This window comes from Sphingobacterium sp. UBA7249 (genome assembly GCF_002472835.1).
In the GTDB taxonomy this organism is placed as follows: domain Bacteria; phylum Bacteroidota; class Bacteroidia; order Sphingobacteriales; family Sphingobacteriaceae; genus Sphingobacterium; species Sphingobacterium prati.
The window spans coordinates 1-57,671 of record NZ_DKST01000031.1; the positions used below are offsets into that span (position 1 = coordinate 1).

53 protein-coding genes (1 of these 53 running past the window's edge) are annotated in these 57,671 nt (G+C 39.0%); 17 read left to right on the forward strand and 36 right to left on the reverse strand.

The window, feature by feature from the left end; all coding sequences use genetic code 11:
- Window positions 1-453 precede the first annotated feature (453 nt).
- The 7 genes from rplI to B4A24_RS23400 all read right to left on the reverse strand — a co-directional run bounded on the left by rplI (window position 454) and on the right by B4A24_RS23400 (window position 6,645).
- Window positions 454-897, reverse strand: coding sequence for a 50S ribosomal protein L9 (gene rplI, locus B4A24_RS23370; RefSeq protein WP_172395828.1), 444 nt, complete (start codon window positions 895-897; stop codon window positions 454-456).
- Between the two features lie 15 nt (window positions 898-912).
- A complete protein-coding gene (gene rpsR, locus B4A24_RS23375) occupies window positions 913-1,176 on the reverse strand; it encodes a 30S ribosomal protein S18 (protein ID WP_028071347.1) in 264 nt (87 codons plus the stop codon).
- Window positions 1,176-1,544, reverse strand: a complete 369-nt coding sequence (gene rpsF, locus B4A24_RS23380) for a 30S ribosomal protein S6 (protein ID WP_293947340.1) — start codon at window positions 1,542-1,544, stop codon at window positions 1,176-1,178. Before rpsF ends, rpsR begins: the two co-directional genes overlap by 1 nt.
- A gap of 147 nt (window positions 1,545-1,691) precedes the next feature.
- Window positions 1,692-2,570 (reverse strand): 4-hydroxy-tetrahydrodipicolinate synthase, encoded by an 879-nt coding sequence (gene dapA / locus B4A24_RS23385; protein WP_293947341.1) that lies wholly within the window; start codon window positions 2,568-2,570, stop codon window positions 1,692-1,694.
- A gap of 36 nt (window positions 2,571-2,606) precedes the next feature.
- The gene (gene ligA / locus B4A24_RS23390) at window positions 2,607-4,631 is read right to left on the reverse strand and encodes an NAD-dependent DNA ligase LigA (protein WP_293947342.1); all 2,025 of its coding nucleotides are present in this window, start codon (window positions 4,629-4,631) and stop codon (window positions 2,607-2,609) included.
- A gap of 119 nt (window positions 4,632-4,750) precedes the next feature.
- Window positions 4,751-5,782, reverse strand: coding sequence for a glycosyltransferase family 2 protein (locus B4A24_RS23395; protein WP_293947343.1), 1,032 nt, complete (start codon window positions 5,780-5,782; stop codon window positions 4,751-4,753).
- Window positions 5,779-6,645 (reverse strand): lysophospholipid acyltransferase family protein, encoded by an 867-nt coding sequence (locus B4A24_RS23400; protein WP_293947344.1) that lies wholly within the window; start codon window positions 6,643-6,645, stop codon window positions 5,779-5,781. Before B4A24_RS23400 ends, B4A24_RS23395 begins: the two co-directional genes overlap by 4 nt.
- Before the next feature lie 88 nt (window positions 6,646-6,733).
- Here B4A24_RS23400 and B4A24_RS23405 point away from each other — a divergent pair, with 88 nt between their 5' ends.
- Together B4A24_RS23405 and B4A24_RS23410 are read left to right on the forward strand one after the other, a co-directional pair.
- Window positions 6,734-7,345 carry a WbqC family protein gene (locus B4A24_RS23405; RefSeq protein WP_293947345.1) on the forward strand — a complete coding sequence of 204 codons (612 nt, stop codon included), beginning with the start codon at window positions 6,734-6,736 and terminating at the stop codon, window positions 7,343-7,345.
- 66 nt (window positions 7,346-7,411) lie between these two features.
- The gene (locus tag B4A24_RS23410; RefSeq protein ID WP_288812411.1) at window positions 7,412-8,101 is read left to right on the forward strand and encodes a hypothetical protein; all 690 of its coding nucleotides are present in this window, start codon (window positions 7,412-7,414) and stop codon (window positions 8,099-8,101) included.
- Between the two features lie 2 nt (window positions 8,102-8,103).
- Here B4A24_RS23410 and B4A24_RS23415 read toward each other — a convergent pair whose 3' ends face one another.
- Window positions 8,104-9,105: a YihY/virulence factor BrkB family protein gene (locus B4A24_RS23415; protein WP_293947346.1), complete on the reverse strand. Its 1,002-nt coding sequence runs from the start codon at window positions 9,103-9,105 to the stop codon at window positions 8,104-8,106.
- Window positions 9,106-9,140: 35 nt separating this feature from the next.
- Window positions 9,141-10,907 carry an AMP-dependent synthetase/ligase gene (locus B4A24_RS23420; protein ID WP_293947347.1) on the reverse strand — a complete coding sequence of 589 codons (1,767 nt, stop codon included), beginning with the start codon at window positions 10,905-10,907 and terminating at the stop codon, window positions 9,141-9,143.
- A gap of 167 nt (window positions 10,908-11,074) precedes the next feature.
- Between B4A24_RS23420 and B4A24_RS23425 the strand changes: the two genes are divergently transcribed.
- A complete protein-coding gene (locus tag B4A24_RS23425; RefSeq protein ID WP_293947348.1) occupies window positions 11,075-11,575 on the forward strand; it encodes a hypothetical protein in 501 nt (166 codons plus the stop codon).
- A 92-nt stretch (window positions 11,576-11,667) separates the two neighbouring features.
- Here the strand turns inward: B4A24_RS23425 and B4A24_RS23430 are convergent, their stop codons facing one another.
- On the reverse strand, window positions 11,668-13,413 hold the full coding sequence (locus B4A24_RS23430; RefSeq protein ID WP_293947349.1) for a M61 family metallopeptidase: 1,746 nt from the start codon (window positions 13,411-13,413) through the stop codon (window positions 11,668-11,670).
- A gap of 255 nt (window positions 13,414-13,668) precedes the next feature.
- Here B4A24_RS23430 and B4A24_RS23435 point away from each other — a divergent pair, with 255 nt between their 5' ends.
- Entirely contained in the window at window positions 13,669-14,535 is an 867-nt protein-coding gene (locus B4A24_RS23435; RefSeq protein ID WP_293947350.1) for an N-acetylglucosamine kinase, read from the forward strand.
- A gap of 12 nt (window positions 14,536-14,547) precedes the next feature.
- The gene (locus B4A24_RS23440; RefSeq protein ID WP_172395848.1) at window positions 14,548-15,072 is read left to right on the forward strand and encodes a glutathione peroxidase; all 525 of its coding nucleotides are present in this window, start codon (window positions 14,548-14,550) and stop codon (window positions 15,070-15,072) included.
- A 64-nt stretch (window positions 15,073-15,136) separates the two neighbouring features.
- Here B4A24_RS23440 and B4A24_RS23445 read toward each other — a convergent pair whose 3' ends face one another.
- Entirely contained in the window at window positions 15,137-16,282 is a 1,146-nt protein-coding gene (locus B4A24_RS23445) for a serine hydrolase domain-containing protein (RefSeq protein ID WP_293947351.1), read from the reverse strand.
- Window positions 16,283-16,317: 35 nt separating this feature from the next.
- Window positions 16,318-17,199, reverse strand: coding sequence for a LysR family transcriptional regulator (locus tag B4A24_RS23450; RefSeq protein ID WP_293947352.1), 882 nt, complete (start codon window positions 17,197-17,199; stop codon window positions 16,318-16,320).
- A gap of 138 nt (window positions 17,200-17,337) precedes the next feature.
- On the opposite strand from B4A24_RS23450, the gene B4A24_RS23455 reads away from it, so the two are divergent.
- Window positions 17,338-18,111, forward strand: coding sequence for a class I SAM-dependent methyltransferase (locus B4A24_RS23455; protein WP_293947353.1), 774 nt, complete (start codon window positions 17,338-17,340; stop codon window positions 18,109-18,111).
- A 435-nt stretch (window positions 18,112-18,546) separates the two neighbouring features.
- On the opposite strand, the gene B4A24_RS23460 is transcribed toward B4A24_RS23455, so the two are convergent.
- Genes B4A24_RS23460 through B4A24_RS23470 form a run of 3 tightly spaced genes read right to left on the reverse strand, consistent with a single transcriptional unit; the run spans window position 18,547 to window position 21,026 of the window.
- On the reverse strand, window positions 18,547-19,002 hold the full coding sequence (locus tag B4A24_RS23460; RefSeq protein WP_293947354.1) for an NUDIX domain-containing protein: 456 nt from the start codon (window positions 19,000-19,002) through the stop codon (window positions 18,547-18,549).
- A gap of 34 nt (window positions 19,003-19,036) precedes the next feature.
- Window positions 19,037-19,783, reverse strand: a complete 747-nt coding sequence (locus B4A24_RS23465; RefSeq protein WP_293947355.1) for a hypothetical protein — start codon at window positions 19,781-19,783, stop codon at window positions 19,037-19,039.
- A gap of 52 nt (window positions 19,784-19,835) precedes the next feature.
- Entirely contained in the window at window positions 19,836-21,026 is a 1,191-nt protein-coding gene (locus B4A24_RS23470; protein ID WP_293947356.1) for a DEAD/DEAH box helicase, read from the reverse strand.
- A gap of 269 nt (window positions 21,027-21,295) precedes the next feature.
- Here B4A24_RS23470 and B4A24_RS23475 point away from each other — a divergent pair, with 269 nt between their 5' ends.
- Window positions 21,296-23,707: an alpha-ketoacid dehydrogenase subunit alpha/beta gene (locus B4A24_RS23475; protein ID WP_293947357.1), complete on the forward strand. Its 2,412-nt coding sequence runs from the start codon at window positions 21,296-21,298 to the stop codon at window positions 23,705-23,707.
- Window positions 23,708-23,844: 137 nt separating this feature from the next.
- Here B4A24_RS23475 and B4A24_RS23480 read toward each other — a convergent pair whose 3' ends face one another.
- The 5 genes from B4A24_RS23480 to B4A24_RS23500 all read right to left on the reverse strand — a co-directional run bounded on the left by B4A24_RS23480 (window position 23,845) and on the right by B4A24_RS23500 (window position 29,310).
- Window positions 23,845-24,699, reverse strand: a complete 855-nt coding sequence (locus B4A24_RS23480; RefSeq protein ID WP_293947358.1) for an ROK family protein — start codon at window positions 24,697-24,699, stop codon at window positions 23,845-23,847.
- Window positions 24,686-25,792 (reverse strand): chorismate synthase, encoded by a 1,107-nt coding sequence (aroC, locus tag B4A24_RS23485; RefSeq protein WP_293947359.1) that lies wholly within the window; start codon window positions 25,790-25,792, stop codon window positions 24,686-24,688. Before aroC ends, B4A24_RS23480 begins: the two co-directional genes overlap by 14 nt.
- Window positions 25,793-26,007: 215 nt before the next feature.
- On the reverse strand, window positions 26,008-27,255 hold the full coding sequence (aroA, locus tag B4A24_RS23490) for a 3-phosphoshikimate 1-carboxyvinyltransferase (protein WP_293947360.1): 1,248 nt from the start codon (window positions 27,253-27,255) through the stop codon (window positions 26,008-26,010).
- The gene (locus tag B4A24_RS23495) at window positions 27,255-28,367 is read right to left on the reverse strand and encodes a chorismate mutase (protein WP_172395861.1); all 1,113 of its coding nucleotides are present in this window, start codon (window positions 28,365-28,367) and stop codon (window positions 27,255-27,257) included. The genes aroA and B4A24_RS23495 overlap by 1 nt, the downstream gene beginning before the upstream one ends.
- A gap of 118 nt (window positions 28,368-28,485) precedes the next feature.
- Window positions 28,486-29,310: a prephenate dehydratase gene (locus B4A24_RS23500; RefSeq protein WP_172395862.1), complete on the reverse strand. Its 825-nt coding sequence runs from the start codon at window positions 29,308-29,310 to the stop codon at window positions 28,486-28,488.
- A gap of 526 nt (window positions 29,311-29,836) precedes the next feature.
- Between B4A24_RS23500 and B4A24_RS23505 the strand changes: the two genes are divergently transcribed.
- The 4 genes from B4A24_RS23505 to B4A24_RS23520 are packed head-to-tail and all read left to right on the forward strand — an operon-like array spanning window position 29,837 to window position 32,671.
- A complete protein-coding gene (locus B4A24_RS23505) occupies window positions 29,837-30,322 on the forward strand; it encodes a thermonuclease family protein (protein ID WP_293947361.1) in 486 nt (161 codons plus the stop codon).
- 14 nt (window positions 30,323-30,336) lie between these two features.
- Window positions 30,337-31,206, forward strand: a complete 870-nt coding sequence (locus B4A24_RS23510; RefSeq protein WP_293947362.1) for an EamA family transporter — start codon at window positions 30,337-30,339, stop codon at window positions 31,204-31,206.
- Window positions 31,203-31,820 (forward strand): IMPACT family protein, encoded by a 618-nt coding sequence (locus B4A24_RS23515; protein ID WP_293947363.1) that lies wholly within the window; start codon window positions 31,203-31,205, stop codon window positions 31,818-31,820. The genes B4A24_RS23510 and B4A24_RS23515 overlap by 4 nt, the downstream gene beginning before the upstream one ends.
- The gene (locus B4A24_RS23520) at window positions 31,820-32,671 is read left to right on the forward strand and encodes a nucleoside phosphorylase (protein ID WP_293947364.1); all 852 of its coding nucleotides are present in this window, start codon (window positions 31,820-31,822) and stop codon (window positions 32,669-32,671) included. Before B4A24_RS23515 ends, B4A24_RS23520 begins: the two co-directional genes overlap by 1 nt.
- Before the next feature lie 26 nt (window positions 32,672-32,697).
- Here the strand turns inward: B4A24_RS23520 and rodA are convergent, their stop codons facing one another.
- From rodA to B4A24_RS23580, 12 genes are all read right to left on the reverse strand, one after another.
- Window positions 32,698-33,963 (reverse strand): rod shape-determining protein RodA, encoded by a 1,266-nt coding sequence (rodA, locus tag B4A24_RS23525; RefSeq protein ID WP_293947365.1) that lies wholly within the window; start codon window positions 33,961-33,963, stop codon window positions 32,698-32,700.
- On the reverse strand, window positions 33,956-35,938 hold the full coding sequence (mrdA, locus tag B4A24_RS23530) for a penicillin-binding protein 2 (RefSeq protein WP_293947366.1): 1,983 nt from the start codon (window positions 35,936-35,938) through the stop codon (window positions 33,956-33,958). The genes rodA and mrdA overlap by 8 nt, the downstream gene beginning before the upstream one ends.
- A 27-nt stretch (window positions 35,939-35,965) precedes the next feature.
- Entirely contained in the window at window positions 35,966-36,484 is a 519-nt protein-coding gene (locus B4A24_RS23535) for a rod shape-determining protein MreD (RefSeq protein ID WP_172395869.1), read from the reverse strand.
- Window positions 36,477-37,319, reverse strand: coding sequence for a rod shape-determining protein MreC (gene mreC / locus B4A24_RS23540; RefSeq protein ID WP_293947367.1), 843 nt, complete (start codon window positions 37,317-37,319; stop codon window positions 36,477-36,479). The genes B4A24_RS23535 and mreC overlap by 8 nt, the downstream gene beginning before the upstream one ends.
- A 94-nt stretch (window positions 37,320-37,413) precedes the next feature.
- Entirely contained in the window at window positions 37,414-38,436 is a 1,023-nt protein-coding gene (locus B4A24_RS23545; RefSeq protein WP_028071379.1) for a rod shape-determining protein, read from the reverse strand.
- Window positions 38,437-38,566: 130 nt separating this feature from the next.
- The gene (locus B4A24_RS23550) at window positions 38,567-38,809 is read right to left on the reverse strand and encodes a hypothetical protein (RefSeq protein WP_293947368.1); all 243 of its coding nucleotides are present in this window, start codon (window positions 38,807-38,809) and stop codon (window positions 38,567-38,569) included.
- A gap of 76 nt (window positions 38,810-38,885) precedes the next feature.
- A complete protein-coding gene (locus B4A24_RS23555; protein WP_293947369.1) occupies window positions 38,886-40,193 on the reverse strand; it encodes an NAD(P)/FAD-dependent oxidoreductase in 1,308 nt (435 codons plus the stop codon).
- Window positions 40,194-40,444: 251 nt separating this feature from the next.
- The gene (locus B4A24_RS23560) at window positions 40,445-40,777 is read right to left on the reverse strand and encodes a 2Fe-2S iron-sulfur cluster-binding protein (RefSeq protein ID WP_216660837.1); all 333 of its coding nucleotides are present in this window, start codon (window positions 40,775-40,777) and stop codon (window positions 40,445-40,447) included.
- 2 nt (window positions 40,778-40,779) lie between these two features.
- Window positions 40,780-41,784, reverse strand: coding sequence for an NAD(P)/FAD-dependent oxidoreductase (locus tag B4A24_RS23565; protein ID WP_293947370.1), 1,005 nt, complete (start codon window positions 41,782-41,784; stop codon window positions 40,780-40,782).
- 2 nt (window positions 41,785-41,786) lie between these two features.
- The gene (locus B4A24_RS23570) at window positions 41,787-42,224 is read right to left on the reverse strand and encodes a MarR family winged helix-turn-helix transcriptional regulator (protein ID WP_293947371.1); all 438 of its coding nucleotides are present in this window, start codon (window positions 42,222-42,224) and stop codon (window positions 41,787-41,789) included.
- Between the two features lie 114 nt (window positions 42,225-42,338).
- Window positions 42,339-45,320 carry a protein translocase subunit SecDF gene (secDF, locus tag B4A24_RS23575; protein ID WP_293947372.1) on the reverse strand — a complete coding sequence of 994 codons (2,982 nt, stop codon included), beginning with the start codon at window positions 45,318-45,320 and terminating at the stop codon, window positions 42,339-42,341.
- Between the two features lie 258 nt (window positions 45,321-45,578).
- Window positions 45,579-46,055: a hypothetical protein gene (locus B4A24_RS23580; protein ID WP_293947373.1), complete on the reverse strand. Its 477-nt coding sequence runs from the start codon at window positions 46,053-46,055 to the stop codon at window positions 45,579-45,581.
- Window positions 46,056-46,277: 222 nt separating this feature from the next.
- Here B4A24_RS23580 and guaB point away from each other — a divergent pair, with 222 nt between their 5' ends.
- The 4 genes from guaB to murA all read left to right on the forward strand — a co-directional run bounded on the left by guaB (window position 46,278) and on the right by murA (window position 52,642).
- Entirely contained in the window at window positions 46,278-47,753 is a 1,476-nt protein-coding gene (gene guaB, locus B4A24_RS23585; RefSeq protein WP_293947374.1) for an IMP dehydrogenase, read from the forward strand.
- A 144-nt stretch (window positions 47,754-47,897) separates the two neighbouring features.
- The gene (locus B4A24_RS23590; RefSeq protein WP_172395879.1) at window positions 47,898-50,177 is read left to right on the forward strand and encodes an ATP-dependent helicase; all 2,280 of its coding nucleotides are present in this window, start codon (window positions 47,898-47,900) and stop codon (window positions 50,175-50,177) included.
- A gap of 52 nt (window positions 50,178-50,229) precedes the next feature.
- Window positions 50,230-51,036 carry a DUF4290 domain-containing protein gene (locus tag B4A24_RS23595; protein ID WP_293947375.1) on the forward strand — a complete coding sequence of 269 codons (807 nt, stop codon included), beginning with the start codon at window positions 50,230-50,232 and terminating at the stop codon, window positions 51,034-51,036.
- Window positions 51,037-51,316: 280 nt separating this feature from the next.
- Window positions 51,317-52,642: a UDP-N-acetylglucosamine 1-carboxyvinyltransferase gene (murA, locus tag B4A24_RS23600; protein ID WP_293947376.1), complete on the forward strand. Its 1,326-nt coding sequence runs from the start codon at window positions 51,317-51,319 to the stop codon at window positions 52,640-52,642.
- 136 nt (window positions 52,643-52,778) lie between these two features.
- Here murA and B4A24_RS23605 read toward each other — a convergent pair whose 3' ends face one another.
- Entirely contained in the window at window positions 52,779-53,183 is a 405-nt protein-coding gene (locus tag B4A24_RS23605; protein ID WP_293947377.1) for a DUF5606 domain-containing protein, read from the reverse strand.
- A 26-nt stretch (window positions 53,184-53,209) separates the two neighbouring features.
- Window positions 53,210-53,668, reverse strand: coding sequence for a peptidylprolyl isomerase (locus B4A24_RS23610; RefSeq protein ID WP_172395883.1), 459 nt, complete (start codon window positions 53,666-53,668; stop codon window positions 53,210-53,212).
- A 166-nt stretch (window positions 53,669-53,834) separates the two neighbouring features.
- Here B4A24_RS23610 and radC point away from each other — a divergent pair, with 166 nt between their 5' ends.
- Window positions 53,835-54,533 (forward strand): RadC family protein, encoded by a 699-nt coding sequence (gene radC, locus B4A24_RS23615; RefSeq protein WP_288812993.1) that lies wholly within the window; start codon window positions 53,835-53,837, stop codon window positions 54,531-54,533.
- Between the two features lie 2 nt (window positions 54,534-54,535).
- Entirely contained in the window at window positions 54,536-55,300 is a 765-nt protein-coding gene (locus B4A24_RS23620) for a class I SAM-dependent methyltransferase (protein WP_293947379.1), read from the forward strand.
- Window positions 55,301-55,302: 2 nt separating this feature from the next.
- Here B4A24_RS23620 and B4A24_RS23625 read toward each other — a convergent pair whose 3' ends face one another.
- Together B4A24_RS23625 and B4A24_RS23630 are read right to left on the reverse strand one after the other, a co-directional pair.
- A complete protein-coding gene (locus B4A24_RS23625; RefSeq protein WP_293947380.1) occupies window positions 55,303-56,847 on the reverse strand; it encodes an MFS transporter in 1,545 nt (514 codons plus the stop codon).
- Window positions 56,848-56,850: 3 nt separating this feature from the next.
- Window positions 56,851-57,671, reverse strand: partial view of an HlyD family secretion protein gene (locus B4A24_RS23630; RefSeq protein ID WP_293947381.1) — the 3' portion only. 241 nt of this gene lie beyond the right edge of the window; 821 of the gene's 1,062 nt are visible here — the last part of the coding sequence; its start codon lies beyond the right edge, outside the window; it ends in the stop codon at window positions 56,851-56,853.

Consider the following 57,671-nt stretch of genomic DNA (forward strand, 5'->3'; position numbering starts at 1 on the left):
TATTTCAGGTCTTTTTTTTGATTTTTATATTAGTTTACGTGTTTTTAATTTGTTTTTACTGTGTTTGTTGCTGATAAAATTATATTTTATGTGATTTATTTATATATTATTGTGTTTTGTGTTATTTTATTCAATTATTTTGTTGTTTTTATACTTTTTTTGATAAAAAATATCATTTTATTTTGAAAAACAAATAATTTTTACTTCTTTTGAATATCAAAACGGAATAAAAGCGATTGTTTATTTGTGTTAATTGCTTTATATGTAGTTTTCTGTTGATATTTTGATATAGATAAAGATTTTCCCTTTCAAATACCCTAGATTATGCCTCGCGTTGTTCTCAGCAGCGCGAGTTTTTGTTTTTAGAGTAAGGTAAGGTAAGGTAAGGGGCAAAAATAAAAGCGGCTATCCAAAGGATAACCGCTTTTTTATCTGGTACCAAATAATAAGAAATTATTCAGCAACTACTTCGAAAGGAACTTGAACTTTAACTTCTTTGTGTAAGTTTAAGTTAGCAATGTATTCACCTACTTCTTTAGGCTCAACTTCGAATGTAATACGACGACGATCTACATCAAAACCTTTTGCTTTCAATGCATCAGCAATTTGGATGCTATTTACTTTACCAAAGATTTTACCAGATTCACCTGCTTTAGCACCGATTGAAAGTTTTACAGCTTCCAATTTACCTGCTAATTCAGTCGCGTCTTTTTTGATTTTATCTTGTTTGAACTGAGCTTGTTTGATGTTCTCAGCTAAAACTTTCTTTGCAGATTCAGTCGCTTGAATAGCAAATCCTTGAGGGATTAAGTAGTTACGACCGAAACCTGGTTTTACATTAACGATATCGTTTTGCTCACCTAAGCCTTTGATATCTTGTTTTAAAATTACTTCCATTTTCTATCGTCCTCCTTATTTAATTGCATCAGCTAAGTAAGGTAACAAACCGATGTGACGAGCACGTTTAACAGCTTGAGCTACTTTACGTTGAAATTTCAAAGATGTACCAGTTAAACGACGAGGTAAGATTTTACCTTGGTCATTTACAAATTTCATCAAGAAGTTAGCATCTTTATAATCGATATACTTGATACCATTCTTTTTGAAACGACAGTATTTTTTACGGTTGTCCTCTACTTTAGGAGCAGTTACGTATTGGATATTTTCGTTAGCCATTAGTTTGCGCCCTCCTCAGTTTTAGTTTCAGCTTTTTTGTTGAATGCACCGCTACGTTTTTTCTCATTGTAAGCTCTAGCATGTTTGTCTAAACTTACAGTCAAGAAACGCATAATGCGCTCATCACGTTTGTATTCAACCTCTAATTTGTAGATTAATTCACCTGGAGCCTTGAATTCAGTTAAGTGATAAAATCCAGTAGTTTTTTTCTGGATTGGATACGCTAATTTTTTCAAACCCCAATTGTCTTCAGCGACAATCTCGGCTCCGCCTTCTGCTAAGATGTTTTTGAATTTTGCGATTACTTCTTTCGCAGCATCTTCAGAAAGCAACGGGGTAAGAACGATTACAGATTCGTACTGTTGCATTTTGTTAATTAATTTTGTTATTTAAAATTCCACATTTGTGGAAGTGCAAAGGTAGGTATTATATTGTTATATTGCAACGCCTTAAAATAAAAAAGTTTAGATCTTTAAGGAGATCTAAACTTTTTTTGTGGCCACAAATTAACCTACTTAGTTTAATTTGCTCATTTCTTCTTTGATTGCTATTTGTGTTTTTTCGCTTACACTCACCAATGGTAGGCGTAAAATATCACCGCCGATGCCTAATCTTTTAAGGATGTATTTAACACCAGCAGGATTTCCTTCGACAAAACAAAGATCAGTTATCTGGAGTAAATCATTATGTATGGCTCTCGCTTCGTTATATTTTCCCTCCTTACATAATTTTGCCAGTGTCGCCACTCGTTTTGGAAATGCATTTCCGACTACAGAAATAATACCTGCAGCACCGAGCGCCATCATAGGCAAGGTAACGGGGTCATCACCAGAGATCAATAGAAAATCTACAGGTTTATCCCGTAAGATTTCACTGAATTGGGCAAAATTTCCGGAAGCCTCTTTTATCGCTACGATATTTGAAAAATCATTGGCCAGACGTAATGTCGTCTGTGCGGTCATGTTGCTGCCCGTACGGCCCGGCACATTATATAATATGATAGGTAAAGGAGAAACTTGCGCAATAGCCTTATAATGCTGGTAAATTCCTTCCTGAGTGGGTTTGTTGTAATAAGGCGATACGGATAAAATCGCACAGAAACCAGTCGGATCGAAAGCTTTGATCTGTTCTACAATCTCTGCGGTATTGTTGCCACCGATGCCAGCAACCAGAGGGAGCCTACCGTTCACGCGCTTGACAGTGAAATCCCAGATACGCTTTCGTTCTTCTTTAGTCAATGTGGCAACTTCTCCAGTTGTACCTAAAGAAACCAAATAATCCATACCCTCGTTAATTTGCAAGTCAATTAGTTGACCTAATGCCTCGAAATCAACAGATTCATCTGAGTTGAAAGGAGTGACCAATGCTACTCCTGCGCCGTGAAGCTCGTTCATCTTGTTTTTGTATTTATATATATTTAATTAAAAATCCTATTTGGAATGAATAAGGTCTAACAGATCTCTTTCATTGATCATTGGGATACCCAGTTTCTCCGCCTTAGCAAGTTTAGAAGGTCCCATTTTGTCTCCCGCAACGAGATAATTCAATTTTGCGGAAATGGAGGAAAGCATCTTTCCACCATTGCTCTCGATTAGCTCTGCGAGTTGCTCCCTGGAATAATCTGCAAATACACCTGAAATCAAGAAAGTTTTGCCACTGAGATTTTCACTGGCCAGAATAATTTCCCTTTCCTCAATTTCCAACTTTAAGCCATAATTTCTTAAACTAATGAGCTGTTGCTGGTGGATGGGGTTGTCCAAATATTCTCTAACGCTTTCAGCAATACGACGTCCGATATCTTGAACTCCCTCGATTTCTTCGGTAGAAGCTTGAGCAAGGGCATCTATATTTTTAAAGTGCTGTGCTAACTTCTTTGCGGTAGTTTCGCCAACATGACGTATGCCCAAAGAAAATAACACTTTCTCGAAAGGCTTTTCTTTTGATTTTTCAATGCCAGCAAGCATATTGTCTATGGACTTTTGCCCAAAGCGCTCTAGTTGCTGCAAGTCTTCTTGATGATCTTTTAGACCATAGATGTCCACAATATTGTGCAACAGTCCTTTTTTGAAGAAAGTTTCTACTGTTTCATCACCCATACCCTCAATATCCATCATTTTACGGCCAATAAAATGCTGCATTTTACCGACGATCTGTGGTGAACAGCCTGTTTCATTGGGGCAGTAATGAACGGCTTCGCCTTCTTCCCTAATGAGTGTTGTTCCACATTCCGGACAGCTATGCGGATAGATAAAGGCTACAGTATCGGGTAACCTTTTTTCGAGGTTTACGCCAATAATTTTAGGAATAATTTCGCCTCCTTTTTCTACATAGACGGTATCTCCCTGGTGTAGATCCAGACGTGCAATTTCATTGGCATTATGCAATGAGGCGCGTTTGACTGTGGTGCCGGCCAATAATACCGGTTGGAGATTTGCCACGGGGGTAACTGCTCCAGTACGACCGACTTGATAGCTAATGGTATTGAGTGTAGTCTCAACGCGTTCTGCTTTAAACTTGTAGGATATAGCCCATCTTGGGTTCTTTGCCGTAAAACCTAAATCTTCCTGTTGAGCATAATCATTTACTTTGATTACGATGCCGTCGATTTCGTATCCAAGATTGTGTCTTTCGGTATCCCAATAGTCAATGAATTCAAAAACATCTGCCAGTGAACCACACTTTTTTGTATGTTCACAGACATGGAAACCCCAGCGTTTCACATGTGCTAAACTGTTCCAATGATCGTGAAATAAATTTGTTCTATTGTCACAATATAGGAAGTATAGAAAGCAGTCCAAGGGTCTTTTGGCCACCTCTGCGGAATCCTGAAGTTTTATTGTGCCCGAAGCAAAATTGCGCGGGTTGGCATAAGTTTGTTCCGCATTCTCTTCACGCTCTTTATTCAGGCGAAGGAACGCAGATTTGTGCATAAATATCTCGCCCCGGATTTCAAACTGGCTAGGATAGTCGCCCTCTTTGAGTCTAATCGGAATGGAGCGAATCGTTTTGATATTATTTGTGACCACATCACCTTGAGTTCCATCCCCACGGGTAACTGCTTTTTTGAGCAGTCCATTTTCATAAGTTAGGCTAATGGAAAGACCGTCGAATTTTAATTCACACACATACTCAAACTGATCGCCAATGATCTTGCGGATTCGTTGATCAAAGTCAAATAGTTCATTTTGACTATAGGTATTGCCCAAGGAAAGCATGGGCCAACGGTGTTTCTCAGTTTTGAATTTGGAGGTAATGTCTCCTCCTACACGTTGTGTAGGTGAGTTAGGATCGGCAAACTCTGGATATTGACGTTCCAGTGCTTCGAGTTCCTTTAGCTTGAGATCGAAGTCATAATCTGAAATAAGACTATCTGCCAATACATAGTATTGATAGTTGTAATGATTGAGTTCTGCTGTTAAGTCTTTTATTTTTTTTTCAATATCCATCGTCAACATGTTGCAAAATTACAAATAAAAAGTACGTTTAAATAAAATTAATAAAGAATCTTCTTATGTAGAGTACCTTATTTTCAATATGCGTTTTTGTGCACTTTATACTTCGGGACTTAACGGCCTTATTTGAAATCCTTAGGGTTCAATTGCGAAAATTTATGTTTATTATTTGTGTAGAAATCAATAATGATGGAGTTGTCGTATTGTCCTTTCTGATTTTCTGTAGCCGTGTATTTCTTTCGTTTTCTAGCATTTTTAAAAATATTTAGGAAGAAATACTGATGCGCGCGACTGATCGCCCATGCATCTTTCGGCTTGCGATCAATTAGAAATTTCATCAGCGCAGCAAAATCGAACCAAAAGCGTAGAAAAATTATCCAAATGGCCCGTCCCAAAGGCAGATTCTTTTGTAGCATTACCAGATTATTCCTGAAATTCAGATAAGTCTTCTTAGGATTGCTAGCATTTAGCGTGCCTCCACCGACGTGATAAACAACCGATGTTGGACAATAACCTATCGCATAGCCCATCTTTTTCAAGCGCCAACATAGGTCGATCTCTTCCATATGGGCAAAGAAATCTTCGTCTAGACCATTTGCTTGTTTCCATGCTTTTTCCCGGATAAAAAGTGCTGCTCCGGAAGCCCAGAAAATCTCGGATTCCTGATTGTATTGACCATGATCTTCTTCTACTTCATGCAAAATTCTTCCTCTACAGAATGGGAAACCAAAATAGTCGATATAGCCACCAGCTGCGCCGGCATGTTCAAAGTTGTCTTTGTTATGATAGGAAAGGATCTTGGGTTGTGCAGCAGCGATAATCGGATTGCTTTCCATGTAACTAACGACGGGCTCTATCCAGTTTTGCGATACTTCTACATCGGAATTCAACAAAACGTAATAATCTGCATCCACGCGTTCCAAGACTTTGTTATAGCCACCAGCGAAACCATAATTCCTGTCGTTTTCAAGGATAGTAATGGTAGGGTAGTATTGTTTGACAAATAGTACAGAATCATCATCCGACGCATTGTCACCGATGACAAACTCAATATTTGGATAAGAACTGTTGTACACGGAAGGCAGGAATTTCTCCAGGAAGAAACGGCCATTCCAGTTTAATATAACAACAGCTACTTTTGGTAATTTACTCATTTTCTGCGTTTCCTTTTCCAGCGATTATGTGACCAAAGCCAATATTCGGGGTTTTTACGAATCATTTGTTCTGCAAATCTATTGTGCAAATCGGTTATTTCATGTTCGGCAAATTCCGAAGGGTCTTCTACCAACGTAAAAAACTGACAAGAATATTGCCCCCTTTTTTTCTTCCGTCCAATATGACAATATACGATAGGAGCTTTGCTTATTCTTGATAAGCGTTCGGCTCCGGTGTAAACCAGTGTTTCTTGATTCAACCAATTGATAAAATAATCAGAATCAGAATACAGCGGCGTTTGATCGGCTACCAGTATGCTAACATTAGGCTGTCCTTTCAATTTTACAATATGCCTGAGAATTTGTTTCATCGGAACCATTTCAGCCCCAAAGCGACTTCGCATCGTATTGTATACAGTGTCAATATCTTTGTTATTTAACGGCTTATAAACAATCAATGTCGGGAAATTAGTAATCAAACTCAAACGGTGAATTCCCAGTTCCCAGTTGGCATAATGAGAAGTGACACCAATGACATTTTTTCCAGCATCAAGATGACGCGTTAATTCTTCCTCATTATCCAAAGTCATCTTCTTTTTGACTTCGTTCGCTGTAATCGTCTTTAATTTGATGGATTCCACAAGTAGGTCTGGAAAAAAACGATAGAATTTCTTTGCGATTGCTAGTCGTTCTGCCTCGTTCTTTTCAGGAAAAGCATTCGCTAAATTTTGAAATACAATATTCTTTCTATATCCAATGATGTAATAAAGAATATAATACAGCCCATCGGAAATCAAATATAGAAACCAATAGGGGAGAAGAGAGATAATATAGATTAATGCGTTTAACGCTTTTTGTTTCATGCTATAGCTAAAATTCCCAGTAGTATTTTACAAATATCCTTAATTTAAGTTATTTTTGCGTCACTTATAACAAAAATCATCAGTTTTTATGGAATCGCAGTTATTACTTCCAGCATGTTATCTTCCGCCGATATCGTATTTTCATACCATACAGGAAAATAATCTCCCTGTTGTCATCGAAAAATATGAACATTTTCAAAAGCAGAGCTATCGTACACGAGCACGAATTGCTTCTGCAAACGGAGTACAGGATTTAATCGTTCCGATCCAACACGGCAACAAGGATCGGGTTCCAATGAAGGATATCCGGATAAGTTACGAATTTGACTGGCAACGCTTGCATTGGTTAAGTATTCAGACAGCCTACAGAAGCTCTGCGTATTTTGAATATTACGAAGATGATTTTAGTCGCTTTTATCATGAAAAGTTTGATTATCTGCTTGACTTTAATGTCGCGCAGTTGGAACTTATATTAAAATCCATTAAGCTAAAAAGAACACTTTCTTTTACAGAGGGATATGCTGTAAGTGGTTCTTCTTTAATTGATTATAGGGAGGCGATACATCCGAAAAAGGAAAGTGTATTGCTGGCTCCGAAAGAATATTATCAGGTTTTTTTGGATAAAAACGGTTTTTATCCGGATTTGAGCATCATCGACTTATTATTTAATCAAGGTCCGCAATCCAAAAGCTATCTTTAGAATATTTTAAATTCCTTGAACATTATGCGTTTAATATTGTTCTTATTCAGTATTAAACGCTTATAAATGAAAAGATTTTTTCTTGCTGTCATTCTTCTTTCTCTGTTTAGCATTAACACGTATGCTCAAGGTGGGGTAGACACGATACATTATCGGAAAGTTTACTATTGGGGGACAACTGGAATGGGGTTCCCGATAGGTAAAACCAAAGATATATTATCTCCCAAATTTTCGGGTAGTATTGGCTTGGATATTTCCCTTAAAAATTCCATGTTTTTTGTATCCCCGACCCTGTATACATTGTCATTCAAATACAAACAGCGTCTGCCTGATCCGAATTTTGCCTATCGCATTGAAGATGCGAATACGAATTTCTATACATTGGCATTTTCGGGTGGTTTGCGAAAACAGATGCGGCGATTAAATGTCTACGGTTTCATTGGTCCGGGAGTAGGATTAACCAGTGAACCGCGTGCCACTGTTATGATCGATGAGAAAGTAGTTAAAATGGAAAATAAAAATCATTTTAACCTCTCAAGTAAACTCGGTGCAGGAGCGGACTATAAATTCAATGGCTTTTTCCTTGGCTTGGAGTTAGGTTACCTGCACAATTTTAGAAAGATACAGGATACACCAGTCAATATTTTTACGGTGATGATTGGACTAAAATCAGATATCACACAGATTGGTGATAAAGTGATTGATGTAATTGGTATAGATGGATCTATTAGCGGGAAAAAGGATAAAAGACCATAGTCTTATTTTAATACTTGGATCGTGTCTCCTATATGTGCTTCTGCGTCCGGGCCCATTTTCTTTACTTTTTCAGTTTGTTCAATCGCGACAGCAAACGCAGATGGAACGATACCTGACCCAAATTTAATGGCATAAAATTTAGTGAACTCTGCGCCAAAGTAAAGTATTGCAGCTGAATAATAGATCCATAGCAACATCACGATAATAGATCCCGCAGCTCCGTAAAAACTAGCTGTAGCAGAAAGACTAAGGTAAAGCGATATGCCGTAGCGCCCCAACATAAAAAGGAGGCCGGTGAAAATAGCACCACCTAGTATATCACGCAATTTTACCTTGGCATCAGGTAAAAACGAAAAGATAAATCCGAAAAGAATAACGATAATGGAAAATGTGATACCTGTATTTACCCAAGATATCAGGGCAATTGGTATGATGGGGAAATAGGTCATGACTAAATTGGTTACTGCGACGATAACTCCATTTATCATTAACGAAGCAATTAACAAAAAGCCTAAAGCAAGAATGATGGAAAAGGAAATTAGTCTATTGATGATCAATTTTAACCATCCTTTCTTAGGTTTGGGCTTGACTCTCCAGATGTTGTTGATGGAATCTTGGATATCGACAAACAAAGTCGTCGAGGAAAGAACCAGTGTGACGATACCGATTGTAATACCCATGTTGGATTTATTTTCAAAAGTAATTTTCTGAAGATAAGATTGAATTTGGGTGGTCACATCTTGCCCAAAAAGGACCATGACTTCTCCGAGCACCTCATCCTGGGCAGAGGAACCGCTTTGAAGGTGTTCACCATAAAAGAAACCGATACACCAAATGACAATCATAAGCAACGGGCCTATCGAGAAGATCGTGTAATAGGCCAGGGATGCACTTTTCTTCATGCATTTGTCGTCATTGAAACCATTGAAGGCGTCAATCATGACTTGCCAAATATTTTTCCAGTATGCGAATGTAAATAGATCCTTTAGTGTTACGTGCTTCATAATAAGATTATCCGCTCCAATAATCGTGCAAATTGTTACTCCTGATGCTGATCGATATACAATCTGTCGATGGCAACTTCATTCTCTTTTAAAATGATTTTTCGTTTTAAACTTAATTTGGGCGTCAATTGACCTTCACTAATCGTCCATTCTTTTGGAAGAAGAATAAATTTCTTGATAACTTCCCAATGGCCAAAGTTAGCTGATAAGCGATTTATTTCCTCCTGATATTTTTGAATGACTTCGGAGTTTTGAATGATTTCTTCGTTTGAATTCACTGATATTCCTTTCTGAATAGCCCATTTCGAAAGGACATCAAAGGCAGGTACAATTAATGCGCTCGGAAACTTGCGATTTTCACCGATTACCATCACCTGACCAATCAAAGTAGATTCCATCAATTTATTTTCAATGGACTGTGGCGCTATGTATTTTCCGCCAGCAGTTTTAAACATCTCTTTTTTTCGATCTGTGATCTTTAAGAAACCATCCGAAGTAATTTCTCCAATGTCACCAGTTTTAAAAAAACCATCCCCATCAAAAGCATCTCTAGTCGCTTCCTCGTTTTTGTAATATCCCGTTGTGATACTTGGTCCCTTTACAAGGATCTCACCATCTGACGCAATTTTTACGTCAAGGTTTTTAAGGGGTTTTCCGACTGTGCCAAACTTCAGTCCATTTGGTAAATAAGAGTTTACGGCGATCACTGGGGATGTTTCGGTCAAACCGTAACCTTCAAGCACTTTCAGGTCAGCAGCCCAAAAAATACGCGCCAGGCGCTCTTGAAGAGCTGCTCCACCAGAAACGATAATTTTAATATTCCCCCCTAATGCCTCTTGCCATTTGGAAAAGATCAGTTTGCGAGCGATACCCAGCTTAAAGTTATAGAATACACCGTTTTTTTCGGGCTCCTGGAATTTTAACCCTAAATCTACTGCCCAGAAGAATAGCCTCTTTTTAATCCCAGTTAGCGCTTTACCTTTTTCAATAATCTTGTCATAAACCTTTTCAAGTACACGTGGTACCGTGGTAAAGACATCTGGTTTTACATCATTGATATCTGCAACCACATTGTCTAAGTTTTCTGAAAAGTAAATTTTGATACCTTTTGAATAGTACATGTACACGACCATACGTTCAAAAATATGGCATAGTGGAAGAAAACTAAGTGCAGTCTTGAAATCCTCCCGTATCAAATAATTACAGGCCGTGACATTGCTATAGACATTTTTATGCGATAAGTAAACGCCTTTAGGACGACCAGTGGTACCGGAGGTATAAATCAAGGTCAAAAGATCTTCTTCATTGACATTATCGCGATGGGATGATAGATCGGTCGTGTCTTCTGTTGCGCTAGCAATTAAGTCGGCCAATGTAATGTGGTGTTCAATCCGGTCGAAGGTATACACACGCGGTTGTATGCCATGTTCCCTAATCGCTTGCTCGATCCGGTCCGTCAATTCCTTGCTGCTTACAAATAATACTTTGACGTCCGAATCGTTGACAATGAATGACAGATCTTGAGCGGATAAGGTCGGATAGAGCGGGACAGTTGCAAGTCCTATTTGGTTGCAGGCAAAATCAACCAAATTCCATTCTGGTCTGTTACCGGACATTATCCCCACACGATCGCCCTTCTTAAGATCCAGTTTGAGGAGTGCCCTACTCAAGGTGTCGATTGCCTCTGTATACTCTTTGGTGGAGTAAGTTTTCCAGTTGCCACTAGAATCTCTCCCGGCCACCATAATGTCCTTTGCGTATTTTTCTTTATATAAGGTTATAAAGTCAAAAATTCTGCCCATATCACTTGAGTTTATTGGTTACCACTATTGACTTAAATATAAAAAAAATATCAGAATAAAGTTGGAGATATTGGGATTAATGTCATAACAAATTAAACATTGTGTCGTTATAGCTGTAATTATTACTTTTGATAATATAAAAGGAGAATATAACGCATACAATTTTTATGAAGAAAATATTTTTGGCTGTCGGTGGAATGCTGATGTTTGGTGCGCTATCCAATAAAGCTGTAGCTCAGTTGGATAATAGAGGTGCTATTGGTGGGCGGTTTGGTTCTGCTCAAGGAATTACTTATCGTCATACCCTTAATTCGAATCATGCCTTGGAAGGTATAATGAGTATTCAAAGCAATTCCGATTTCCGTCGATTTCGTGTCGTTGGATTGTATGAGATTTACAAACCTTTAACAGCGGGTTTAAATTGGTACTATGGCTTTGGTGGAAGTATCGGGTCTTATAAAGAAAAAGATAAAATTATAGATGGTCAACGTCATTCATTTGATTCGCATCTTAATTTAAGTATAGATGGTATTTTGGGAATTGAATATAATATCCCGCAGGCCCCATTTCAGATTTCATTGGATGTAAAACCCTATTTTGACTTTTTGAATGAGTCGAGCATCAAAATATTCGATCCGATAGGATTTTCGGTAAGATATAAATTCTAAATTGCAGAAAGAGCAGAACTATAGTTCTGCTCTTTCTGTTTAAGCGATAAATATGATCATATTTACTGTGCAATAGTCTGTATTTATTCAATTTATGCCATCCAAATTTTTCCCAACAGTTCCTGTAAGAATGTTTGATCCTTCAGTTGGCGGATCTCATAGATTTTTTTATTATTTCTTCTAATTTGGACTGGTATTTCCCGGATGAGCCCATCTCTTGCGACGAGGAAATTCAACATGTCTCCTTCAGCAGCATGTTGCGTGACGAAATCGATCTCTTTGTCCTTTAAGTCGAGTCTGATGTTGTTGATCGCAATTAGCTCATCTCTGACATTTAGGCCAGCATCATATGCGCCAGTTCCTTTTTCAACAGTTGCAACGCTGATTAAGCCATCTGTTTTGTTGGTCGTGAAGCCCAAGGTTAATGTATCATTATCTTTGTTGGTGTCCACAATTTCGTATCCCACCAAATTAAAATAAGCGTTGTAATCGAGTTCGCCATCCTCGTGAGCAGCTTGGAATATATCCTGCAGCGAAGTGTCTGCGATACGTTCCGCAAGACTCTGGAACTCGTTTTCTTCAAATCCACGATCGAGTTTTAGGAAAAACTCTTCGTAAGCCGCACGGATGATATCATCCAATTTTATCTTGCCATCTGTGGCCGCTATTATCTTGATATCCAATAAGGCTGTAAGCATTGCCCCTTTGTTATAATAGGAAATGGATGAATTAATGGCATTTTCATCGGGTCTATAATATTTAATCCAGGTATCAAAGCTAGCGGCCGCCGCAGACTGTATCTCATGTCCTGGGCGATTTAGCACAATATTGAAATCATTTGCCAACAATGCAAGGTATTCCTTCTCGTCGTAGAATCCACATCGTTTAATGATTAAATTGTCATAATAAGAGGTGAAACCCTCCATGATCCATAAACCAGTGGTATAGTTTTCGGTATCATAGTCAAATGGCCCCAATGCTTTGGGACGCAATCGCTTTACATTCCATAAATGGAAATATTCATGGGCGACGAGGCTAAGATATGTTTTGTAGCTGTTTTCATTTCGATAAGCGTTTCTTGCTGCTCCTAGGACAGTGGAATTGAGATGTTCAAGACCGCCACCACCGGATTGATAATTGTGGGTGATGATGACATAACGTTTGTTGGGATTTGATCCCCAAATACGGGTTTCTTCTTCCACAATACGTGTAATGTCCTTTGTAAGACGCTCTTTATCGTACGATCCCCCGCCTACCATGGCACACTCGTGTTCTACTCCGGCAGCTTGAAACTTCCAGCTATCATGGTTTCCTACCTCAATCGGGCTATCGTATAAAACATCGAAATTTGGTGCATGAAACGTATGTTGTGTCAGTTGTTCCAGTCCAGTTGATATATTTTTCCATGCCTCTTTTGGTACGATAGTGATACTGGAAGGAATGTTGATATAATCATCCATATAGAGGAAGGTCGCTGTTGGAACAATGAATGCATGGTCACTGTCAAAAAAGTTTGTACGAACCGAGACCTCAAAACCATATACAGCATAGCAAATATCTATTTGGTCCAATGCGTCTGTTGTAACGCGCCAGGTGTTTTTTGAAATTTTGCGGAAAGTAATCGGGATTCCATTGGTGTCGACAGGTTTAAATCGCTCTACATGTTTTGCATATTCGCGAATTAGATAGGAGCCTGGCGACCAAACTGGCATCTTTAGATCAACATAGGGTTGATTTAGTTTTTTAATGCTCATTTTTACGTTGATGTAATGAGCTTGTACTTCTGGAAATGATACCTCAAAGTTTATTGTGGGTATATTTAAATGGTCACTATCCATGAAAGATGATTTTAGTATGCGCTTACAAAATTAAAAGTATCTTATGCTTAAATCAAACAAAAAATGTATTGTTGGTTCTTTAATAGTTCATTAAATCCTCCTATCTTGATTGAATAAAAAAAAATCATTGGATTGTAAGATATTACATAAGGAATCCAAGATACGTATTTTCTTTAAGAATCGCCGTTTCAGTTTGGACGTAATTTTTGTATATTTGATACACTAGTTTATAAGGGAAAATAATCAGGAATTTGTATGATCTTAGTTGTTGATAGTGGCTCGTCAAAGTCAGATTGGAAATTGGAATTGCCAGATAGTGCACCTATTTCCTTCAGTACAAATGGACTTAATCCTTTTTTCGTTAATGAAAAAGAAATCACGCGGGTTATTAAAGAAATACCAGAAATAATACCCTATGCAGACGAGGTTACAGAGCTTTATTTTTTTGGAGCGGGTTGTATTACCCCTGATCGCCGTGAAATGGTTTCAAACGCATTGACTCCTTTATTTGAAAATGCCTATATCGCTGTTGAGAATGATCTTTTCGGCTGTGCTTTAGCAACCTGTGGTAATAAAAAAGGCTATGTAGCTACATTGGGGACAGGATCAGATCTGAGCTTTTTCGATGGGGAGGAGCTAATGACTTCGCATAATGGTAATGGGTATGTTTTGGGTGACGAAGGTTCCGGTGCTTACTTTGGTAAAAAACTGCTGCGTTTATTTCTATACGGGCGGATGCCTAAAGATTTGAATGAGAAGTTTGCTGTCAAATACCGTATAAATAAGGAGATAGTTATAAAAAACGTTTATCAGAAAGAACGGCCAAACGCTTTTTTAGCATCTTTTGCGCCATTTATGTCTGATAATATTACCCATCCATTTATCATTGACCTGGTAAAAGGTGGTTTTGAAGAGTTTGTTCAGGCGTCTATTTTGACTTACGCTGATTACAATCAGTACGAGTGCCACTTTGTTGGTTCAATTGCCTACAGTTTCGATCTATTATTACGTGAAGTGTGCGAAACGCATCAGATTAAGGTGGGAACAATCTTAAAATCACCGATTAACGAATTGTTCAATGCAGTATTGGAAAGAGAGAGTAACTCATTGTTGAGTCTTTAAATATAGATAAATATGATTATAGCGACTATTATGGTGTATATGTCAATGCTATTTGGCAATCCCGAAATTTATAATTTCACCTTTAAGACATTGGATGGACAGGAAGTGAAAATGTCTGATTTCAAAGGTAAAAAGATACTGATTGTGAATACAGCTTCTAAATGCGGTTTTACGAAACAGTATAAGGACTTGGAAGAGTTACATAAGACTTTCGGTGATAAATTGGTCATCATTGGTTTTCCGGCAAATAATTTTGGACAACAGGAGCCGGGGTCGAATACCGAGATTCAGGAGTTCTGTGAGCAGAATTATGGTGTGGATTTTTTAATGGCAGAAAAAATTGACGTCAAGGGGGACGAGATTTCGCCTTTATTTAAATATCTGACTACACAAGATAATCCGGATTTTACCGGTGATATCAAATGGAACTTTGAAAAGTTTTTGATAGATGAAGATGGCAAATTGGCCCATCGTTTTCGCTCAGCAACCAATCCATTGGATCCAGCAATTGTAAACTGGGTTGAGAAGAAAAAATAAATCAAGAGCTAAGCAATTTTATACCCCCAAAAAATTAGAGACTTTTTGGGGGTATTTTTATATCTCATGTGCCAGGCGTTCGAGAATAATCATATAAGGCCCGGATACAGTCTTTGAGCAGCGGGTTAAAATCCTCATTATCTGGGATATTACAGCCATTGGTGATCACTACGAATCCATATTTTTTTGCTGGATTGAAAAACATGGCACTGTATAAACCATATGCTGACCCTGTATGCCCTGTTAATGTGACACCGGGAATAATCTTGCTGTTGTTCATGATCGCAAGACCATAGCCTGATTCTTGGTTAACAGCTGTTTGCATGATCTTTGCATACTTTTTATCTATTATTTTTTTTGTGCCACGCTTGCCATAGTTCATATGCATGAGCATATATTTGGCTAGGTCAAGCGCTGATATTTTCATCCCCCCAGTGGGCGAGAGTATAGGGGTGCTAGACCCCAAATGATAAGTAGCAAGTTCATCGCGCCTTGGAGTATAAGCGTTTGCTTCTTCCATAAAATTACCGTTTTCGTCGAAAGAATACAGGGGAACTAATTTCGAATGATCTAGCGAGTCCACACAATAGCCTCCATAAAGATGTAATGGTTGTAGGATGTTTTTGAAAATATAGTTGTCAAAACGCATGTGCGTCAATTTTTCTAGGACTGCTCCTGCCATATTAAAATTTAGATTACAATATTGATATTGACTGCCCGGTGTATAACTATTGTATGAGTTTTTCCAGTTCGGATTTTTGGACGGATTGATCACATCAAGATTAAAATAACCGTTTTTATCATTAATGCTTGAAGTATGGGAAAGTATCATCCGCAGGGTAATTTTTATTTCAGGATAGTTTGGGTTTCTAACCGGAAAACCAATCAGGTCGCCAAAATCATCGTCTAAAGAACAGCTGCCTTGCTTTAAGAGCTGCATAAATGAGGTGGCGGTAAACGACTTCGATATAGAAGCGATCCGGAAAACATCGTTGTCCTGCAACGGGGTTTTGTCTTTTATGTTTTTGTACCCATAGTTCTTATGAAAGTCAATCTGGTTATTTTTGACAAGTACAACACTCAATCCTACCGCTTGATAGCGTTGCATAATTGCTTGTAATCGTTGATCAATTGCTGAAGACTGCTGTCCGAACAATAGTACGGGAAGCAATAGCGTTAATTGCAGAAGGGAAATGATGATCTTTTTCATTGACTGAATCTAGATAAGGTAGTTCGGTTAAGTTATTATGCTTTATTAAATTTAAGGTATTCTTTTTGAATACATTGTATAAATTCTCCGAGAGCACTGTTCTTGCTTTTTATATTGGAAACCAGAACGACTTCAGTTTTGCTATCTATATCGTCCAGTTTCATAATCTTTAATTTCAGATGAGGGTATTGTTTTATCGTAGATGCCGGGACAACAGCCAGTCCTAATCCCTGTGATACCAGTTCGAGTATGGAAGACATTGAGTTACTCTGGTGCACAATCTTGGGCTCAAATCCCATGCGGTTACAGGTATTGATGGTCAAGCGATGGTATTCAGAAGCATATTTTTGATTGAAGGAAATGAAATTTTCGTTAAAAAAATTGATATCCTTAAAGTCTACTGCTGTGGATCCAGCAATGACCATGGGGTCTTCAAACAGGGGAGTGATAAGGAGTTCGCTCGCGTATATCGGTGCGCGCATAATTCCGAGATCTAATTTCCCGTTTTCTAAAGCGGCTTTTTGTTTTTGTGTGGATGTTTCAAACAAACTAACCCTAAGATAGGGGAACTTTTGCTGAATCTGTTTTAATACCGTCGCCAACATTTGTTTGGGGGTAGAACTGATGTAGCCTAATTTAAATTCTCCTGAAATATTATTATGAATCTGTTTGGTGATCGTTTTGCTGTGTTCCAAATTTTGGAGTATTTCGACGACCTCTTCCAGAAAATATTTGCCGGCTTCAGTAAGTTCCACTCTTTTGTTCGTTCGAAAGAAAAGAATGACACCTAGCTCATCTTCAAGGTCTTTAATTTGTCTACTTAAGGGGGGTTGGGACATAAATAAACGCTCGGCGGCCCTTCCGAAGTGAAGCTCTTCGGCTACTGTTTTGAAATATATAAGATGTCGGATTTCCATTAATACTTTTTTGGTATGAATCGATGACAAAATAAATATTTTTAATGAATTCGAGTTAATCCTACCTTTAAATAATTAAAAATTTATATATAATATCCTATCAGGAAAGCCTGAGGTGTTTTTCAAAACAACCCGGATATGCTATGTATTCATCAAAAACAAACCGAGCATTTGCGCTCAAAAAATAACTATTTAGCTATGAATAAGGCAACATTACAGGAAATTGAAACGCGATTTGACAAGGATGTCGAACGTTTCTCTAACTTAGACACAGGTCAGGCGACAACCTTGGATGCTGTATGGAATATGGAACTCATAACAGATGCAATTTCATCTCTTTATCCGAATCTCGAACAAGTGTTGGATATCGGTTGCGGTGCAGGTAATTACGACGTGAAGTTGCTGCAGAAAGTCAGTACCAATCCAGCAATAACCCTGGTTGATCTGAGTTGGCCTATGTTAGATCGAGCTAAAGCACGTGTTGGGGCACTTACAAATGGGGTAGTGCATCAGATCAAAGGAGATTTTCGGGAAGCTAATCTTTCCGAGGGGAAATTTGACGTCATCATTGCTACAGCGGTTTTACACCATTTGCGAGACGATCAGGATTGGGAGAATGCATTCCGCAAGCTTTTTAGACTACTCAAAAACGGAGGAAGTGTATGGATTTTCGATTTAATCGAACAAAATAGTGCTCCGCTCCAACAATTGATCTATCGGGAAAAATATGGAGCATATTTAACCAACTTGCAAAACGAAACGTATCGCGATCATGTTTTTGCCTATATCGAACATGAAGACACGCCAAGGCCGTTGGTTTATCAGCTTGACTTATTGGCAAAAGTCGGATTTAGAGATATCGATGTATTGCATAAAAATTTATGTTTTGCCTCTTTTGTTGCTTTCAAATAGGAATCATAGCTATTCTCCTTGATGATGGCAGTCAAAGCTGAGCTGGAGAAGCTTTTTTTGGGTGAAAAAAAGTCAAGCTGCAAGTGTCGATACCAATACTCATATAAAAGAGAATAAGTAGATTAATAAAGTAAGCCGTGCAAAATGATGAATAAAAAGACAAAAAATAAGGCGATACGGGGAGTATCGCCATAAAATCACACTAACTATTAAAAAACCTATAGGACTAGGAATTTACAAATTCAATAAACCAATGTCTGTTTGATATCACTTTCCCTTTCACTTATCTCGTCTTGGCGAGATATCAAAAAAATAATAAAATGTAATTATTAAGGTCAATACTTCAAAAAAACAAAGTATTTCCATTGGTTTACGTAAAGATATGTGTTTATTTTTTAAATACAAATAAAATTGACGAAAATTAAAAAATTATTATCATTTGATTGTTTTCAAAAATTCTGTCCAAGCAACTTGATCTGTTTTAAAAGTTAGATCTTCTATCGATAGTGTATGCAACGAGACCCATCGGAAAGATTGACGCTTATTATCTTCAGCTTTCTGATCCAGATCAAAGTCGAAAGCCTTGGAGGTCGTTCGGATCTGAATGGCTGACGTGTTTTTGACCTGATAGTAAATTGATATAATCTGACTATCGTTGAAGCTCGATTTTTCGTAAAAATCAGTTGTGTAAATATGCTTAACAACGGTGATATCAAATGCGCATTCTTCTTGATATTCTCTAATTAGAGCCTCCAATAGACCTTCTCCGTACTCTAGTCCTCCGCCCGGAAATTTGGTAAATGAAACATTTTCCGTTCTTTCGTCACTGATCAACACTTCCTGCTTTTCGTTAATCAATATTCCGTACACTCTTACGTTAAATGGAAACATTATTATTCTGTAGTTATATAAATGAAATTTTTCTTTATAGCGGCATGAAGCCATTCTCAATAGCAAACTCATCCAATCCGATATAGGAATAATGTCTTGGCAAGAACCAGCCGATTGCTTCCATGATATTTGTGAATTCTTTTTCTGTCCTAAATTGGTTAGCGACAATATTAAATACCAAATCTTGAGACACTTTTTCCTCGTCTTTATAATTACGTGCGATCAGCATAATTTTTGCATTCTTTACGCCATAATAATCCAAAAATTCACGGAGTTGCGTGCGGACATGCTGTGGTAGGATGATTTCCGATGGTTGACCCACTAATATTTCTTCGTCTTTACCAATTGTAGTTTGTTCATTTTTTTGTGAAAAGATGCTCTCGTCCGTGTAAAACTCTTCATTCAAAAAATAATTGACTAAATCGCCATATGTAAAGATCCAATCAGGATTTTCATTTTGCGTATTGATGGCAATACCAAAACCTTTAGGTAATACAAAGTCTTTTAAACGATTTTTGATAACAAACGCTTGAAAATTTTGGTCTTTGGGCACACTTTCCAACTGAAAATAAGGAAATCCGTCGGGACCGATCACAACTTCGGTTTCCGCAAGCTTTAAGGTACACTCCGCTATGTTGCTTAAGAAGGTATCGCGCCATACTTCGTCCCGCTCCGCAAAAGGAACTTCCATTAGGTTATTAATGATGATGGTTTTTTCAAGATCTCCTAACCGGTTGTCATTCGCGTTATTACTATCGTCAAATAAATGTATTGTACTCATTTTGGACTGTGATTTTGTTAATTGCAGGTAAAAGTAAAAGAATAATTATAATTTAACGACGTTTTCTTGATTTTGATTGCCCTTTTCGGTTGTTGTGCTGACTGCTAGACAGCATTTTTTCCCAGCTCAATAAAAAAGGGTGTTGATCGTCAATCTGAATCTGTTTATTTAAGGATAGCTGTAGCTTGATCCATTTTTCATTATCCTCGGCATCACACAGTGTAAAGGCGGTACCGTCCGTATCGGAACGCCCCGTTCTTCCGATCCGATGCGTATATAATTCCGGGGAATCGGGCACTTCATAATTAATAATCGCTTCCAGATTTGGGAAATCTATACCTCTTGCCAGTAAATCTGTTGCAATCAATACCCTATTTTCTTTGTTTCTAAATTTGTTGACAATATCTTCCCGTTGTTGTTGTGACTTGTCGCCATATAGCGCGAGAGCCGGAATGCCATTTCGATTCAGGTCTGTTTCGATTCGTTCTACAGCATGTACTGTTCGTGTGAAGATAATAGCCTGTGATTTAATCCTGTTTTCAAGGAGGTATCGAATAAGATTTTTTTTGTCATTTTTATCAACATACAATACATATTCACTTATTTTTCCTTTTATTAAATGATCTTTTACTACGATCTCTATTGGATTGTTAAGCCGTTTGTGGATTATTCTATCCATTTCTGTTGTGCGCGTCGCTGAGACAAAAATAGACTGCTTCTTCGCTGGGAGCATATGCAGAATTTTATTGATTTCCATTTCGAATCCCAAGTCGAGTAATTGATCAAATTCATCAATAACTAAGGTGTCTATCGCTTTCAGATCAATAACTTGCCGTTCCAGAAAGTCAAGGAGCCTGCCCGGAGTTGCCAGAATTAGCTGAGCGCTAGGGTAGGCTGCGAGCTGGCTTTCGTAGGTTCCACCACCATAAAAGCAAGCGACGCTAATGTCGGTCCCTTCGATCAATTTAACAATTCTATTTTTTGTTTGGATACATAGCTCACGTGTCGGAAGTAGAACGAGGATGGAAGGGTGTTCGTTTTTCTCTTTTTCCAATAACCGTTGCACAAGGGGAATAGCAAAAGCTTCCGTTTTTCCGGTTCCCGTAGGTGCAATAGCTAAGCAATCTTTGCCATCTAATACAGCAGGAATTGCTAGTTCTTGGACAGCAGTAAGCGTATTTAGCTTTTGTTTTTCAAGATTGGAAGCAAGATGCTTGTTGAGTTGTAGGGATGAAAAGTTCACAATAAAAAATTAAATTAAAATGGAGATCTGTCAGGATCCTATAGCTAACGTCAGACAGTTTACAGAACTATAATTTTATAACGTTATATGTTAATCTCCGGCTATAATAATTAAAAATCCGCAAAAATTAGGAATTTTTATCAAAAAGTACTAATTTGAGAAATTAGAATATTGTATTTCAAATCCGAACTATTGATTGTCAATTTATTTGACAAACACCAATTATATAGAATAATATTTTTGTTAAATTTGTTGAAACAAAAAAGAATATGCTTGATACTGCATTTGACCAAAACAATGAATCTATTTCCACTTTGAGCTTTGACGAGTTCAAAAAGATTATTGTGAATGATTATCGAACTGCCTTGGAGAGTCGTTACGTGAGTTTATTGGGACGTAAAGAAGTGCTTACCGGTAAGGCGAAGTTTGGTATTTTTGGCGATGGAAAAGAATTGGCACAAATTGCGATGGCTAAAGTCTTCAGAAATGGAGATTGGCGGTCGGGATATTACCGTGACCAAACATTTATATTTGCTTCTGGCATCAGTGATGTCTATCGTTTTTTCTCTCAATTGTATGCACACCCCGATGTTGAAGCGGACCCTTCTTCTGCTGGTAGACAAATGAACTGTCATTTCTCTACACGGGTTTTGGATGACCAGGGGAGTTGGCTTGATCAGACCGTTCAGAAGAACTCCTTTTCGGATATATCCACAACAGGTGGACAGATGGCGCGGGTATTGGGCCTAGGACTGGCATCTAAATTATATAAACAAAATAGAAATTTGGATTATTTATCCTATTTCTCAGATAAAGGAAATGAAGTTGTTTTTTGTACGATCGGAAACGCTGCAACATCAGAGGGAGTATTCTTTGAAGTGGTCAATGCTGTAGGCGTGCATCAGGTTCCAGCAATTATTTCGATTTGGGATGATGGATACGGCATTTCTGTTTCTAACGAGACCCAGACCACAAAAGGTGATATTTCTGAAATACTGAAAGGTTTCCAAAAGGAGCAGCTGACAAATGGAATTGAAATTTTTAAGGTCAGAGGCTGGGATTATGCAGGATTGTGTGAGACATACGAACAGGCTGCAAATATTGCAAGAGAAAAACATGTTCCATGTCTGATCCATGTGACCGAATTGACACAACCACAGGGGCACTCATCCTCGGGATCCCATGAGCGTTATAAATCTCAGGAGCGCCTTCAATGGGAGGTAGATTTCGATTGTATCGCGAAGATGAAAGAATGGATGCAAAGTTCGGGTATTGCTACAGATGAAGAGTTAGATCAGCTTGATCGCGAAACCAAAGACTTTGTTCGTCAAGAACAAAAACGAGCATGGGCAGATTATATCAAGACGCTAGGGATCGAAGCAAAAGAAGCAATAGATTTATTGTTACGAATTCCGAATGAAAAAGCAGACTTTGCAGCAAAAAAACTGCAGTCGATGGTAGAACCTTCCTTGAAAGAGGTATACGGACAAGTCCGGAAGGTATTGCATGAGTTGAAAGGGAAACATATAGAAGGCCGCCAGGAACTTTTAAATTGGTATAAAGTTAAACAGGACGTCAACGAGAAGCGGTACAATTCAAAATTATTTACGGATGGCATTGATTCTCCCTATAATGTGCCAGCAGTAGGGCCGATTTATAAAGAAGATTCCAAAATAGTAGACGGTCGAGAAGTATTGAATCTCTGTTTTGAGGAAAATTTTCAACGGGATGAACGCCTATTGGCATTCGGAGAAGACGTTGGAAAGATAGGGGATGTCAATCAGGGATTTGCTGGTTTACAAGATAAGCTCGGTGCCCATCGTGTATTTGATACTGGTATCCGCGAAAATTCGATCATCGGTAAAGGTATAGGATTGGCTATTCGTGGTTTGCGACCGATCGCTGAAATCCAATACTTAGACTATTTGATTTACGGCATCACCGTTGCCAGTGATGATCTAGCAAGTTTAAGTTATCGTACGTTTGCAGGGCAAAAAGCACCAGTGATTATCCGTACCCGCGGGCACCGTCTGGAAGGGATATGGCATTCTGGATCCCCTATGTCTGTGTTATTGGGCTCATTAAGAGGACTACATATCTGCGTACCACGTAATATGACACAAGCCGCAGGGATGTATAATACACTTTTCCGTTCAGATGAACCCGCTATTGTTGTCGAATGTCTAAATGGCTATCGCCTCAAAGAGCGCTTGCCTGAGAATGTGGGCGAATTTACAGTGCCAATTGGTTATGCAGAATGTATTAAAGAAGGGCAGGATATTACGGTAGTTTCCTATGGATCAACTTTACGCGTTGTTGAAGAAGCAGCGGTCGAATTGGAGCGTTTGGGGATATTTATTGAAATTATTGATGCACAGACCTTACAACCGTTTGATAAGGGGCAGCTTTGTGCCGAGTCCTTGAAAAAAACGAATAAGTTGCTGATTGTAGACGAGGATGTACCAGGAGGCGCTTCCGCATTCATATTACAAGAAATACTTGAAAAACAAAACGGTTATTATTTGCTTGATAGCCAGCCCCGGACATTGACAGCAAAAGCGCATCGTCCACCCTATGGTTCGGATGGAGATTATTTTTCCAAACCATCCTCAGATGATGTTGTAGAATCTGTTTATGCAATCATGCATGAAGCTAATCCGGAGAAATATCCATCTANNTAGATGGATATTTCTCCGGATGTGATTTCTTTAATTGTGCTCGTCAAGAGTGATAGCTTCTAATTTTTCCCACCTTCAATATCCCGATTCATTAAATGAATGGGGTATTTAGCTCTTTTCGTAGCCCTACTCTTCGTTCGTTAACTGAATATACTTGCAGCGCCAATCATTGCGGCCTTCTCACCCAGTATTGCAGTGTAGACGATAAATCTATTGAATTCTTCTCGGTCCGCAATAAAGATAGGAAGTGCTTTTGCGATGTTGCCACCAATAATAAAGATATTCGTCTGGTATTTTTCTTCGAAAAATTGCATAAAATCAAATAGATGCTTCGCATATTCATCTTTGATTGTCGCGAATGCGGTTGTTTCACGGTGATTGTCCAGAATTTCCTTTAATCCAGTAACATCCTTACCTGTGACCTCTTTGAATCGTTTGACAAACCATCTTGTTACCAAATATTCTTCAAAAATACTTTCCTCGTAAGGTGTGTTCCATAGATCTGCATCGAAAGCCTTTTCGCCTTTGTTCCAAACTGCAGATCCCAATCCCGTTCCCAAAGTAATGCCAAGTATTCTTGCATTAGTTTGTAGGTTCTGTACAAATATTTCTCCCTGTAAAAAAGCAGCAGCGTCATTAATAAAATGAATAGCATTAGGGGGTAAACCCAGCTCTGCAGACAATAAGGTTTTAATATCTTTATCATACAAGTTGTCGTACTTGCTTTGACCTAACATTTTAGAGATACCATTTTCATAGTCAAATGGTCCCGGCATTGCTATGCCAATGAATTGAATAGCAGTGGGTGAGGTACGGATAATCTCCTGTATTGTGGAAGCCCAGGTTTGTAAAATCGTTTTAGCATCTCCTTGAGAAAAAACGTGGTTTCTGACCACGTTCTCTAAATGTATATTCCATTGTTTGGTGTCAATGATACAGGCGGAAATATGAGTGCCTCCAATGTCAACACCTACGACATAATTATCTTGCAGCATGTTTGTAACTTTGATGTTTAAGTAGATGATCCGCAATCACAAGTGCCGCCATGGCTTCTACAATAATTACCGCTCTCGAAACAACACAAGGATCATGTCTTCCCTTACCACTTGCGATGGCCGGGTTGCCATGGATATCGACTGTTTCTTGATCTCTCATGATGGTGGCAACAGGTTTGAATGCTACTTTAAAGGTAATATCCATACCGTTTGATATACCGCCCTGTATTCCCCCAGAGAAATTGGTATGTGTATGCACTTGATTTAAATCATGGTCATCTGCTACAAATATATCATTATGTTCGGAACCTCGCAACTCTGAACCTGCAAAACCTGACCCATATTCAAAACCATGAACAGCATTGATGCTCATCATGGCTTTTGCAAGGTCAGCATGGAGTTTATCAAATACCGGTTCTCCGAGACCCACGGGAACATGCCTTATCACTGCTGAAATACGTCCCCCTACCGTATCACCCGCTTTTCTGATCGAATCTATAAATTCTACCATCTCATTGGCTGTTGCCGGATCAGCACAGCGTGCGATATTGGATTCACGTAGATCAAGCAAAGCGTTAAGATCTTTTGTATCTAAATTGGGTGCTTCAATCGTACCGACACCAGAGACATGGGCAAAAATTTGAATACCAAATTGCTTTAAGAAGCTTTTTGCAACTGCACCTGCCGCAACCCTTGCAGCTGTCTCACGGGCTGAAGAACGACCACCGCCACGATAGTCACGTATGCCGTATTTCATCTGGTAGGTGAAGTCTGCATGAGAGGGTCTAAAGATGTCTTTGATGTGCGTATAATCTTTCGAACGTTGGTCTTCATTTGGTATGACAATGGCAATCGGTGTGCCGGTCGATTTGCCTTCGAATACACCCGATAATATCTGGGCGGTATCACTTTCTTTTCGTTGTGTGGTAATCCGGGATTGTCCCGGTTTGCGTTTATCTAGCTCAGATTGTATAAACTCTTCGTCTATCGTTATATTTGAGGGGCAACCATCAATAATTACACCGATAGCTTTACCGTGTGATTCGCCAAAAGTGCTGATTCTGAATAAATCGCCAAATGAATTTCCTGCCATAAAAATTAAATTTCAATAAACTTAGATAAATTTGCATTTAAATGCAATGATAACGCTGTTGTAAAATACAACTTTATCAATTTTGATCGTGTAAAACTATGTATAAGCCCTTTACGGTGATTGCGTTCACCTCGTTGTCATTAAGGCTGTCAATAGTGCGTATATATAGGTTAAAAAACCAGGGACATATCGCTGTATTCTCCTGGTTTTTAATATTAGTCAATAATAAAAGATTGAGACTGTAGGTGTTTCCAGAAATCTGGATAAGATTTTTCGACAACCTGTGGCTCCGCAATCTTGATCTGGTCAAAAACCAATGCAAGGGGAGCAAATGCCATTGCCATACGGTGGTCTTCATAGGTGTCAAATGTCACCTCTGTTGGCTGGTATACTTGAGCTGTTTTTAGGTGATAGGTTTCGTTGTCTTCGATCAAATCGGCGCCAAATTTTGCTATTTCAGTCTGTAGTGCAGCAATTCGGTCAGTTTCTTTGATCTTTAATGTCTCCAGACCCGTAAAAGAAACGTCGCGACCTAAAGCGGCAGCAACCACAACAACCGTCTGGGCGAGATCCGGACATTCTTTGAAATCAAATATTATTTTTTTCGAATCTATTGCCGTTTTCTGAAGATGTAGACCAAAGGCTTCAAAACTGGATTGGACGCCAAAATGCGTCATAATATCAACAATGGCAATATCGCCTTGCAAACTGTCTTTTTTAAGTCCCGGTAAGACAATAGATGCGCCATCTTCTGCCAAGGCTACGATAGCGTACCAATATGAGGCTGCACTCCAATCTGGCTCCACATAAATGGTACTTTTTGAAAAGCTTTGTGGGGCAATATGAATCTCATTTGCTGTCCACTCGTGCTGTATACCAACACTTTTTAGCATATCCAAGGTCATGGATACATAAGGTCTGGAAGTCAGTTCGCCTTCGATTTCCAATGTAAGCCCCTTTTTCAGTGCTGGAGCGATTAAAAGTAGCGCAGAGATATACTGGCTGCTAATATTTCCTTTTATCCGGACACGGTCCTTGCCCTGAAACAATCCGCCTTCTATTTTTAGTGGCGGGTAGCCAGCTTTTTTTTCATAATGAATGTCTGCGCCTATTTCTTTCATCGCATCAACCAATATACCAATTGGCCGCTGTTGCATGCGTTCGGTTCCCGTTAGAATAAAGTTTCCGGGAACAAGGTTCAAATAGGCTGTCAGAAAACGCATTGCCGTGCCTGCAGGACCAATGTCAATCGTATTGTAGCCTGCTTGCGGGTTGGATGCGATCTGTAATACACGGTTTAATGTAACTGTGTCGGCAGCTTCGGAAAGATTTGCGATATCAACTTGTCCTTTACTCAAGGATTGGATAATAAGAGCACGGTTGCTCTCGGATTTTGATCCTGTCAGTTGAACCGTGCCTTTAATCTTTTTTGATGGATGCGTCAGCTTGATGACTTGTTTCATTATGCTTCAGCTGTAGGTTGTTCTTGTGAATTCATAACCGCATTTTGTTTACGGATAGATTCGTTGTGAATTAATTCTAGGAATTTTGTTGCAAACTCACTGCCCAAAGAAAGTGCTTCAGCAAGTTTTGTGCGTTTTTGAACAATCTCATCCCAACGGTTTACCTGTAAGATCGTTACGTTGTTATCACGTTTGTATTCACCAATTTTCTCAGCAATCTTCATACGTTCTCCGATTTTTTGAATAATTAAATCATCCAATTTATCGATGTTGCTACGTAATTCTGCTAATTTGTCCTCGAATGAAGGATTGTCAGAATCCGCTTTACGTAATGTTAAATGATCGATCAATTCCGCCAGGGCCGCTGGAGTAACCTGTTGTTTGGCATCCGTCCAGGCAACAGAGGGGTCAATATGCGATTCGATAATCAAACCTTGCATGTCCATGTCCATTGCTTTTTGTGCTATGTAGGGTAATAATTCACGATTCCCACAGATATGGCTTGGATCATTGATGATCGGTAAATTAGGGCAAGCCGTCTTTAATTGGATCGCAAGATCCCACATTGGTTCATTACGGAAAGCTGTTTTCTCGTAAGAAGAGAAGCCCCGGTGGATAGCACCTAATTTTTTGATGCCAGCGCGATTGATACGCTCCAAAGCACCGATCCACAATGATAAATCTGGGTTAACCGGATTTTTTACGAAAACTGGTACATCTACTCCCTGTAGTGCGTCAGCAATTTCTTGTACTGTGAAGGGATTAGCCGTCGAACGCGCACCTACCCAAAGTACGTCAACACCAGCAGCTAAAGCTTCCTCTACGTGCTTGGCTGTAGCAACTTCGGTAGCTGTTAATAAACCGGTCTCTTCTTTTGCTCTCTTCAACCACTCCAAACCAATGGAACCAATCCCTTCAAATTCACCCGGACGTGTGCGTGGTTTCCAGATACCAGCACGTAAGATATTTACTTTTCCAGTATTCGCCAATAGATGCGCTGTAGATACCAATTGCTCTTCAGTTTCCGCACTACAAGGGCCTGCAATAATTAAGGGTTTGTCTCCAGTATCTAACCATGATTTCAAAGGAGTGATTTCTAATGTATTTTTCATCCGAATAAATTTTTAAAGGTATTTGAATCTGTTAAGTCGTCATGCTTGTTCTGCAAGTCATTTGTCCAGTCAGCAGATTCAGGTAAGTTTGATTATTTTCTAATTATTAAATTGTTGATTATAGTTTCTCGTTTTTGATGTATTCGCCCATGATATTAAAATTGATACTATGTTTGAGTACTTTCCTGATTGCGGCTTCATAGTCTGATTGTTTCTTCCATTCAACGTCCACAAAAAAGTCATACTCGTTGCGTTTTCCGATGACAGGCATGGACTGAATCTTACTCAGGTTAATGTTTTGCTCGGCAAAACATTGTAAAATAGTCGCAAGTGATCCAACCGTATTTCCAGTTTGGAACGATAAAGATGCTTTGTTCGCATTTTTGTACTCAACCACTTCATTTGAGAGAACCAAAAAACGCGTCGCATTCTTTTTATTGGTTTCGATTCTTTTCTCTAAAATCTCAAGCCCATAAATTTCAGCGGCTAAAGTACCTGCAATTGCAGCTGTATCAGTCAATTTTCGTTCAGCGATCATTTTTGCAGTAGCAGCAGTGTCGGATCCTTCTGTAATACGTACACCTTCCAGCTCTGAAAGAAATTCCTCACATTGACGGATCGCTATCGGATGTGATTCAATATGCTTGATATCCTTTAGTTTAACACCTGGCAATACCATCAAATTCTGTTGAATGTTGAGATAAACTTCACCTGTGATATGGAATTTGTAATCCCGAAGCAGATTATAGTTTGGTAGCAGGCTACCGGCAATTGAATTTTCGATCGCCATAACGATATAATCCACTTTTCTTTGCTTAAGCAATTCACAGGTTTTTTTGAATGAATCACATTCTACAATCTCGACTTCCCGTCCAAAGTATTTAAATGCGGCTTCCTCGTGAAATGAAGCTTTTGCTCCTTGTATCGCAATTTTTAAACTCATTTTTTTTTGTTGCTATTTTGCCCTTAAACAAGAAAGAGTCCCGGTGATCTAAACCGGGACTCTTTCTTGTTATATTTTTAATGTATACACAATCTAATCCCGGCTCTTATTTTTAAAATAAAAGAAGTTAAAATAGAAATATGTATATGATCTGTTCATCCTTTTGTTGTTTTGACATTTCAAATGTACGAATGTTTTTGAAATATCAAAGAAAAAATAATTTTTTTATAAAAAAAACAAATCATTTACAGCGTTTTTTTATCGTTTTTTTTAGTCTTAAAAATAGATGTTTTTTTGATGTTTTTTTTGGAGTGTTATTGTTTTAATTAGTTTGTATTCAAACTGTTATTTTTTAATCATGTGTTTTTTGTGCATGTTTTTTATGGTTTTTTTACGATAAAAATAGGTGAAAAATTCGTCTTTTTATGGTGTTTTTTTTAATGAATAATTGTCTGTTTTGTGTTTAAAATAATTCCTTTTTTATAGGTTGTTTGCTGAAAAAGTATTTTATTACCTTTGCCCAAATATGAATTTTATGCTAAAGCGATTGAATTTTTTGGTACCAGCTACGATCACCTGTTTCTTATTTTTAAGTTTTTCTTACAAAGGGGAGGAGCGATACGTGAAAGTGCAACGCGTCATTGACGGCGACACCTTTGTCATTGAAAGTGGTGGTAAAAAAGGAGAGCGGGTGCGACTGATCGGAATTGATGCACCCGAAACACGAAAAACAGCCCGAAAAGAAGTTGGTTATTATGGGCAGGAGGCAAAAGAATACCTGCGATCCATGTTGACCGGAAAAAATGTTAAGTTGGTGTTTGATATTGGGAAAAAGGATCGTTATGGAAGACTACTGGCTTATGTGTATATTGGAGGGAAATTTGTAAACGCGGATTTGGTGGAACAGGGGTACGCTGTAACGTACACCTTAGCCCCTAATGTGCAATACGCAGATTTTTTTATAAAATTAGAGCGTAGGGCCCGGGTAGCAAAGCGTGGGCTTTGGAATTAATTAATAGCTGAACGATGTTTTTTGTCCTAATTAGTGTTATTTGCAGTGTCACTGTAGCAGTATTGTTGAAATTGGCCAAACAGGATGGCGTAGAAACAAAACAAGTGATCGTATGGAATTATCCCATGGCAGTTGTTTTGACTTATTTTATACTGCAGCCCGAAATAGAGTCAATGAGCTGGACGAGCTTACCGCTTCCGCTTTATACAGCATTAGCGGTACTGTTGCCTGGAATGTTTGTATTTATAGCTTTATCCATCCGTTATAGTGGTTTGGTAAAAACAGAAGTTGCGCAGCGCTTGTCTTTGTTTATACCGCTACTGGCATCATTTTTTTTATTTAATGAAAGATTGCAAGGGAATAAACTGCTAGGTATAGGGCTTGGCCTATTAGCGATCGTATGTTCCATTGGTTGGCGCAAATCAGCTTCAATAACAAACTTGCCCGATATGCGCTATAGAAATCTCTATCCATTGCTTGTTTTTATCGGGATGGGGATTATTGATATCCTCTTTAAGCAAGTCGCTTTGCATGTCACGATTCCCTATGTCAGTTCGATGTTTATTATATTTGTCATGGCTATGCTGATTGCATTTGTATTACTAGGCTATTTTATCTGGATTGAAAAGCAGGTCTTTTCTTTCAAAGCCATAGCTTATGGCCTGATTTTGGGTGCTTTCAACTTTTGCAATATATTATTTTATATGAAAGCGCATCGGGCGCTGCCCGAAAACCCTTCCATTGTTTTTACAGGAATGAACATTGGGGTAATTTCTCTTGGCGCTTTGGTTGGTGTGGTATTTTTTAAAGAAAGACTATCTGGGTTGAATTACCTAGGTATCGCTCTTTCCATTGTTTCAGTTTTAATTATCGCATATCTGTGAGCTTATTTGAAGATACTTATCGAACGATCGATACAAATTACGAAGGAATTTTTCGAGATAAAGGGAGCAAATTCATTGCTTATGCATTTCCATTTAGGTCTGAGGAAACATTAAAAGAGGTATTACAGGATGTGAAAGTCCTACATCCGAAAGCAAGGCATCATTGTTGGGCCTATAGACTGAGCCCAGATCGTAATGTGTTTCGGGTAAACGATGATGGCGAGCCTTCTGGGACTGCGGGTCGTCCTATATTGAATGCCCTGCTCTCAGTAGATATCACCAATGTAATCGTCGTTGTTGTCCGCTATTTTGGCGGAACCCTGTTAGGCGTACCAGGTTTGATCAATGCGTATAAATCGGCAACACAGGATGCATTGGATCAGGCTAAGATCATCGAACGGACAGTTAACGATAGCTACGGGTTAACTTTTGACTACCTGGATATGAATGATGTCATGCGTATTATTAAAGAGGAGGGGCTGGAAATTGAAAAGCAACAATTTGACAATAATTGCTACCTGGAATTTGAGGTACGCAAAATGCAAGTTAACCGGGTTGTCGAACGTTTTTCAAAAATAGAAGGTTGTGAATTGAATTATTTAAGAACAATATAATGAATAATGCCGAACTCATTTTAAATTCAGATGGAAGTATTTATCATTTGAATTTATTGCCAGCGGATTTAGCTACAACAATTATTACGGTAGGGGACCCCGACCGTGTCGCGAAGGTTTCGAAATATTTTGATCGTATAGAACTCAAAAAAGGAAAACGTGAGTTTATTACCCATACAGGATATATTGGCACTAAACGACTGAGCGTGATTTCGACAGGTATCGGAACAGACAATATTGATATTGTTTTGAATGAATTGGACGCATTGGTCAATATCGATTTTCAGAATAAGACGCTGAAGAGCGAGCTAACAGTTTTGGATATCGTGCGAATCGGTACCTCTGGTGCTGTACAAGAGGATATCGAAATGGGAAGCATACTCGCCTCCACTTATGGGATAGGGTTTGATGCACTGATGCAATACTATCAAAAACCTTATGACGAGGTTGAACTCAATATACAAAGTTCTTTGATTCGACATTTCCCCCAATTGAGTTTAAAACCTTACGTAGCACGTGCGGGTAAGGGCTTATTAGAACGTATTGCTTTTGATCTGCAAAAAGGAATGACTCTGACTGCTCCGGGGTTTTACGGGCCGCAAGGACGCTCCCTAAGATCAGATAACACGATTCCGGATCTCATTCCCTTGATAAATTCATTTAAGTACAGTGACCTCCGCTTGACTAACCTGGAAATGGAAACCGCCGGGATCTATGCACTGGCTAGTATGCTTGGCCATCAGGCAGTATCTATAAACGCCATTTTAGCAAGTAGGGTAGCAGGAAAATTCTCATCGGATCCCGAAGCAGTCGTTGAAAAAGCTATTCAGCTGGTACTGGAAAGGATTTAAAAAAAATATCCACTACCGCGGGCGAATTAAACGACTCCTTTTCTGTTAGAGTCAAATTTTAGCATAATAAAAAGTAGTATCGTAAAGCTCCATAATGAGGACCCACCGTAGCTGACAAAAGGGAGCGGAATCCCGATAACCGGGACAATACCTATTGTCATTCCTATATTGATAAATAAGTGGAAAAATAGGATGGAAGCTACACCATATGCATAAATCCTAGCGAAGGCCGAGCGCTGTCGTTCCGCAATATGAATAATGCGTAAAAGTAAGGTGAGGTAAATGGCAAGCAATGTTACCGAACCAACAAAGCCCCATTCTTCGCCTACGGTACAGAAAATGAAATCGGTACTTTGCTCAGGTACAAAGTTGTATTTTGTTTGCGTCCCTTGTAAATAACCTTTTCCCCAGAATTGTCCGGATCCAATGGCGATTTTGGACTGATTCAAATTATATCCTTTATCTTTAAGATCTTGGGTCTTGCCTAGAATGATATCGATCCGGTCACGTTGGTGGGGTTGTAGTACGTGGTCATAAACTAAGTCCACGCATAATATAAATGCGGTACAGGCAGCGAAGAGAATACTCAGATTGATGATATACTTTCTCTTTTTCCGGAAGCTCCACATGAAAAAACCGATAATAGCAGCTAGTACCAATATTAGGATCCAAGGATTGAATAGGAGGGATAAAACAAAAAGTAGGATACATAGCCCCCCGAATATCAGTAATTCATTGTTGACATAACCTTCACGGTAAAATACAAAAATCAACGAAAAGAAGGCAAGTGCTGAACCAGTATCGGGCTGTAGCATAACCAAGAATACAGGAAAAAGTACAATTCCAGCGCCCATTGCCAAGGTCTGCATGGTGGGAGCTTTATTGCTCTGCGCACTTAGAAAGTTGGCCAACAGCAAACAGGTGGAAAGCTTGGCAAACTCTGACGGTTGCAATCGGAAGAAACCCAAATCAATCCAAGCCTGGTTTCCACCCACATTTCGTCCAACAACCAACACAACGACGAGGAGTATGGCTGTGATCCCATAGAATATTGGTGAAGCAGAACTGAAAAACTTAGCGTCGATTATCAGAATAGATATACCGAGGATGATTGCAGAGATCAGATACAAAGATTGCTTTCCATAGTTGGTTCCTAACATGAAAAAACCTGGCATCTCCGGATTAAAAACAGCTGCACGGATATTGAAAAGTCCTATTAGGCATAGTGATAACCATAATATGATTGTTAACCAATCTATTTTTCCAAAGAAACTGTTTTTTTGATTATTCATATCTTCTTTTTACCTCACTATGGTGAACAATTGTTTCCTTTGGTTTTATTAAAGCTGCCGTCTGACGTTTCGATTTAATCGTATCTGTTTTTGATTTGACCGAATCCGTTTTCTTGGCATCCTTATTTTTGGGATCCACTATTTTCTTTGGTGCCGGAAGGAAGTTTGCCTTATAGATACGATCCTGAATATACTTTGGTGCTGTAATTGTGTCTTTCAGATATTTTTCGACCATCATACTGGCAATCGGACCAGCCCATGTTCCACCATAACCCGCATTTTCCACAAATACTGCTATCGCAATTTTTGGATTTTCCCTGGGTGCAAATGCGAAAAATACGGCGTGATTTTCGCCATGTGGATTTTGAGCGGTACCTGTCTTTCCGCACATTTCAATACCGGGTATACGGTTCGCCCAAGCTGTTCCTTCGGGCGTGTTTACGGCGTCGCTCATTCCCTGTATAACCACAGGATAATATCGTTCATCTACACCAGCACTGATCTTTTCGGTAAATTCTTTTTTTGCAATTTTTTGCGTGCCAATACCTTTGATGAGATGCGGTCTATAGTAGAAACCTTTGTTGGCTACGATGGCCATGATATTGGCCATCTGCAATGGCGTGATACCCATCTCACCTTGTCCAATGGACAAAGAGATATTGAAGCTTGAGCGCCACTTGTCATTGCCGTAACGTTTTGTATAAAATTCCGATGTGGGTAATAAACCTGCTTTTTCTCCAGGAAGATCAATCCCTAATTTATGTCCGATTCCGAATTGTGTAACTGCATTTCGCCATAAATCATAGGCTTTAGGTCCGGAAAGGCCGCGGCCATCGATCATTTTAGCGTAGGTAAATCCATAATAGGTATTACAAGATACGGCTACAGAACGTTGTAGGGTCGTTGATCCATGATAGTGGGTACATCCCATCCAACCTCGTCCACCACCATAACTATAGCCATGCGGGCAGAAAAATACGGTATTGCGGTCAATCAGCCCAGCCTGCTGTGCAGTTAATGCCGAAACAACTTTAAATACTGACCCCGGAGGATATGACGCTTGAATTGGCCTGTTGAAAAGAGGTTTGGTTTCATCATTCAGTAGCTTCATGTAATTATTGCCGACCTGACGACCTACCATAAGATTCGGATCATAACTTGGACTGCTCACATAGGCTAATATTTCTCCCGTTGCTGGTTCAATGGCAACAATGGATCCTAGCTTATTTTTCATGAGGTTTTCACCTAAAATTTGAAGATCCTTATCTAAGGAGGAGACTAAGCCTTCACCCGCAACGGCTAGGGTATCGTACTTCCCTTCCATAAATATACCTTTTGGACGGTTCAGCGCATCGACCATTAAATTGTTAACGCCTCTTTTCCCCCGAATGAGATCTTCATAGGATCGTTCGACACCACTCCTTCCGATATAGTCACCACTACGGTAAAATCCATTAGACCGTTCAATGTCTTTGTCATTTACCTCACTGACATAACCTAAAAATTGAGCGGCAATACTATCTGGATAACTTCTGATAGTTCGTTTTTGCACATAAAATCCACGAAATTGGTATTGATATTCTTGGTACTGTGCCCATGTCCGTACGGATAATTGTTTTTCAAAAATCGATGCTCTATAAGGGGAATGGGCCCTGGCTTTTTCCATACGTTTGATAAAGCCTTCTTTATCAATCTCAACTAATCTACAAAACAAGGCTGTATCAATTTCTTTGACTTCGCGAGGCGTGACCATCAGGTCATAAACAGGTTCATTTTGCACCAGTACTTTCCCCTTACGGTCCAAAATAACACCTCTTGCGGGATATACAATTACCTTCCGCATGACATTGCTATTCGCCGAATGTATATAGGAGTCGTCGATAATCTGTAAATAAAATAGACGGGCAATCAAAGTCAGGACGATGGCGACAAAGATTCCGGAAACAACGTACTTGCGAGCAAAAAAACTATTCATAGAAATAAATTTCTATCCATCGATCTACTACAATCGATCTTTCTTTTTGTAGAATAAAATACTAAATAACAGCATGATAATTACGGTAAATATACAACTTAAAACAATGCTAAGTAATGTATATTGAATATGCTGAAGTGAGAAAGATTCCAGTAGATATAGGAATGTATGATGAATCAATGTACCAAAAAAGATAAAGGAAAAAAACCACCTCACATTCATCAATCCCAACATTGGTGTAAGAAAAGATTCACGTTCCTCTACTTCGAGTGTAATCTTCATAAAGAAAATGCGGAAGGCTGCCAATGCCACACAAGCGGCGGTATTGACGCCAAGTGTATCGTAAAACGAATCTACGGTCAGTCCCGTTAAAAAAGCAATCAGGTAAACTAGAAAATTAGGCGTCCCTGTTGGCAGTAAAAAGATAAATAGAATATAGGGAAATGCCGCAGCCAGATTGTAATAACCAATATTTTGGAATAAAAATACTTGCATCCCGATCAGGACGATAAATCGAATGATATTAAATATTAGAATCCTAGCCATTGTCCTTAGTCGATTCCTCCAAAGTTTTTAATTCTTTACTTAATAAATCCTTTACTACATATACGTGTTGTAGATTAGAAAAATTGGTGCTTAAAAGCAGTCGTAGATCCAAAAATGCATCTCCAGAAGAGATCCCGGTTTGAATAACCGTTCCGACAAAAATACCTTTCGGAAAATGGCCGGAATAGCCTGAGGTATAGACTTTATCTCCTTTGTTTACTTTGATATGATTAGGGATTTCTTTAACTGTTGCTGCACGATAATCGATATTGTTGCCCCAGACCAGCGATCCAAAAACTTCACTATGCCCCAAGGTGACAGAAATACGAGTGTCAGGATGTAATAATGATTGTACCGTAGAAAAATTTGGCGAAACGTTTAATACAATACCAACAACGCCATTCGGGGCAATGACACCCATTCCTTTCTCTATACCATCTTTGCTGCCCTTATCCAATGTAATCGTATTGGCTTTTTGATGAATACTATTGTTGATTACATTCGCAACAATAAATTGGTAACGCCCAAATTCGCTACTATCTATGACCGGTACGGGGCCAATTTTGATACTATCTGTCGATTTGTATGCCTGAAGGTCTTTCCGCAATTGCGCATTTTCTTTGGCCAAAGCATCATTAGTCTCATCCAGATGTAAGTAACTTTTCCAGGAGTTTACTTTTGCATATAAGCTACCGATCACACGGTTGGAAGAGTTTAATACAGAATTGCGTTGAAACGAATTGTTGGTAATAATCAAAAATAACGAGAATCCAAAAAATAGGATAAACCAAAAGAATGCATTGTATCGTCTCAGGAATAACCAAAGGTTTCTCATTTTTTATCGTGGGTATTTATAATAAGCAAGCGATATAATAATTTTGCATATTATATCGCTCTTTAATAAAATCTTGTTAATTATCGAACGTTAATTACTGCATCAAGAATTTGAATCGGCCAATATTTTTAAGCGCAATACCAGTACCCCTGACAACGGCACGAAGCGGATCTTCGGCGATATGTACAGGAAGCTTCGTTTTTGCTTGAATACGACGATCTAAACCACGTAATAAGGCCCCCCCCCCTGTAAGGTAGATACCTGTTTGGTAAATATCGGCAGATAGCTCCGGCGGAGTAATTTCAAGTGCTTTTAAGATAGCTTCTTCGATTTTAGAAATTGATTTGTCCAAACAATGGGCAATTTCTGTATATGAAACAGTGATCTGTTTAGGAACACCGGTCATCAAGTCACGACCCTGTACGGCAAAATCAGCAGGAGGTTCCTGCAACTCCGGAAGTGCAGCACCTACTTCAATCTTGATCTTCTCTGCTGTACGTTCACCGATCATGATGTTATGTTGTCTACGGATGTATTGAACAATGTCGGAGTCAAAGTTATCACCTGCCACACGGATGGATTGATCACATACAATACCAGACAGCGCGATAACAGCAATTTCTGTCGTCCCCCCACCGATATCTATAATCATGTTCCCCATTGGTTCTTCTACATCAATACCGATACCTACAGCAGCAGCCATTGGTTCATGAATTAAATAGACTTCTTTCGCACCCGCAATTTCTGCAGAATCACGTACAGCTCTTTTTTCTACTTCCGTGATGCCCGATGGAATACAAACAACCATACGTAGCGATGGGAAAAACCAACTCTTACCATTGTTAACTAATTTTACCATTCCTCTGATCAAATGTTCAGCAGCTGTAAAATCAGCAATTACTCCATCACGTAAAGGTCTTACTGTTTTTATATTGTCGTGTGTTTTACCTTCCATTTGCATGGCCTGTCGACCGATGGCAATCACTTTGTTTGTGGTGCGGTCAAATGCAACAATAGAAGGCTCATCCACTACTACCTTGTCGTTATGAATTATCAGGGTGTTCGCAGTACCCAAGTCAATCGCAACTTCTTGCGTAAACCAATTAAATAAGCCCATTTGCTAATCCTTAAGCTATTTTAAAATAATATGCAAACCTACACAAAAAAAATTAATCTTTTTGAGGTTCTACATCAAAAAAAACTATATTCTGCAAGTAAATTCTATCTGGAAAAAACTGTTCTTAAATTTAACGAATATAATCTACAATTGTTACTTCTTGCTTCAACTTATTTTTTGTTAGCTGCGATTTGCGGGGTGAAATAAACATGTGTTTTTGAAATCTTTGCCAGCTGATATAAGCGCGTGCATGTTGTGGATGATAGGTGACGGTCTTACGAAAGGAAATAGCCAAGGGATGAATGCGGATTTTTTTTTTTCGAACAAGTTTCCATTGCTTGGAAGTGGGATAAGGAAGAAAAACGAATGCCATTATTAAATAAAATAATGGCATTCGTTTTTGATTAAAGAACAGGTTAATCCTGTTCTTACGAATTTATTTATTGTCTCTATTGTACCGTTTTAGTTTGTTCTTCTGGAGCCGGCTTGTTGAATTTATGGAAGATTAAACGAACACCACTATTTTTAGTGAAAAACTTGACCGACCAGTTGACAAATGTGATCAACTTATTTCTAAACCCATAAATAGACATTAAGTGAACAAACATCCAAGTCATCCATCCAAAGAAACCACTGAAATGAATCTTACCCATGTCGACAACCGCCTTGTTACGTCCTACGGTAGCCATTGATCCCTTGTCAAAATAACTGAATTTTTCAGTAGGTTGATTGGACATTGTTTGAAGGATATGTTTCGCTACATATCCGCCCTGCTGCTGTGCTACTGGTGCGACGCCCGGTAGGCCCCGCGGTAGGTCTTCTGTAATAAATGCAGATACGTCACCAATGGCATACACACCTGGCATGTCAATTACACGACATTGATCATCTGTTTGAATACGATTGCCACGTTGGATGACCTCTTTTTTGAATCCATCCGGATATTGGCCAGCAACGCCGGCACCCCAAATAACTGTTTTTGTTTCAATGCTTCTGCCGTCAGCGAAAGTAATAGCTTTACCGTCGTATCCAGTTACCTGTACATTTAATAATACTTCAACGCCTAAATCTTTCAGATATTTCTCGGAGTTTTTTGACGCTTTTTCGGATAGGTTGGCCAATACTTTTGGTAGACCTTCTACAAGGTAAACAGACATTTCTGATTTATTCAATTCAGGATAGTCTTTTTCCAAAACATTATTCTTAATTTCTGCAATAGCACCAGAAAGTTCTACCCCTGTAGGGCCACCACCAACGATTACAAAGTTTAAATTTGGCTTACGATCTTCGGGATTCGTGATCATGACAGCCTCTTCAAGGTTTTGAAGAACGTAACTTCGTATATTAAGTGCCTCTTGAATGTTTTTCATTGGCAGGGCATATTTGGTGATCTGCTGATTGCCGAAAAAATTTGTCGTTGCACCCGTGGCCACAACCAAATAGTCATAGTCGAAATCTCCAATATCAGTCTTAACAACTTTAGCCTCATTGTCGATGCTTTTTACGTCGGCAAGTCTAAAATGGAAGTTATCCTGATTTTTGAACATTTTTCGGACCGGGAAGGAAATGGAGTCCGCGGAAAGAGTACCCGTAGCAACTTGGTACATTAATGGTTGGAAGGTGTGAAAATTGTTTCTATCCAATAAGAGAACTTCAACTTCCTTATTTTTAAGCTTTTTAGCAACTTCAATTCCTCCAAATCCAGCACCAATAATGATTACTCTGGGGAATTTTCTATTTGAACTATTGCTTGGCATATTTTTAATAGTTTGTTGTAAAAATTCGTACAATCGAATTAAGCTGCAAATATCTTAAATTTTGAGCCAAAAAGCTAAAAAATATTTATTTATTATGGCAATACGTTGTGAAATTTATCGTTACAAGGCTAATTCCTTTAATAAAATATTTTGTAGTGTTTTGGTTTTAAGTGTTTTACAGCTCAAAAGGTGATCTAAAAAAACTTGTATAGCTAACAAAGTCATTGTGTATTTTGTACACAATGACTTTGTTATTGCAACGAACCTTTTAGTCTGATTTTCATACCGTTGTTATTCGGATGAAGACGAAGTTGACAGGCCAGTCGACTTTGCTCGTCAGCATCAGGTAAGGTGTCGAGCATATCCAATTCCTGATCGCTGGCTTCCGAAAGATTTTCTATGCCTTCAACGACTTCAATATGGCATGTGGCGCAGAGTGCCATGCCACCGCAGGTAGCCAGTATGTCGTATTCAGATGCTTTTAGAATTTCCATTAGTGATAGATTGATATCTGTCGGGACATCAATTCTGTTTTCTGTGCCATCACGATCGATAACGGTTACTTGAATCAAATTATCTTCCATCACTAAAATGTATTTATACCGTTAACGGTTGTATATTTAAAGCTCAATTTTTGATCAGGATAAACAAACTTAAAAGCACTTTGGCACATCAAGGCGGCTTCGTGATATCCACATAAGATCAGTTTAAGCTTGCCCGGGTAGGTGTTGATATCACCAATAGCGTAGATGCGTTCAACGTTGGTGGAATAATCAAAGGTATTTACTTCAATCGCGTTTTTATCGATACTTAGTCCCCAGTCAGCAATAGGTCCAAGTTTGGGCGTCAAGCCATATAATGGAATAAAATAATCGGCTTCGACTGCTGTCGTTTCTTTCTCTTTATTTACCGTTTCAATCGCAGTGAGGGTTCCATTGCCGTGTATATTGCTCAAATTATGAGACAGGAGTAAATTGATCTTTCCTTCTTGCGCCAATTTAAAAACTTTTTCAGCAGAATCCGGTGCACCGCGGAAAGAGTCGCTCCGGTGAATAAGTGTAACTTGTTGTGCAATATCAGCCAAATGATAAGTCCAATCCAGTGCGGAATCACCTCCGCCAGCAATAACAATCCGTTTGTTCTTGTATTTTGCAGGATCTTTAACCATATAATCTACGCCTTTGCCTTCATAAAGATGCAGGTTGTGGATTTCAGGTTTGCGGGGTTCAAAGCAACCAAGTCCCCCTGCAATGACAATCACTTGTGCATGCACTTTCGTATTGTCACCTGTGGAAATAATAAAAGAGCCATCATCCTGTTTTTCGATCTGTTCGACACGCTCACCTAACGTAAATGTAGGTGCAAAAGGCTTTATTTGTTCAAGTTGATTATCGATGAGCTCCTGCGCTGTAATGCTCGGGTAACCTGGTATATCATAAATTGGCTTATGGGGATATATTTCGGATAATTGGCCGCCAACTTGAGGTAAAACATCAATCAGGTGGCACCTCATTTTTAGAAGTCCAGCTTCAAATACAGCAAATAATCCTACTGGTCCAGCACCGATGATGCAAATGTCAGTATTTGTCATAGCTATGATATATTTAAATTGTTATAAATCGTGTTTAATATTCTCGTAAAATCCTCGAAATCTTTTTCCGTCAGTTTCTCCCATGCTTTCATCCTGATTTCTGCAACGATAGGGGACAGGGAGGCAACCTTAAGTTTCCCCTCTTCCGTCAAATGAAGATAGAGACTCCGGCGGTCTGTCTCATCAATGACACGCTCGGCCAAACCTTTCTTCAGTAGAATATCCACGATACGCGTCAATGTGGGCTGGTCTTTGCCACATCGTCTGGCTAATTCTTTCTGCGATAGCTGTTCGGTTTCGTAGAGTGCCTTTAAGACAGCCCATTGATCCACTGTAATGTCAAATCCCTTTTCCGTAAAAGACGATTGTGCAAATTGTTTTACCTTCTTGGCGGTTTGATCCAAGATGAAGGAATAACGGTCGAATTTTTCGTTTAGCATACAAATATTTAGTATGACAAATATATTTAAAATATTTAGTGCAACAAGTAATTTGAATGCAATAAAAAAGGCGTTCAAAAACTTGAACGCCTCTCCTTGATATTTTTAATCTTATTATGGTCTGACTACTTCAGCTTTTTTTGCAGCATTACCTTCAGCTAAGTGCTTTCCTTTACGTAGGTCGTATACGGAAGGCGCAGCCAGGATAATGGAAGAATAGGTACCAACAATAACACCGATTAAGATCGCGAACGAGAATCCACGGATAACCTCACCACCAAAGATGAACAAGACCGCAAGAACGAAAACGATCGTCAATGAAGTAATGATTGTTCTGCTCAGGGTCGAGTTGATTGCGTGATTGACAACATCGCCAAGATCTTCGTTATGTGCATTCGGTTTGGATACGAACTCTCTCAAGCGGTCAAATACAACCACGGTATCATTCACCGAGTATGCGATTACTGTTAAGATGGCCGCCACAAAGTGTTGGTCAATATCCAATGAGAATGGGACAATACCATCCAATAGGGAGAATAAACCTAATAGAATAATGGCATCGTGGATGGTTGCAATAGCTGCACCCACAGAGTATTCCCATTTGCGGAAACGGATTAAGATATAAGCCGCTACGATGATAATGGAGAAGATTGCCGAGCTAGTTGCTCTTGATTTGATATCAGATGCAATACTCGGTCCTACTTTTTGTGAGGACAGGATTTCATGTTTGTTGGAAGCATCTACTTTAGATAGCCCCTGGTTCAATTTATCCAATACTTCTTTATCAGCCGCATCGGAAGTTTCTTCGATATGATATGTTGTTGTCACACGAAGTTGGTTGGATGCACCAAATACTTTTACTTCCGTTGTTTTTTGGAAGATATCATCCAAACTGGTACGTACAGCTTCCGGATCAACTGGTTTATCGTAACGAACGGTATAGGTACGTCCACCCTGGAAATCTACACCCAAACTGAAACCTTTTGTGAAAATTGAAGCTGCGGAAATTAAGACCGCTACAACAGAGATTGCATAGAATACTTTACGTTTTTGAACGAATTTGAAGTTTGCATTATGCAAGGTGTTTGCAGACCAAGGGAAAGATACTTTAATTTTGATATCTCTTTCCAGCATCCATTCAAAAATAACACGTGTTACAAGTATTGCTGTAAATAATGATGTGATAATACCCACCATCAATGTTGTTGCGAAACCTAAAATTGGACCACTACCAAACAAGAATAAGATGATACCGATCAAGAAGGTCGTGATCTGAGAATCCAAGATAGATGGTAAAGCGTGTTTGTAACCATCTGCAACCGCCTGGCGGATTGATTTTCCTAAACCAAGTTCCTCACGGATACGTTCATAGATCAGTACGTTTGCATCGACGGCGGTACCCATTGTCAATACGATACCGGCAATACCTGGTAAAGTCAGTACGGCATTGAGTGAGGCTAATACCCCCATGATAATGAATACGTTCAACAATACAGCAATGTTAGCCACAATACCTGCAGTGTTGTAGTACGCAATCATGAAGATCATCACCACGATAATACCGATGACCGCTGAGTTGATACCTGCATCAATCGCTGCTTGTCCCAATGTAGGACCTACGATCGCTTCTTCAACGATTTTCGCTGTAGTCGGAAGACGACCAGCTTTCAATACGTTTGCCAAATCTTTTGTATCCTCTACTGTAAATGAACCGGAGATTGATGAACTACCGTTTGGAATTTCACCATTAACAGAAGGAGCAGAATAAACGACATTGTCCAATACAATAGCGATAGCATCTCTATTTTGAGCAGCTTTTGCTGTGATTTTTTTCCATTCACGCGCACCTTCACTATTCATTTGCATCCCAACAACAGGTTGGTTTTTCTCATCAAAGTTGGCATTTGCATCAGTGATGACGTCACCTGTCAATACAGCACCATTATCCGCCCCTACTGCTTTGATCGCATATAGGGAAAGTTGCTCTGGTGTTTTTTGCTCTGGTTTTACAGCCCATAAAAGCTTTAAGTTACCTGGAAGAATTGATTTTACTTCTGGGCGTTGCAAATAAGCATTTACTTTAGCGGTATCTTTCAATGAAGCAATACCAACCATAGCACCGGGCATAAGTGCCATTTGCTGGTTTTCGCCCATATAAACTGCTGGGCGTAATACTTCAAATAATGGGTTTTTCTGACCTAGATTAAGTGCTGCGCTGTCTTTCTTAGCTTTCGTGTCCTTCTGTCCAGTCAAGTTAGACAATAGATCATCTGCCTTTTTACTGGTATCTGCAACTGCGGTTGGCGCTGTAGAACTCGCTTTTAAAGTAGTTGCTAATGTTCTGTCAATATTTTCTAATACAGGATAGACTTCTTGATTGGTGTAGGTCTCATAGAACTCCAATTTCGCCGAACCTTGCAGGAGGTTACGAACACGGCTTTCGTCTTTTACACCTGGCAGCTCAACTAAGATACGGTTTGTACCTTGTTGAATCTGGATGTTTGGCGAAGCTACTCCGAATTTATCAATACGTGTACGTAGTACTTTGTACGAATTTTGAATGGCGTTATCAGCTTCTTTTTGGAGGAATGATTCAACTTTTGAATCAGAATCACCTGGTTTAATTAATGAAGCATTGTCTTTTGTCGAAAAGAACGTCGAAAGCGGGGTGGAAGCTCCAATGGATTTGTATTCTTCCATAAACAAAGCTACGACCGTTTTTGGACTAGTTTTGCTCTTTACTACTGCTTGCTCCAACGCTTTATTGAATTTCTCATCTTTTGGATTGTTGGCCAGATTACGGATCAACTCATCCAATGAGATCTCCATCGTAACGTTCATACCACCTTTCAAATCCAATCCTAAAGCCAGTTCATTTGCTTTTGCTTCCCTATAGGTGTATTTCGCAAAACCTAAATTGTACACTACTTCACCTGCCATCGAGTCTAGATAGCTCTTCTCTTTTGCCAAATCACCTTTGGCAAAATTTTCAGCATCTTGCTCCACCTTGCGGGTCACCCAAGTAAATGATAGGGAGTATAGACACGCTAATGACACCACTATCACTAAAAGTTTAATCAGCCCTTTACCTTGCATCGTCTGTTATTAATTGTATTAATTTTAATGTTAAATACTGTTTATGTAATTGATAATTAGTTCTTGATTAATCACACTTTACCAAGAATGGCAAAGGTATAAAATTTTTGTAGAATGAAAAGCTTTATTTATGCCATTTAGGTTAAAGGCATAAAATTAGAAGAATTGCTGAAAAAAAGAAATATTTTAGGGATTTATTTTATATAAAAAAAGGTCCTGCTTGTTTTAGAGCAGGACCTTTTTTTATAATTTTTAATACTATCTCAATGTATATTTAATACCAAATGAGAAGGTTGAAGCATCAAAATCACTGTTGTGGTTCAATCTCCAATCTGGTTTCCAGTCTGCGTGAAATCCGATTGGGGCGGCAGGGATTTTAAATTCTAAACCCAATTGTGGTCTTAAACCAACAAGAGTGATATCGTCATTTCCAGCGTCAAGAAATGTCAATTGCGCACCAACACCCGCATACCATCCTAGTCCGTTTACACCTCGGAATGGTCTAGCGTATTGGTAATCAGCACCTACAGCAACAACGTTGTCATCAAACATCACTTGCGCTTGACCATTGTTTGTTCCGCCAAAAGATTGTTTGTATTGAACCCCCCAAAGGTCACCACCAGTACCATCAAAAACAACACCGATAGCAGCGCGTTGTGGTGATTGTGCTTTTGCTTCGTTTGCGCCGAAAGCTAATGCTGCAACAGCAGCTAATGAGAGTAATGTCTTTTTCATAATTATCTTTTCTTTATATTTTCATTAATTAAAATTACTTTTCGTGTTATCAAAAGCAAATAGCTTGCCAAAAAAAAAGAGCAATGCGCTAAAACGGACAATGGTATCAATTCATAATTGTTCTAATTTGTCTATGGATTGTAATTTGTGTATTTTATTTTTTAATATTGCTTATTTTTCTTAAATTTGCCTGGCAAATAGAAAACCCAATACATATTTGCCATGCAATTAGATCCACAAAAATTCGTAGCAGAAGGTCTCACTTACGATGACGTCTTATTAATTCCAGCTTATTCTGAAATTTTACCACGTGACGTTGATACGAGTACCGCACTGACAAAAAAAATCAAATTAAATATTCCATTGGTTTCAGCAGCAATGGATACGGTAACTGGTGCTGATTTAGCAATTGCGATCGCGCAAGCGGGCGGTATTGGTATGTTACATAAGAACATGACGATTGCAGAACAAGCTGCTGAAGTGCGCAAAGTGAAGCGTTCAGAAAGCGGTATGATCCAAGATCCGGTTACATTGTTAGCCTCTGCTACCGTTGGTGATGCCTTTAATATTATGAAGGAACATAAGATCGGAGGGATTCCAGTGGTCAATGAAAAAGGTCAATTAGTGGGTATCGTAACCAACCGTGATCTTCGTTTTCAAAAAGATATGAGCCGTCCAATCAATGAGCTCATGACGAAAGATAATCTTGTCGTTGCTCCCGAAGGTACAGATTTGGTGAAAGCGGAGGAAATTCTTCAGAATGAGAAAATCGAAAAACTTCCAGTTGTCAACAACGAAGGAATCTTGAAAGGTCTGATCACCTTTAAAGATATCCAAAAATATAAGCATTATCCGAATGCGGCCAAAGATAGCCATGGGCGTTTATTGGTAGGAGCGGCAGTTGGCGTAACTCCAGATACATTGGATCGGGTTGAAGCGTTAGTGAAAGCCGGAGTAGATGTCATAACCATTGATACTGCACATGGGCACTCTAAGGGGGTAATTGATAAATTGAAATTGGTAAAATCCACCTTTCCTGAATTGCAGGTGATCGTCGGGAATATTGCGACAGGTGCAGCGGCAACGGCATTAGCCGAAGCTGGTGCTGATGCCGTAAAAGTAGGTATCGGGCCTGGGTCGATCTGTACAACCCGTATTATTGCTGGTGTGGGAGTTCCACAACTTTATGCGGTGTATGAAGTTGCTAAAGCGCTTAAGGGAACTGGAGTGCCATTGATCGCTGATGGTGGTATCAAACAAACTGGTGATATCGCAAAGGCTATTGCTGCTGGAGCAAGCACGATTATGGCTGGTTCTTTATTTGCTGGAGTAGAAGAGGCTCCGGGCGAGACAATTATTTACGAAGGCCGTAAATTTAAATCATATCGTGGTATGGGATCTATTGAAGCAATGGAAAAAGGTTCTAAGGACCGCTATTTCCAAGATGTAGAAGATGATATCAAAAAGTTGGTTCCAGAAGGAATTGTAGGGCGTGTTCCTTACAAAGGCACATTAGCTGAAGTCGTATATCAGTATATCGGCGGATTGCGTGCATCAATGGGTTATTGCGGTGCTGCTACAATTGAAAAATTACAGGAAGCCCAATTTGTTCGTATTACAGGTGCTGGCTTGAGAGAATCTCATCCACATAATATCTCTATTACGAAAGAGTCTCCAAACTATAATAGTAGAAATTAAACATAAGTGAATAGCAAAAAAATCCGATGATTTCGAATTGTCGGATTTTTTTGTGCAAAAATATTGGCGTGATAGCCCTAGTGATCGGGAGGAAATTTGTACTTTTATACCCTATTCTCAGGTTTTAAAATTTAAGGAGTTAATTTGGATTATTTAGCGGGTTTAAACCCTTCACAACGAGGAGCCGTAGAGCAAACAGAAGGCCCTGTCATGATTGTTGCAGGAGCTGGTTCAGGAAAAACACGGGTAATTACTTATCGTGTCGCACATTTGATTCAAAAAGGCGTTGATCCATTCAATATCTTGGTATTGACATTTACGAATAAAGCGGCCAAGGAGATGCGCGCGCGTATTGTTTCTGTTGTAGGAAGCGAAGCGAAAAATATTTGGATGGGAACATTCCACTCCGTATTCGCAAAAATACTTCGGGTAGAGGCGGAAATGATAGGATACCCTCGGAATTTTACCATCTACGATACTGACGATACCAAAAGCTTGCTGCGTGCCATTCTAAAGGAGATGAACCTGGATGATAAATTATACAATGTCAATCATGTCTACGGAAGGATATCACAAGCGAAGAATAACCTGATATCCCCCCAGGAATACAATAAAAATGAGGCGATATTAGCCGAGGATATTTCAAATGGACGTGGGCAATTGGGACAGATTTACATGACTTACGCACAACGCTGTTATCGCGCTGGTGCCATGGATTTTGATGATCTCCTGTTCAAGACTAACGTTTTATTGAACAAGCATCCGGAGGTATTGCACAAATACCAACATCAATTTCGTTACCTGATGGTCGATGAGTATCAGGATACTAACTTTTCCCAGTATCTAATCGTAAAACGATTGGCCGCTGTCAATGAAAATATCTGTGTGGTTGGTGATGATGCACAGTCAATTTATGCTTTTCGGGGAGCCAATATTCAGAATATCCTGAATTTCCAGAAGGATTACCCAGATGTGAAGATCTTCAAATTAGAGCAAAATTATAGATCCACCAAAATGATTGTCAACGCGGCAAACTCAGTGATCGCCAATAATCAGAACCAGCTAGAAAAGAATGTTTTTTCGGATAACGAAGAAGGTGAAAAAATTAAGGTTTCACGTGCTTTTTCAGATAATGAAGAAGGAAAGATCGTTGCGGATCAGATTATTGAAGAAAAATCGTTAAAAGGACTCAATTACAAAGATTTTGCTATTCTTTATCGTACAAATGCCCAATCAAGGGCCATGGAGGAAGCCTTGCGCAAGATCAATATACCTTATAAAATCTATGGTGGAACCTCTTTCTATCAAAGAAAGGAAATTAAAGATCTGATCGCTTATTTTCGGCTAACCTTTAATCCCAATGATGAAGAAGCCTTAAAACGTGTTATTAATTATCCTCGTCGGGGGATCGGAGACACGACCATAGAAAAGATTATGATTGCTGCCGATCAGAATCAATACCGTATTTGGGATGTTGTCGCAAATGCTGCTCAGTTTTTGGACGGGCGCAGTGCGACTTCCGTTGGTGGATTTGCGCAAATGGTACAAAGTTTTCAGGCCTTAGCAAAAAATAATAATGCATTTGATACTGCTATGCATATTGCACAGCATTGTGGTATCTTGAAAGAACTCTACGAGGATAAATCTGTCGAAGGATTGGCTCGTTATGAAAATATTCAGGAGCTACTCAATGGTATCAAAGAATTTTCTGAGCGGGAAGATATTGAAGACCGTGGTCTTGATATTTATATGCAGGACATTGCTTTATTGACCAATGATGATAACGATAAGGACCCAAATGCAGATACGGTTTCGTTGATGACCATACACTCATCCAAAGGACTTGAATTTCCGGTAGTTTTTATCGTAGGTTTGGAAGAAAACCTTTTTCCATCTCAGTTATCCTTGAATTCTAGATCAGAATTAGAGGAGGAACGAAGACTTTTTTACGTTGCTGTTACCAGAGCTGAAAAAAAATTACTACTTTCGTATGCTACTTCGCGATATCGTTGGGGAACGTTGAATAATTGCGAACCCAGTCGTTTTTTGGATGAATTGAATCCTGCTTGTCTTGCACTGGATTTTAAACCACGACAAACTTCCGCCTCAGCCGGCAGTTTTCAAGGCGAACGAATTGCATGGCAACAAAAGGACAGTGATGATACGTTTTCTAAACCTAAGCCAAAAGCGATGGTTAAAACAACGTCTATACTGCCCAAAGCCCACAAACCTACTGCGGGTTTTGCTCCTTCTGACACGTCAAATCTTCAAGTCGGCATGGAAGTTGAACATGAACGCTTTGGATTTGGTAAGGTTGTCAATCTAGAGGGGAACAAAGGAGATATAAAAGCAACTATTTTCTTTAAGGAGTTGGGACAGAAACAATTGTTGCTTAAATTTGCAAAACTTAGAATAATTCAATAATAAAATACCAAAACGAGATCTTAACCGTTTAATAGGTACTTATATTAGCTATATGAACTTTGACTACAACAGCACTAGGCCAAAATTGATCCTTGCAGAATATGGCCGCAATGTGCAAAATATGGTAGATTACATCTGTACTTTACCCACAAAGGAAGAAAGAAATCAACATGCTCAAATCGTGATTGACATGATGGGGGTGTTAAATCCACATTTAAGAGACGTTTCTGATTTTAAGCATAAACTTTGGGATCACCTTCAGATTATCTCTGATTTTAAGCTTGATATTGACTCGCCATATCCGATCGCCACAGCCAAAAGTGTTAAACATGAAGTTGAGCACTTAGGCTATCCGCAACATTCAATCAAATTCAAGCATTATGGATTTACGGTTGAAAAAATGATTGACAAGGCGTTGAAGGTAACGGACGAGCCTAGGCGTGAACAGATGGTGATTGGTATCGCCAATTTTATGAAAATGGCTTATGTCACTTGGAATAAAGATTCAGTATCCGATGAGTTGATTATTCAGGATTTGAAAGAATTGTCGGGATATCAATTAACCCTACCTGAAGGTACGGTATTGACCAAACTTGATTTTAAAACTCCGCCTCCAGGAAACCGTGTCAAAGGTCCTACATCAGGCAACTCAAGTGGAAATAACAATAATAGCAATAACAACAGTAACTCTTCAGGTTATCAGTCAAGAGGCGGAGGTAGTGGCAAACCTCGAATGTCAAATAACAATAACAACATGAAGCGTAATAATTTTGGTAGCAATAGCAATAGCAATAACAATAATAACAACAATAGAAATAGAAAACCTCAAAATAATTACAATAATAATAAAAGGGGCTAGTTCTTTAATTTCTTAAATTAAGAAGCAGGCAATTGCGAAGTGATTCATAGATTTCTTTACAATTGCCTTCTTTATTTATGGTATGGAGCTGTTTATCAGTAACAGTTTGTGCGATCAGTCAGTCGGATCCGACCTGATCGGATCGTGTGAACCAGATAGTTCCATCAATTTTTTTACGATATATTTTTGTTGATTTTAAAACGCCCGAACTGTCTTCCGTACTATTGGGAAATCCAAAGGTGAAGCGGGTTTTGTTGTAATAAAGATTTTAGTTATATAAATGAATGCATTTGAAATAATCGGTGGAAAACCGTTAAAGGGAGAGATTATTCCACAGGGAGCAAAAAATGAAGCTTTACAGATTCTGTCGGCAGTTTTGCTGACTGAGGAACCAATGACTATCAGTAATATTCCCGATATTAAAGATGTCAATAAGTTAATTGATCTATTGGCCGCATTGGGTGTTAAAATTGATCGTATAGATAAGGATACTTACGTATTCGAAGCGAAAGATATTAATATAGAATATTTTCAATCTTCAGAATTTAGAGAAAAAGGGGGGGGCTTACGGGGGTCGATCATGATTGTAGGCCCATTGTTGGCTCGCTTTGGCAAGGCAGCTATTCCAAAACCAGGAGGTGATAAAATTGGACGTAGACGTTTGGATACACACTTTTTGGGTTTCGAAAAACTGGGGGCTAAATTTGTCTATGATGCATCTACGCACTTCTTTAATGTTGATGCTACCGAACTAAAAGGTAATTATATCCTATTGGACGAAGCTTCCGTAACTGGTACGGCAAATATTGTTATGGCTGCGGTATTGGCCAAAGGAACAACAACAATTTACAATGCGGCCTGTGAACCTTATTTGCAGCAACTCTGTAAAATGTTGAATCGTATGGGGGCTAAGATATCAGGCATTGGATCTAATTTACTGACTATTGAGGGTGTACAACGCCTTGGTGGAACATCGCATCGTATGTTGCCCGATATGATTGAGATCGGTTCTTTTATAGGATTGGCGGCAATGACCGGTTCAGAAATTACTATTAAAGATGTTTGTTTTCAGGAATTGGGCGTAATACCTTCGGTATTTTCCCGTTTGGGTATTCAATTTGAATTGAGAGGGGATGATATTTTTATTCCAGCACAGGATTCTTACGAAATTGATACCTTTATTGATGGTTCGATCTTAACAATCTCGGATGCCCCATGGCCAGGATTTACACCAGATCTATTGAGTATCATTCTAGTCGTAGCCACACAAGCGAAAGGCAATGTGTTAATTCACCAAAAGATGTTTGAAAGTAGATTGTTCTTTGTCGATAAATTAATAGATATGGGCGCACAGATCATTTTGTGTGATCCACATCGAGCTACAGTAATCGGTATGAATAAATCCCATTCTTTGCGAGGTATCGAAATGACGTCTCCTGATATCAGAGCTGGAGTATCCTTATTGATCGCTGCATTATCTGCGAAAGGAAAATCAGTAATCCATAATATTGAACAGATTGAACGTGGATATCAAGATATCGAAGAACGTTTACGTAAATTAGGTGCGGATATCAAGCGTGTTGACGTTGAGCCGAAAGGACACTAGTCAACTGTTAGAAAATTACTTGAAGATAATTTTAAATTGTGCCTCGGAGGCAAAGTCCGGGGTTTTTTTATGAAATTACGCTTACCAAAGTAGCTAAAAAAAGGNNCCTTTTTTTAGCTACTTTGGTTATATTAGGTTATACCAAAGGTGCCGGTGCTTCTTCTTCAAATAAAGGAAATTCCTTGATAATGTTATACCAAGTAATCACTTTTTTGATGTCTGACGTATATACACGAGATTCATCATGGCCCGGAGCAACTTCACGGAAGAAATCTCTTAAGGTAGCGCCATCTGATTTCGTGTCAGGTAGAGTCAATCCTTTCGTTTTAATTGTTTCGAATATATCTAAAAGACGGATCTCTTCTTCTTCACCATAAATAGTGATATCCTCCAATGTTGCCATTTTTGTCGAAGACAAACTTACTACTGACTTAATTTTTGCTTGATCAAGGGTTTCTAAAATAAAACCACCCTTGTTTTGTCCAACTAATTTGAACAATCCTGGTTTGCCAGTTACAGATACTAAAGCTCTTAAATTCATTTTAATTTTTTTTAAATCTCCAAGAATTAATCTTCGATTACTTCAATTGATAAAATGCGGTCGCCTTGTCTGATATCGTCTACCACATCAACATTTTCGACTACCTTTCCAAAACACGTATGATTACGGTCTAAGTGAGCGGTGTTATTACGGCTGTGGCAAATGAAAAATTGAGACCCTCCTGTATTGCGACCAGCGTGTGCCATTGACAATACACCTCTGTCATGGTATTGATTTTCACCAGTTAACTCACAATCAATTTTATAGCCAGGGCCACCAGTTCCAGGGATACCTGCAGCACCTTCACGTGAATTTGGGCAACCACCTTGAATAACAAAATCAGGAATAACACGGTGGAAAGCCAAACCATCATAATAGCCTGATTTAGCAAGTTTAATGAAATTTGCTACTGTATTTGGAGCATCAGCTGTGTAGAATTGCACAGTCATGTCGCCTTTTTCTGTTTTAATAATCGCTTTACTCATGTTTCAAAAATTTTTATGAAATACAAAGATAAGGTTTCAGACTGAAATGTGAAGTACTTCGTATTCTCCATTTTTTCCATATTGGCAATTTGTACTGCTATGAGCTGAAAAATAATGCGAAATATTTTCTATATTTATGTGAGCGAGCCGATTATAGTTAACTACAATGTCAAATTTACATAAATTAGTTATCCGGGAGTGGTCCGAGGCGGATCGTCCCCGCGAGAAATTATTACATCAAGGACGAAGGGCCCTGTCAGATGCAGAGTTATTGGCGATTTTGATTGGGTCAGGTTCTATGGAAGAAAGTGCAGTGGCGCTATGCCGACGTATTTTGGCGGATGCCAACAATAGCTTGGATACACTCTCAAAGATGGATGTCAATGAATTGAGCAGATATAAAGGTATTGGAGAAGCTAAGGCGATAGCTATCATTGCAGCATTGGAGTTAGCACGGCGCAAGAAGGAATCTCCAACAGACGAAAAGAAAATTCTAAATAGCAGTAAACGAGTGTATGATTTTATGAAACCAATCCTACAGGATTTACCACACGAAGAGTTTTGGACGCTTTATTTGAACACAGGATGCAAATTGTTGGATCAACAGCTTATTGGCCGTGGTGGAAATGATTTTACGCCGGTTGATGTTCGGGTCATTCTAAGAAATGCCCTCGCAGTCAAAGCGAATGCCATCATACTCATTCACAACCATCCTTCCGGGACTTTACAACCCAGCAATGCCGACAGGATACTGACGAGAAAAATTGTCGAAGCTTCAAAAATTATGGATATTAGGGTGAATGATCACCTGATTTTTACAGATAATGGATATTATAGTTTCAGAGATGAGGATATAATAGATTAGTTATGATACAATCTAATATGAACAAAAATAGTATTGAAAGATTTACAGACAGGGTGGTGGATTATGAAAAATTTAGACCCAATTATCCAAAAGAGATTATTCGAATACTTCAGGAAAGGATAGGTTTGAATAAGAAATGGCTAATAGCCGATATCGGTAGCGGTACAGGTTTATCGACCCAGTTGTTTTTAGAAAATGGAAATGATGTCTTCGCTGTCGAACCCAATCGCCAAATGCGTGAATCTTTGGTTCATCATTTTAAAACATACCGGAATTTAATCGCATTAAATGCCACCGCTGAAGACACATCCATTGAATCAGGTTGTGTGGATCTAATTTTCGCTGGGCAATCTTTTCATTGGTTCGATCGAACTGCCTGTTACAAAGAATTTAATCGCATTCTTACAAAAAATGGTCATATTGTATTGGTTTGGAATCAACGAGACCCAGAAGATGCTTTCCAGAAGGAGTATGAACAGTTTTTACTTAATCATATTCCCAGCTATCAATCTGTCAGCCAAAAAAATATAACTGAAGACGACCTTCGAAGTTTTTTCGCTGATAGACCAATGACCAAGGTATGCTTGCCTAACCAACAAGTATTCGATTTGAAATCGTTCTTGGGAAGGGTGAAATCATCCTCTTATTTTCCCAAAGAAGGAGTGGAGAATAAAAATTTATATGATGACCTACGTTCTTTGTTTGATAAATATGCAATTTCGCAACGTATCGTATTTAGATATATTACAGAGATTTATATCAGTTAAGATTAAGCAACCGGAATCTGTAAAGCTTCTTTTGTGGCATTTTTTCTTTTCCAATTGAAAATACGTCTGGTTGGAGAGGAGTGATAAGGAAAAACCAAAATTAAAAATACCAAGATCAATCCTACGATAAACAATCCGTTATAACTGTCCCGAATGGCAAGCAAAGAGGCTTGTGCTTGTACTGATTTACCGATATTGGCTGATTGCAAAACCAGGCTATTTGTTTTATCTATTATGCTTGCGAGATCGCTTGTCTTGATTACCTGTTGTTGGTAATACCAATTGGCAATCGTATTGGACCACACAACGGGGACTAAGAAGGAACGTGTCAAGATCAGAAAGACCAATCCAGATAAGTAATATTTGTTTGGAATATTACCTGCCATATAGACACCTATGCCAATGTATGATGTAATGACACCTATTCCTCTTAAGATCATCGGGAGATAAAATAAAGAGGTATGTACCTGTAGGCCGACAATCTGTGCAAAGAAAAAAGAAGATAGCGCATAACAAATGGCAGAAAACGCCAAAATGAATTTACATTTTTTGGTCAACTTAAAATATACATAAGAAATCAGTGCTCCGATAAGGTATCCCGGAATAACGTAGGTATTTACCTTTGCGGTTTCCAAAGGGTTTGTACCGAGTGTAATCCCCAATAGGGATGTATATAAGGAAGTGGAACTGTAGAAAATGCCAAATAGAAAGATCGTTCCGACAGATATGGGCAAGGTTCGAGTTGAAAAAGCATCAAAGTTCATGAGCGACTTTCTGATTAGCGTACTCCTATTTACAAAAAGGACTAAGAAGAAAATTGTTGCTATTCCAGTAAGAAGAATTAATCTTGAATGAAACCAGTTTTGTGTTAGCCCATAAGTACTGAAATAAGCTAAATTTAGCAGGGAAATACAAAGTAATATGCTTCCAAACCAATCATACTGATAAAGAGGTACTTTTTTAAATACTGGGGATTTCATGAAGATAATGCAAATCAATAGACCAATGCCCAACAATATATTCTGAAACAGAAATACCGTTTCCCAGTAGAATTTTGCAGCAAAAATAGTCGCGATGTAATTCGCAATAGCGGGGATAATCATTGTCATCGGATAATAGATGGCATAAAGTTGATAACGTTCTCCGCGCGGCATTAGAAAAGGAATCATCTCACCGATAATGGCCATGGTCACGATAATCTTGGCACTTCCAATAAAAAATGTAGCCATACAGATATTGATACCATTGCTGGCATGTTCCAAAATTGCATTCGAGCAAAGGATGACGATCGTGAAAACAATCAATATTGTTTTTTTGGGAAAAAGTTTAATTAACCGAAACACCAGTGGTATCGCACAGACCATGCCTGCATAATAACAGTACGTTGCCATGCTGAGGTCTGCACTTATACCTGCATAGCCATTTACAACATAGGTATTGACAGAGGATGGGATTCCGTTATTGAAGGAATATATAATATTGAGCAGGAACAAAAAGAATAATTCCCATTTTGAGTTTAACCAGTTCCTAAAAATACGATCTTTCATGACTTATTTAACACGTATAATAGCGTTCATACCCACGCGGAGTAAATCGATATCCCGTTTTGAATTCGACGCTGTAAAATTGATGCGGACAGGAATCCGCTGCTGTACTTTGACAAAGTTTCCGGTAGAGTTATCAACGGGAACAGCAGAATATTTGGATCCTGTGGCCTCCGATATTGCGGCCACTTCGCCCTCAAATGTTTTCCCTGGCAAAGCATCAATTTCTATGTTGACTTTTCCTCCAAGTGCGATGTTTTTCATTTGGCTCTCCGTATAGTTTGCAGTCACCCATTTTTGCTCATCTCGTACGATATTGACCAACGGTGTACCATTTTGCACAAGTTGTCCCTCTTCGATATTTCTCCTACCCAATACACCATCATAAGGAGCTGTAATAACAGTATATGACAAATTCAATTTGGCTAGGTCAATGGCAGATTTGGCCTTTAGCAATGAAGCGTCGTTAACGGATACTTTTTGTTCAGACTCGTGGGTGCTGAGTCTGGAATTTTGTTGTTGCGCAAGTAGTGCTTTATATCTTGCGGACATGGCTTCATACTCAGATTTTACCTGATCAAATTGATAACGGGTCACAGCCTCGTCTTTGACTAGACTTGCGTATCTTTTGTAATTGGTTTCCATATTGTCGAGCCGGGCCTTCATCTCCTCAATATTGGCATTAGCGATGGTCGTGCCATTGCTGGCAATGGCGATTCCAGACTGCGATATTGTCTTGTTGGCTTTTGCATCGGCTAAGCTCGCTTTTGCATTCTGGAGCAAGATGCGATATTCCGAATCGTCTAAGATTACAAGTGTGTCTCCTT

What these genes read in the sequence shown, in the direction of transcription:
- rplI (WP_172395828.1), bottom strand. Translation starts at nt 897, where the DNA reads ATGGAAGTAATTTTAAAACAAGATATCAAAGGCTTAGGTGAGCAAAAC.
- rpsR (WP_028071347.1), bottom strand. Translation starts at nt 1,176, where the DNA reads ATGGCTAACGAAAATATCCAATACGTAACTGCTCCTAAAGTAGAGGAC.
- rpsF (WP_293947340.1), bottom strand. Translation starts at nt 1,544, where the DNA reads ATGCAACAGTACGAATCTGTAATCGTTCTTACCCCGTTGCTTTCTGAA.
- dapA (WP_293947341.1), bottom strand. Translation starts at nt 2,570, where the DNA reads ATGAACGAGCTTCACGGCGCAGGAGTAGCATTGGTCACTCCTTTCAAC.
- ligA (WP_293947342.1), bottom strand. Translation starts at nt 4,631, where the DNA reads ATGTTGACGATGGATATTGAAAAAAAAATAAAAGACTTAACAGCAGAA.
- B4A24_RS23395 (WP_293947343.1), bottom strand. Translation starts at nt 5,782, where the DNA reads ATGAGTAAATTACCAAAAGTAGCTGTTGTTATATTAAACTGGAATGGC.
- B4A24_RS23400 (WP_293947344.1), bottom strand. Translation starts at nt 6,645, where the DNA reads ATGAAACAAAAAGCGTTAAACGCATTAATCTATATTATCTCTCTTCTC.
- B4A24_RS23405 (WP_293947345.1), top strand. Translation starts at nt 6,734, where the DNA reads ATGGAATCGCAGTTATTACTTCCAGCATGTTATCTTCCGCCGATATCG.
- B4A24_RS23410 (WP_288812411.1), top strand. Translation starts at nt 7,412, where the DNA reads ATGAAAAGATTTTTTCTTGCTGTCATTCTTCTTTCTCTGTTTAGCATT.
- B4A24_RS23415 (WP_293947346.1), bottom strand. Translation starts at nt 9,105, where the DNA reads ATGAAGCACGTAACACTAAAGGATCTATTTACATTCGCATACTGGAAA.
- B4A24_RS23420 (WP_293947347.1), bottom strand. Translation starts at nt 10,907, where the DNA reads ATGGGCAGAATTTTTGACTTTATAACCTTATATAAAGAAAAATACGCA.
- B4A24_RS23425 (WP_293947348.1), top strand. Translation starts at nt 11,075, where the DNA reads ATGAAGAAAATATTTTTGGCTGTCGGTGGAATGCTGATGTTTGGTGCG.
- B4A24_RS23430 (WP_293947349.1), bottom strand. Translation starts at nt 13,413, where the DNA reads ATGGATAGTGACCATTTAAATATACCCACAATAAACTTTGAGGTATCA.
- B4A24_RS23435 (WP_293947350.1), top strand. Translation starts at nt 13,669, where the DNA reads ATGATCTTAGTTGTTGATAGTGGCTCGTCAAAGTCAGATTGGAAATTG.
- B4A24_RS23440 (WP_172395848.1), top strand. Translation starts at nt 14,548, where the DNA reads ATGATTATAGCGACTATTATGGTGTATATGTCAATGCTATTTGGCAAT.
- B4A24_RS23445 (WP_293947351.1), bottom strand. Translation starts at nt 16,282, where the DNA reads ATGAAAAAGATCATCATTTCCCTTCTGCAATTAACGCTATTGCTTCCC.
- B4A24_RS23450 (WP_293947352.1), bottom strand. Translation starts at nt 17,199, where the DNA reads ATGGAAATCCGACATCTTATATATTTCAAAACAGTAGCCGAAGAGCTT.
- B4A24_RS23455 (WP_293947353.1), top strand. Translation starts at nt 17,338, where the DNA reads ATGCTATGTATTCATCAAAAACAAACCGAGCATTTGCGCTCAAAAAAT.
- B4A24_RS23460 (WP_293947354.1), bottom strand. Translation starts at nt 19,002, where the DNA reads ATGTTTCCATTTAACGTAAGAGTGTACGGAATATTGATTAACGAAAAG.
- B4A24_RS23465 (WP_293947355.1), bottom strand. Translation starts at nt 19,783, where the DNA reads ATGAGTACAATACATTTATTTGACGATAGTAATAACGCGAATGACAAC.
- B4A24_RS23480 (WP_293947358.1), bottom strand. Translation starts at nt 24,699, where the DNA reads ATGCTGCAAGATAATTATGTCGTAGGTGTTGACATTGGAGGCACTCAT.
- aroC (WP_293947359.1), bottom strand. Translation starts at nt 25,792, where the DNA reads ATGGCAGGAAATTCATTTGGCGATTTATTCAGAATCAGCACTTTTGGC.
- aroA (WP_293947360.1), bottom strand. Translation starts at nt 27,255, where the DNA reads ATGAAACAAGTCATCAAGCTGACGCATCCATCAAAAAAGATTAAAGGC.
- B4A24_RS23495 (WP_172395861.1), bottom strand. Translation starts at nt 28,367, where the DNA reads ATGAAAAATACATTAGAAATCACTCCTTTGAAATCATGGTTAGATACT.
- B4A24_RS23500 (WP_172395862.1), bottom strand. Translation starts at nt 29,310, where the DNA reads ATGAGTTTAAAAATTGCGATACAAGGAGCAAAAGCTTCATTTCACGAG.
- B4A24_RS23505 (WP_293947361.1), top strand. Translation starts at nt 29,837, where the DNA reads ATGAATTTTATGCTAAAGCGATTGAATTTTTTGGTACCAGCTACGATC.
- B4A24_RS23510 (WP_293947362.1), top strand. Translation starts at nt 30,337, where the DNA reads ATGTTTTTTGTCCTAATTAGTGTTATTTGCAGTGTCACTGTAGCAGTA.
- B4A24_RS23520 (WP_293947364.1), top strand. Translation starts at nt 31,820, where the DNA reads ATGAATAATGCCGAACTCATTTTAAATTCAGATGGAAGTATTTATCAT.
- rodA (WP_293947365.1), bottom strand. Translation starts at nt 33,963, where the DNA reads ATGAATAATCAAAAAAACAGTTTCTTTGGAAAAATAGATTGGTTAACA.
- mrdA (WP_293947366.1), bottom strand. Translation starts at nt 35,938, where the DNA reads ATGAATAGTTTTTTTGCTCGCAAGTACGTTGTTTCCGGAATCTTTGTC.
- B4A24_RS23535 (WP_172395869.1), bottom strand. Translation starts at nt 36,484, where the DNA reads ATGGCTAGGATTCTAATATTTAATATCATTCGATTTATCGTCCTGATC.
- mreC (WP_293947367.1), bottom strand. Translation starts at nt 37,319, where the DNA reads ATGAGAAACCTTTGGTTATTCCTGAGACGATACAATGCATTCTTTTGG.
- B4A24_RS23545 (WP_028071379.1), bottom strand. Translation starts at nt 38,436, where the DNA reads ATGGGCTTATTTAATTGGTTTACGCAAGAAGTTGCGATTGACTTGGGT.
- B4A24_RS23550 (WP_293947368.1), bottom strand. Translation starts at nt 38,809, where the DNA reads ATGGCATTCGTTTTTCTTCCTTATCCCACTTCCAAGCAATGGAAACTT.
- B4A24_RS23555 (WP_293947369.1), bottom strand. Translation starts at nt 40,193, where the DNA reads ATGCCAAGCAATAGTTCAAATAGAAAATTCCCCAGAGTAATCATTATT.
- B4A24_RS23560 (WP_216660837.1), bottom strand. Translation starts at nt 40,777, where the DNA reads ATGGAAGATAATTTGATTCAAGTAACCGTTATCGATCGTGATGGCACA.
- B4A24_RS23565 (WP_293947370.1), bottom strand. Translation starts at nt 41,784, where the DNA reads ATGACAAATACTGACATTTGCATCATCGGTGCTGGACCAGTAGGATTA.
- B4A24_RS23570 (WP_293947371.1), bottom strand. Translation starts at nt 42,224, where the DNA reads ATGCTAAACGAAAAATTCGACCGTTATTCCTTCATCTTGGATCAAACC.
- secDF (WP_293947372.1), bottom strand. Translation starts at nt 45,320, where the DNA reads ATGCAAGGTAAAGGGCTGATTAAACTTTTAGTGATAGTGGTGTCATTA.
- B4A24_RS23580 (WP_293947373.1), bottom strand. Translation starts at nt 46,055, where the DNA reads ATGAAAAAGACATTACTCTCATTAGCTGCTGTTGCAGCATTAGCTTTC.
- guaB (WP_293947374.1), top strand. Translation starts at nt 46,278, where the DNA reads ATGCAATTAGATCCACAAAAATTCGTAGCAGAAGGTCTCACTTACGAT.
- B4A24_RS23595 (WP_293947375.1), top strand. Translation starts at nt 50,230, where the DNA reads ATGAACTTTGACTACAACAGCACTAGGCCAAAATTGATCCTTGCAGAA.
- murA (WP_293947376.1), top strand. Translation starts at nt 51,317, where the DNA reads ATGAATGCATTTGAAATAATCGGTGGAAAACCGTTAAAGGGAGAGATT.
- B4A24_RS23605 (WP_293947377.1), bottom strand. Translation starts at nt 53,183, where the DNA reads ATGAATTTAAGAGCTTTAGTATCTGTAACTGGCAAACCAGGATTGTTC.
- B4A24_RS23610 (WP_172395883.1), bottom strand. Translation starts at nt 53,668, where the DNA reads ATGAGTAAAGCGATTATTAAAACAGAAAAAGGCGACATGACTGTGCAA.
- radC (WP_288812993.1), top strand. Translation starts at nt 53,835, where the DNA reads ATGTCAAATTTACATAAATTAGTTATCCGGGAGTGGTCCGAGGCGGAT.
- B4A24_RS23620 (WP_293947379.1), top strand. Translation starts at nt 54,536, where the DNA reads ATGATACAATCTAATATGAACAAAAATAGTATTGAAAGATTTACAGAC.
- B4A24_RS23625 (WP_293947380.1), bottom strand. Translation starts at nt 56,847, where the DNA reads ATGAAAGATCGTATTTTTAGGAACTGGTTAAACTCAAAATGGGAATTA.